The organism is Myxococcus eversor, from assembly GCF_010894455.1.
In the GTDB taxonomy this organism is placed as follows: Bacteria; Myxococcota; Myxococcia; order Myxococcales; family Myxococcaceae; genus Myxococcus; species Myxococcus eversor.
This window is the reverse complement of the sequence record NZ_JAAIXY010000031.1, coordinates 1-55,552: the sequence shown is the minus strand read 5'-3', so window position 1 is coordinate 55,552 and position 55,552 is coordinate 1. Positions and strand designations below refer to the sequence as shown.

Below are 55,552 nucleotides of genomic sequence, written 5' to 3'. Positions count from 1 at the left end.
AAGAGGCGCCGGAAGTGAGGAGCAGCCTGTTCGCGACGGTTGAACAGGCCATCGCTTCGTTCGACGCCGACTTCGGTAATGACTGAGCCGGTGCTGAATCGTTGTCGGCCGGCACGTGCCGTGCGGGTTCAGCGATTCGGGAGACGCTCGGCGACTGCCACCAGTGGTGAGCGCAGCAGTCGACGCAGTCGTCCTGCTGCTGTCTCCCCTTGGTATGTGGGCGCCTGTTTCCCCACGGCAGTGAGGGACATCGTCTCGATGATGCGGATGGCCTTGGGCATCGCCGCGCGCTCGGCGATTTCTCCCGCGACGAACGACAGGAGTTCCTCGGGTGTCGATCGCGCTCCCTCCTTGCGCTGGACATATGCGACGGGGAGCTCGCCCGCCCTCGCATCGGAACGACCGATGGCCGCCGCGAGCTGCACCGCCGGATGCTTGTAGAGCGCTGCTTCGATATCGGCCGGGTCGATGTTGTGCCCACCGCGAATGATGAGCTCCTTCTTCTTCCCCGTGAGCCAGAAGAACCCGTCGGCGTCCCGGCGTCCCAGGTCTCCCGTGTCCAGCCAGCGTCGTCCGTCACCCAGGTCGGGGAAGAGCTTCGTGTTCTGCTCCGGTGACAGGTAGCCGTCGAACACGTTCGGACCGCTGACCACCAGGACGCCCACTTCGTCGTCCACGCAGTCCCGGACGTACTGCCCCTCTGAATCCATCACCACGGCCTTCATCGGTTGAGCCGGCATGCGCAGGCCAATCGAGCCGGGTCGTCGTTCTCCCGAGGATGGACCTGCTTCGTGCCTTCGAAGCAGGCCAGTGCCGCATGTCCGGCGGCTCCCTGGTCGCGGGAGCCTGCTCGAACGACAAGCTCACCGCCTGCGCGGCTTCACGTCCTCCATCTCGTCGTCCGGGCCCATGTCGTCCGGGTCCGGCTCCGGCTCATCGTCCGGGCGCGTGGCGTAAGCGCCCGGCTCGTCATCCGGACCCATGTCGTCCGGATCCGGCTCGTCGTCCAGGCGCTCCGTCTCGTCCATGCCGTCGTCATACGCGGGCACCGGGGCCGCGTACGCCTGCAACTGCGCCTCACGCAGTTGCCGGAACGCCTGCACACCCACCGCGCCCAGGCCGATGACGAAGATGATGGGCCCCGGCGAGATGCGAATGTGCAACAGCGCCCAGAGCAGGCCCACCCCCACGACGCCAGCCGGCGCGAAGCGCGTCCACGCGGGCCGCGACACTTCCGGCCTCAGCGCGAGCAATCCCAAGAGCGACAGCAACAGCAACTCCACCACCACGGCGCCGGACAAATCCCACCCGGACAGCGTGGTGATGCCCGCCCCCGCCGTATAGAGCACGTCGTCCGCGGCACGCTGCGAGGGGATGACGTGCAGCTCCGGAGGGCCCGCGGGCACCGGCGCATTCGCCACCTCGGGCATCGTGCTCACCGTCGCCCACGGAGCGAAGAGCGTCAGCACGCACAGCGCCACGCCCCCCAGCGCCACCACCTCTGGAACGACGAGCAACTGCCTCCCGTCGAAGTAGCGCGCCAGCACGCCTTCCGGACCCGCGATCACCTTGCGGTACTGGTCATGGACGACGAGGCCCGCGCCCAGCAGCCACAGCACCGGCGTGAAGCCCAGCCCCAACATCCGCACCGCCAGCGCCGTCAGCAGCGCCGCGTACGCCGCTGGCACCTCGGGGCGATAGAGCACCGCGGGCAGGAGCTTCGTCACGCTCGAGGCCTCGCCCGCCAGGCGCAGCTCGCGCGCCACCAGCAGCACCCCGCCCACCAGGGCCAGCAACGTGCCCACCACGCCCACGCCGTCGAAGGCGGGGAGGATGGAGAGCGCCAGCGCGAAGGCCAGCACCGCCAGCCCCACCACGCTCTGGGAGTGCGCCGGCACGCTCGCCAGCCACCGGGGACCGTCGTACTTGGGCCCCGTCTGTCCCGGGTCCGTGTCCTCGGCCGTGTCAGCCGTCGCCGTCGCTATCACCTTCGACTTCGACTTCGCCGCGGGTGCCGGCGGCACATAGTCGACGCCCTGGCGGTGGGCCTCCGCCTCGTCGATGATATCCGCCGCGTAGGACGGCTCCTCCATCGACCGCCTGGCCCGGAGCGTGGGACGCGAGCCCGTGACGCCCGGGGGGGGCTCCGGCATCTTCGCGCCGCAGTTCTCGCAATACCTCAGCCGACTGTTCGAGGCTTCGCCGCACTCCGGGCACCGCATGAACCCACCTTGCTGTGCGGAGGGCGGGGGGAAGCCCTCTCGGTCCAGCGCAAGCCGGCCGATGATACGTCGATTCCACCGGAAGCGAGAGGCCTCCGGTGAGGCGCTACGGCCGGGCCGCCTCGGCGGAGGAAGGAGCCTCCGCGGTGGCCGTCAGCTCGCGGATGCGCCGGGTCAGCGTCTCCGGGTCGATGGGCCCCACGTGCTTGCCTTGGATGGTGCCCGCCGGGTTGATGAAGTAGGTCTCCGGCACACCCGCAACGCCATAGCTCACCGCCATGCGCGAGCGAGGGTCCACGAGCTGCGGGAAGCTGTACCCCTGGCGTCGCAGGAACGCGCGCGCGTTGTCCTCGGAGTCCTCGAAGACGACGCCCAGGAACACCGCCTGCGAGCCGAACTCCCGCTGCCCCCACTCCAGCACCGGGTGCTCGTACTGGCAGGGCCCACACCACGACGCCCAGAAGTTGATGACCACCGGGCGGCCCTTCAGGTCCGCCAGGCTCACCTTCTCACCGGTGTCCAGCGAGCGCAGCACGAAGTCCGGTGCCGGCTTGCCCGCGAGCATGAAGGGCACCTCGTGCGGATTGCGCCCGAAGCCCTTGGCCAGCACCACCAGCAGGCCCACGCAGACGATGACGAAGCCGATGGTATAGCGGTACCGACGCATCAGGCCGCCCCCCGCTCCGCGTCACCACCCGCCAGGGGCGAAGCGCCTGCTTCCGCGCTGGCCGTCGCCACCGCCGCCCGCCGACGCGGCCACAGCGCGATGAGCGTGCCCAGCACCAGGAGCGGGATGCTCCACCAGATCCACCCCACCATCGGGAAGACCCAGACGTTGAAGCTCGCGTTGCCGGCCTGCTCGGAGAAGGCCATCAGGGAGATGTACAGGTCCTCGCCGGCCGTCTCTCGCACCGCGGGCGTGCCGATGGGGTCCGTGCTCCGCTCGTAGTAGTTCAGGCGGGGCTTCACCTCTTCCACCTTGCCGCCCGGCGTCGTCACCTCCACGCGCGCCGCGACGAAGGTGCGGTGCGGCTCCTCGCCGCTCATCAGCCCCTGGTACTTGAGCTGATAGCCGTCCAACGTCATCGTCTGGCCCTTCTTCAACGTGCCCGACGTGTGCTTCACGTACGAGGACGACGCGGACACCGCGACGATGATGAGGACGATTCCCAGGTGCACCACGTAGCCGCCGAAGCGGCGCTGCGCCTTGGTGGCGCTCGTGAACACCGCGGTGAGGAAGCTCTCCTTGCGCTCCGTCATGCGGACCCGGATGGGCGACACCAGCTCGCGCAGCGTGACGACGGTGACGAAGCCCGCCAGCCCGAAGGTGAGCAGCGGGTACACGCCGCGCAGCCCCACCCCGAAGCAGATGGCCGCGACGACCAGGCCCACCCCCGCGGGGATGAGGAACTGCCGCCGGAGCGTCTCCTTGTCCGGCTTGCCCCACGGCAGCACCGGGCCCACGCCCATCAGGAACAGCACGGCGATTCCACCCGGCACCGCCATCTTGTTGAAGTACGGCTCACCCACGCTGACGCGCACGCCACGCACCGCCTCGGACACCAGCGGGTACAGCGTGCCCAGGAGCACCGTGAACGTGATCGCCACGAATACCAGGTTGTTCATCAGGATGCTGGCCTCGCGTGACGCGAGCGAGCTCAGCCGCCCCTCGGGCACCAGCAGCGGACCGCGCACCGCCAGGAGGGCGATGCACACCACCAGCAGCACGCCCAGGAACACCAGGAACGTGGGGCCGATGTCCGACTGGGTGAAGGAGTGGACCGAGTTGAAGATGCCCGAGCGCGTCATGAACGTGCCCAGGATCGTCAGCACGAAGGACGCGAGCGCGAGCGACAGCGTCCACAGCTTCAGCATCCGCTTGCGCTCCTGCACCATCGTCGAGTGCATGAACGCCGTCGCCGTCAACCACGGCAGGAAGCTGGCGTTCTCCACCGGATCCCACGCCCAGTAGCCGCCCCAGCCGAGCACGGCATAGGCCCACCAGGCGCCGAGGATGATGCCAATCGACAGGAACAACCACGCCACCAGCGTCCAGCGCCGCAGGGGCGCCATCCACGCTTCGCCAATCTCGCCGCGCAGCAGGCCCGCCACCGCGACGCCGAACGGCACCGTCATGCCCACGTAGCCCAGGTACAGGAAGGGCGGGTGGATGATCATCAGGACGTGGTTCTGGAGCAGGGGATTGGGGCCGGGGCCGTCCGCCGGAACGGGCGACACGGCGCCCCAGGGGTTGGCGGGGCCCGCGATGAGGAACGCGAAGAACACGCCCACCGCCAGCATGGTGCCCAGCGCCAACTGCATGTAGCGCGCGTGCTCGCGGCGGTGCACCCATGCGAAGGCCGCGATGTACACGCCCATGATGAGGCCCCAGAAGAGGATGGACCCCTCCAGCGCGCTCCACAGCGATACCACCGTGTACAACAACGGCGTGTCCAGGCTGCCCACCTGCGCCACGTACTTCACGCTGAAGTCATGCGTGACGAGCGCGTAGACCATCATCAGGTTCGCGGCCACCATGCAGCCGGCGAAGCCCCACACCGCGCGCATCACCCAGGGGAAGCCCGCTTCACTGCGGCGCAACCCCGTGACAAGCCCCACCAGCGCGCCGAAGGTCGCGAACGCGAGCCCTCCGAGCACCAGCCCGTATCCAATCGACCCGTTCACCGCGCCTCCGCGCCCGTCCCCGTGCTGGCCGTCGTCGTGCCCTCGGAGAGCGTCTCACGCCACTTGTTCGGGTCCTCGCCCTCCTTGGGCGCGCGGTACTCGTTCGAGTGGTTCACCATCAGCCGGTTGGAGCTGAACACTCCGGACGCGTCGTAGGTGCCCTCCACCACGACGCCAATCTTGTCGCGGAACATCTGCGGCGGCGTCTCCGTGGAGCGCACCAGCACGCTGGCGGTGCCCTCGTGGGCGTCGTTGGCCACCCGGAAGTGCAGGGTGGTGTGCTCCGCGTTCCACTGGATGCTGCCCGGCTGCACCACGCCACCCAGGCGGATGGTGGCCGAGTACGCCTTCTCCCCCTGGGCCAGCATCTCCGAGGGGCTCCAGTAGTAGACGAGGTTCTCTCCGATGTTGCCGAAGGCCACGAACCCCAGTCCGGCGCCAGCGACGAGCAGCGCTCCCAGGGCGAACAGTCGATTGCGAGCGACAGGCGTCATGACGGGCTCACTCCTTCGCGGCCTGGGGCCGGCGCAGCCAGAGAGACAGCGAGTAAAGCACGAGCGCCACCACGGTGATGCCGTAGCAGGCCCAGACATAGCCCCAACCACCCTGGATGCGGCCACTTCCCACCTGGCCCGCGGCCTGGGCGAGGACTCCCAGCGTCGTCAAAGTCGTCATGTTCAGGCCACCTTCGGGGTGTCGCGGACGGACGCCGCGGGGCTGTTGCCGGGCAGCGCTTCCGGGAGGGCGACTTCCGCCTGTCGCTCGGCCATGGCGATGCGGTAGCGGTGCATCAGCAGGGCGATGGTCAGCAGCAACAGGCCGATGGCCGACACTCGCAGGCACAGCACCATCTGCGGATCCACCGTCTTGGGGCTCGACTGCACTTGGTGAAGGCTGCGCCACCAGCGCACCGAGAACCAGACGATGGGCAGGTTGATGGCGCCGAGAATCGCGACCACCGCGCTCCACGTCGCGCGCTTGTCCGGATCCTCCACGAAGCGCCGCAGCACCAGGTAGCCGGTGTAGGTCACCAGCATGATGGCCTCCGACGTCAGGCGCGGATCCCACGACCAGTAGACGCCCCAGGTGGGACGGCCCCAGATGGCCCCCGTCACCATGCCCAGCGCGCCGAGCACCAGTCCGACCTCGGCCGCCGACTCCGCCGTCGAGTCCAGCTTCCAGCTGGCGTTGGAGCGCACCAGGTACGCCACCGCCGCCACGAAGTTCAGGAACATGGCCAGCATGGCCATCCACTGGAGTGGCACGTGCACGTACATGATGCGCTGTACGTCACCCATCTCCCGGTCCGGCGGTGCCCACGCCAGTCCCAGCCACCATCCGGCGGCGAGCACGCCCAGACCCACCACCGGCAGGCCCCACTTGATGAGCTTGTTCATCCGTCAGTCCTCGATGATGCGCGGGAACAGCACGAAGCCTACGCCCCAGTAAATCAGATTGAAGCCCAGCAAAAGCCCCAGCCATGAGCCCAACTGATTCATGGGGTCGCCCTGGAGAACGAGCGAGGTCGCCTTGGCCAGGGAGAGCAGGGCGGGGATGACCAGCGGGAACAATAGCAGAGGGAGGAGGACATCCCGCGCTCGGGCGTTGCTGGAAATGGCGGCGTACACCGTCCCCGGTGCGCTGAGGGCCAGGCTGCCGAGTAGCAGAACTGTTCCCAGGTCCACGAAGCCGGTGACGACCTTGACCCCGTAGAGGGCCACCATGACGGGGAGCAGCACGATGCCCAGGGCGATCAGCAGGAGGGCGTTGCCCAGGGCCTTGGACAGGTAGATGGCGCGCGGGTCCGCGGGGGCCAGTCGGATGCCGTCCAGGCAGGCGTTCTCGGACTCGACGCGGAAGGACTCGCCCATGGCCAGCACGCTGGCGAAGAGGATGGCGAGCCAGAAGTAGCCCCCCGCGTTCTTCTCCAGCAGGCGCGTGTCCGGCCCCAGCGCGAAGGAGAACATCAGGAGCGTGGCCAGCGCGAAGAAGACGATGGCGTTGAGGCGCGCGCGGGTTCGCCACTCGATGAGCAGGTCCTTGCGCAACAGCGCCAGCGTGGCGCCGATGAGGCCGATGGGCCGGGGACGGGACGTGCTCACGCGTCCACCGCCCGGCCGTCCTGGAGGTGCAGGCGCTCTTCGCACAGCGACATGCCCTGCTCCACCAGGTGCGTGGCCAGCACCACCGTGACGCCAGCCGCCTTCAGCTCCGCGATGAAGCCCTCCATGTCGCGGATGCCGGCGGGATCCAACTCACCGAAGGGCTCGTCCAGGAGCGCGAGGTCGGGGGCCTTGAGCAGGAGCCGGGCGATGGCCAGGCGCTTGCGCATGCCCGCGCTGAAGCCACGAACGGGGTTGTCCGAACGCTTCTCCAGGCCCACGCGCGAGAGCAGCGCGCTGGCGCCGTCCTTGGGCGAGGGGTGCCCCAACAGGCGCGCCAGCACGGTGAGGTTCTGGTGCGCGGTGAGGTCCTCATAGAGGAAGCTCGCGTGGGACAGGAGCGCCACGTCGCGTCGCACCGAGTCCCGGTCCGCCACGGCGTCGCGTCCCAGCACCTCCACCCGTCCGGCGGTGGGGCTCAGCGCGGTGGCCAACAGGCGCAGCAGGGTCGTCTTGCCGGAGCCGTTGTGGCCGGTGAGCAGCAGCGAGCGTCCAGGAGGGAGCGCGTAGGTCAGACGCGCCAGCGCCCAGCGGCGCCCGTAACGCTTGCTGACGTCGTGCAACGCGAGCGCGGGGAGGGAAGGCATCGGGAAGCCGGTTCGTAGCCGGAATCCCGACTGTCATCCAGTGAAACCCGGGTGGCTGGCCGGGCAGGGACGGAGCGGGCCTGAAGACAGGAAAGTTTTTCCAATGGGTGGGGCATCGTGTGCCCGTGGGGGCCGTCGATTTTCCACCGTGCGTCGTGTCCACCGGTGGCCATGTGTCCCGTACCGCCGGGATCCCCCTCTGAAGAGAGGGTTTCGTCCAGGATTCAGGTGTGGCATCCCGCCTGCAATACCCCCCGCGCGAGTTGGGGAGTTCCCGTTGAGGAACATGGGCCAGAGGAAGCTTTTCCGCGGAGGGGCGTGATGGCGACGGCGAGGGTCTTGCGGAGGGCGGTCAAGGCGGCGGCCGCTGGCGTGCTGCACTACAGTGGAATGCGCAGGGCGATGGCGGCTTATCGGAGGGTGCAGTCGGGAGGCCGGCGCATCCTCATCGTGAGCTATCACCGCGTGGTGAGCGACTTCACGGGGGAGCTGCAGCGCTCCATTCCCGGGTTGCTCATCAGCCAGGAGACGTTCCGGCGGCATCTCGAGGAGGCCTCGGCGGCCGGCTTCGAGCTGGCGTCGATTGGCGACGCGGTGGATGTGATGTCGGGGCGGAGGGTGACGAAGAAGGACCTGTGCGTCATCACCTTCGACGATGGCTACCGGGACGTGTACCGGTACGCGTACCCCATCCTGAAGCAGATGGGAGTGCCGGCCATCACCTACCTGCCGACGGCGTTCATCGGCACGAAGCGGCGGTTCAATCATGACCGCCTGTTCCACCTGCTGCGCCGGGCGCAGGAGCGGCATTACCACCCGGTGTACGCGGCGCTGCCGGAGGCGTCGATGGAGCTGCTCGGCCCCATCCTCTCCGGCCAGAAGACGGTGTCGGCCGCGCTCGACGACTTCATCGGAGAGCACCCCACGCGGGTGCTGACGTCCATCATCGACGCGCTGGAGCAGCAGCTCGGCGGTGGGCAGGACCTGGTGCCGGAGCAGGGCGACGTCATGAACTGGGACGAGGTGCGCCGCATGGCGCGCGACGGCTTCGAGTTCGGCGCGCACACGCTGGGGCACACGGTGCTGACGCTGGAGCCGCAGGCGGTGGTGGAGCAGGAGATCCTCGAGTCCAAGCGGACCATCGAAGCGGAGGTCGGCATCCAGGTGCGCGACTTCGCGTACTGCAACGGGTGGTACTCGGACGAGGTCATCCGCGTGCTGGCGTCGCACGGCTTCCGCTCGGGTGTCACGACGGAGGACCTGCCCAACCGGATTGGCGGAGACCCGTTCACCCTCAAGCGCAAGGTGCTCTGGGAGAACTTCAGCCTGGGCATGTTGGGGGACTACTCGTCGCCGCTCACCGGGTGCCAGTTGGATGATTGCTTCGGGCTGCTCGGCATGAGCCATCCGGTGCCAGGCAGGAGGACGCACTCTTTTCGTGAGGGCCTGCTGGGCAACGTGCTGGCGACGCCAACGGGGGCGCCCTTGAAGGAGGCTCCGTGAGCGGAGGTGCCTCGTCGGCCGCGTCCGGGAGCTCGTTCCTCGGACGCGCCGGCCCCCTGGTGTTGGCCCGGCTGTTCACCGCCGGGCTGACGCTGTCCATTCCACTCGTGCTTGCCCGGGTGCTGCACCTGGACGAGTACGGTACTTATTACCAGCTCTTCCTCATCGCCACGACGCTGTATTACGTGCTGCCTTTTGGCGTGGTGCAGAGCCTGTATTACTTCCTGCCCCGCACCAGCGAGAAGCGGCCGTACCTGGGACAGACGCTGTTGTTCATGTCCGGGGCGGGCCTGGTCGGCGCGTTGCTTGTCTATGTCCTGCTGGGGCCGGTGGCGGCGTGGTTCTCCAACCCGGCGCTGCTCGAGTACCGGTTGTCGCTCGCGGCGTACACCGCGTTCCTGTTGGGCAGCTTCCCGCTGGAGGTGTCGCTCACGGCGCAGGGGCGCACGCGCGCGTCGGCGGGGGTGTATCTGATTTCGGACGCGGTGCGCGCGGCGGTGATGGTGGTGCCGCCGCTGTTGGGCGCCTCGCTGCATGGGATGATGGTGGCGGTGGCGGTCTTCGCGGCGCTGCGGTTCGTGGCGACGTGGGTCGTCTCTCTGCGCGGTGTCACCGGGCCGCTGGCGTCCGGGCCGCTCTTCCGTGCGCAGCTCGCCTACGCGGCGCCGTTCGGCGCGGCCATGCTGCTGGCCATTCCTCAACAGAACGCTCACCTGTACGCGGTGGCGGGCGCGGTGGCTCCGGCCCTGTATGCGTTGTACCGGGTGGGCTGCTTCCAGCTTCCGGTGGTGGATCTGCTCTACACGCCCACCAGCGAGGTGCTGATGGTGCGCCTGGGTGAGCTGGAGCGCGAGGGCCGCCTGGAGGAGGGCGTGGAGGCGTTCCGCGAGGCGGCCGGGAAGCTGGCGTATGTCTTTCTTCCGTTCGCGGCGTTCCTCTTCGCGGCGGCGCCGGAGTTCATCGGGGCGATGTTCGGCGAGAAGTTCCTTCCGGCGGTGCCGGTCTTCCGCGTCAGCGTGTTGGGCGTGGTGCTCTCCATCCTCCCCATGGACGGGACGCTCAGGGCTCGCGGGCTGACCCGGGCCATCTTCGTCTCCTATGCGGTGAAGGCGGCGGTGACGGTGCCGCTGGTCATCCTCGGGGTGAAGCACCTGGGGTTGATGGGCGGCATTGGCTCCTGGGCGGTGGCGGAGGTGGTGGGCAAGGCGATGTTGCTCGTGCGCGTGCCCGCGGCGCTGTCCACTCCGCGACGTCAGCTCCGGCTGGTGGACATCATTCCCTGGCAGGCGCTGGGGCGCTCCTCGGTGGCCGCGGTGGCGGCGGGCCTGGCGGTGTTCCTCTTGAGGGCGGGCGCGCAGGGCGCCTGGATGCAATTGCCCACGGGCTTCTTCTGGCGGGTGTTGCCGCTGGCGGTGGCCGGGGTGCTGTTCGTCGTGGGCTACGTGGGGGTGCTGTACGCCGCGGGCGTCCGGCCGCTCACGGTGCTCGCGGGGCTGCGGCCCCGCAGGACTGTCTGAAGAAAACAGGGGGGCGCCCGAGGGCCTACTTCCCACTTGGGAAGGCGGTACCTAGGTTCCTCCCCGTCGCGCGGTTGGGTCAGGGAGGCGTGGATGGGTGTCGATGCGATGACGTTGTACCGGGTGGCTCGCGGCCTGCGGTTGAAGGGAGTTCCCTTGCTCCCTGCCTTGCTACGGAAAGCCATCTACTACCTCCACAGCTCGTACGTTCCGGACGAGGCCGACATCGGCGAGGGGACGCAGTTGGGGTACGGCGGCATCGGCGTCGTCATCCACAAGGCGGCGAAGATTGGCCGGCACTGCCTCATCTCCCAGCAGGTGACGATTGGCGGGCGCTCGGGACTCGAGGGTGCTCCCATGATTGGTGACTACGTGCGGGTCGGCGCGGGCGCCAAGATTCTCGGCAACATCCAGATTGGCGACTTCGCCGTCATCGGGGCCAATGCCGTGGTGCTGAAGGACGTGGCGCCGGGCACCGTCGTGGCTGGCATTCCGGCGCGGGTCATCCGGCAGGATCCTGATCCGCTCACCACGTATCAGCGGGAGATGGGGCTGTTGCCCCGGCGCTCCTCGCTGACGGCGGTGCCTCCCTCGGCGTCCGTACCGCGATAGGGCTCTTCAATGCGCGTGCTTCTGGTTGGCGACCATCCGCCGCCTTTCGGTGGCGTGGCGATTCACGTTCAACAACTTCACCGCTTCCTGCGCAGCCGTGGGGTCGAAGCGAAGGTGCTGGATATCGGAAAGGGCGGCCGGCCGGTTCCGGACGTCCTTCCGATGCGAAGCCCCGCGCACTTCGGCCTCAGGCTGACCGGGTTTCTCGTCTCGGGGTGGACGGTGCATGTCCACACCAGCGGGAACAACCCCAAGGCCTGGCTGCTCGCGGCGGCGGTGGGCAGTCTGCCGGGGGCGCGTGCCCCCCGCTTCATCACCCTGCACTCCGGGCTGTTGCCGGACTACCTCGCGGCGGCGCCGAGTCGGCGGGCCTTCGCGCGGGTGGCGCTGGCGGGCTACTCGCGCATCATCGCGGTGTCCGCGGCGGTGCGCGACGCGCTCGTGTCGTGCGGTATCTCCGAGGAGAGAGTCCTCGTCCACCCGGCCTTCTGCGCCTCGCAGGTGCAGGCGGGCCCGGTGCCCGTGCGAGTCGAGGCCGCGCGTGCTCGCCGCCGTCCGTTGGTGGTGATGGCACACCATCCGTCACCGGTGTACGGGCGCAAGCTCGCGTTCCGGGCGGTGCGTCAGTTGTTGGAGTCGCGTCCCGGCGTGGGCCTGGCGTTGTTCGGTCCGGGCACGGACTCCGAGGACTTCATCCGCGACGCGCGGGAGCTGGGTGTGGCGGGTTCGCTGGAGCCGCTGGGCGAACTGGAACATCCGGCCGCGCTGGGGCTCATCGCCCGGAGCGACGTCTTCCTTCGTCCTACGACGCATGACGGAGACTCCATCTCCGTGCGCGAGGCGCTGGCCCTGGGCGTGCCCTGCGTGGCCAGCGACGTGTGTGAGCGGCCGGAGGGGACTCGGCTGTTCCACGCGGGAGACGCGGCGTCGCTCGCCGCGGGCATTCGCGACGCGGTGGAGGCGGGGCCCGCGCGCGTGGCCTCTCCGGATGTGGGGCCCGTGCTGATGGACCTCTACGCGGCCTTGTCACCCCGTCGGCCATCGCCGGCCCAGCCGGTGCCGGCGACGTGAGCTTCGTTCCAAACCTTGCTCGCGGGGACACCGCGAGGTTGTTCGACACAGGAGAGAAGAGAGATGCGGCGCAGTGAAGACTTGGATTTGACGCGCCGGGCCCTCCGGGGGCGCGACCTGGTGGTGTTCTCCAACGACTGGGATGGGGACCCGCTGTCGAAGGTCCACATCATGCGGATCCTCTCCCGGGACAACCGCATCCTCTGGGTGAACAGCATCGGCAACCGTGCGCCGAAGGCGAACGCGCACGACGTGAAGCGCATCTTCGGAAAGCTGGAGCGCTTCACGAAGGGCCTGCGCGAGGTGGAGCCCAACCTCCACGTCCTGTCGCCGCTGGCGATTCCCTTCTACGGCAATGAGATGGTGCGCGGGGCGAACCGCGAGCTGCTGCGGCTTCAGGTTCGCCGGGCGATGAAGCAACTGGGCTTCCAGCGCCCCATCTCCTGGAGCTTCCTGCCCGCGTCCGCGCCCGTGTCGGGCACGCTGGGCGAGGAGTTCGTCGTCTACCACTGCGTGGACGAGTTCTCCGCCTTCGCGGACACCAACGGCCGTCACATCGCGGAGCTGGAGGACCGGCTGCTGCGTCGCGCGGACATCTGCATCACCTCCGCGGAGCGCCTGCGGGAGAACAAGTCCCGCGTCAACCCGCGCACGGTGCTGGTGCGTCACGGCACGGACTTCCGCCACTTCGTGAAGGCGTGCGACACCACCACGCGCATCCCCGAGGACATCGCGAGCCTGCCCAAGCCCGTCATCGGCTTCTTCGGCCTGGTGGCGGACTGGGTGGACCAGGAAGCCATCATCGCCACCGCGCGAGCCCATCCGGAAGGCTCGGTGGTCGTCATCGGCAAGACGACGCCGGACTGCGACGATTCGAAGCTGCGGGCCGAGCCCAACATCCACATGCTGGGCCGCAAGTCCTACGCGGACCTGCCGGGCTACAGCCGGGCCTTCGATGTGGCGCTGATGCCGTTCAAGATCAGCGAGCTGACGTTGAACGCCAACCCGCTCAAGGTGCGCGAGTACCTGGCCTCCGGGCTGCCGGTGGTGTCCACGGACCTGCCGGAGGTTCGCAAGGTGGGGCTGTGCAAGATCGCCACCTCGACGGAGGACTTCGTGAAGAAGGTCGACGAGTGCCTCGCGGAAGGCCCCGGGCCCAACCGCGAGCGCGCCGAGAAGATCTTCAACGAGAGCTGGGATGCGCGGGTGGAGGAGATTCGCCACCACGTGGGCTCGGCGATGCTGGCCGCGGGCAAGACGCTCTAGGTCGAACGATTCGAAGCACGCGGCGGTGAGGGGCTCGGCTGTGGAGCCCGTCATCGCCGCGCGTGCGCTCACGTCCGGATGACGGACTCCCGGCCTGTCACGGCGCGCTCCAGGTGCGCGTAGAGACGGGCCACGCGCGCGTAGTCCGCTGGCCGGATGGTGGGCTGTGCCACCAGTCGCGTCAGCTCCGCCTTCGCCTCCAGGTAGCGCGACGCGGGGATTCCGCCGCTCTCCTCGAGCAGTCGCGCGGCTTCCGCGTCGTCCAGGGTCGGGGAGATTCCCAGGCGCTCCTGCAACCGCTGACGAAGCGCTCTGTCCAGCTCTGGAAGCAGGTCCTTCTCCACCTTCGAGCGACGCATGAGCCAGCCCATGCTGCGCACGTACTCGAGGGCGGAGCGGTGTCTCTCCACCAGCACCGGCCTGGGCGCGCCAAAGCGCGTGCCACGCGAGAGGACGTAGACACCTCCCACGGCGAGCACCTGCGCGACGAAGACCCAGATGCCTCGGGACAGAGGAGGAGGGGGCGCGAGTTGATGGTGGTACTCGTCGATGACGAGCGGACCGCGCGCGGCGAGGGCGTTCCAAAGGCGCGCGTTGTCCAGCAGCTCCAGGCGACGATTCTCCAGCAGGTCCGCGCCGGCGAGGACGTAGACCTCGCCCTTGCCGAGCGCGCGCCGCCACACGGCCACCGCGCCGCCGAGTCCCGCGAGGGGCACCGCCTCCGGGTGGTCCATGAGCAGTCCCCGGTCCTGGGACGCGCGCAGGGCCGTCAGTCCCCGGAAGGGGCCCGCGCCCAACCAGATGTCCAGCGTGGTTCCGCCCGCGTCAGCGAGGTCCGTGGCCAGTCCGCGCTCACTCGCGGGCAGCAGCGGCCCTTCCTCGAGCCGAAGCCACGTCTCCAGCGCGGCCTGGTGCATGCCCAGCTCGCGCGTGGACAGGTACACCAGGGTGCCGCCCTCCTGGACGAAGCGCTCCACGGCGTCCACTTCCTCCTGAGTCACGGGCCGGCCCGTGGGGGCCGCGAGCACCAGCGTGCGCGTCCCGGAGGCGAGCGACTCCAGCGAGGTGAGCTGCGTGCTCACTGCGCGGCCGCCCTCGCGAAGGAACAGGTAGAGCGCGCGTGCGCCCTGGGGGCCCGGGTTGTCCACGGAGGGGACGGGCGAGTCGGGGGCCTCCTGGCGGGTGGACAGCCCCATCGCGAGCGCGAGCGCGATGAGCAGGCCGAAGACGGCGACGGTTCGCGCGTTCTTCATGAGGAGAGTTCCCTCGTCGCGAGAGTGCCGGCCGTGACACCGTGAGGCAACGCGTGCCTCATGCAGTGCTCTCTGTGCCCAACGTCTCGTGGATGCGTTCTCGTGGAGGCGTTTCCCATGACGCCACGAGGCCGTACGCGCCTCATGCCGCGACCTCCGTGCCCAGCGTCCCGTGGAGTCGCTCCACCGCCTCGACGAACCGCGTGGCCTCCGCCTCCGGAACCGGTGTCAGCGAATAGAAGGCGCGGTCGTACCAGGACATCAGTCGCTCGACTTCGCGAGTGACGGAAGCGGGAGCTCCGCGCGAAGGCAGTTCCGCCGCCAGCTCGCGGTTGGTCTTCACCCGGTCTGGTCGAGCCAGCCGGCGCTCCTCCAGCGAGGACAGGAGGCCCAGCAAGGCCTCGCGAATCGCCTCGCGCGCGTCCGAGGCAAGCGCCGTGCGAGCGCGCTTCAGGTGCTCTGGCGGAGCGTCCAGCACCAGCGGCGCGCCAGCGTCGGAGGCCCCCGGAGTTACGTTGCTTCCGCGCAGGCGCAGGGAGCGCAGCTTCAGCGCGCCCCACAGCACCAGTGCTATCGCGAACCCGAGCATCACCGCGCGCGTCGCCACCGCGAAGCCCTGCGCCTCACGCGACTCGAACAGGCCCTCCAGCCACGCCTCCAGCTTGCGAAGCAGTTGCTTCACGACGTCGCCGTGGCGCTGTCGGGCGCGGGAGAACTCAGGCCTGTCGAGCACTGCCGTGAGGCGCTCGCGCTCCTCTCCAGACAGGTCCTCCACGTCCTCCTTCGACGCGGCCTCCTGTTGCTCCAGCGCGCAGGCCTGCTCCAGGAAGTCCGCCACCTGTCGGGCCCGCTCGGGCGGTTTGGCGTCCTTCTTCGAGGGGGGCAGGGGCATGCCGCCCAGGCGCCGCCCCAGCTCCGCCACGGCCGGGGCCAGCTCCGAGGGGCGGGCCTGGGCCGTCTCTTCCAGGGCGCGAGTGGTGGCCTCACGCTCGTCGCAAGGCAGGGAGGCCAGCAGCAGCAACAGGGGCAGGCTTGTCACGGAAGAACTCGACGTCAGGCCGCGAGAGGCGACGACGGCTCCGCGCCCAGCCGCTGCTCCAAGTCCAAGGCCTCCCGCCGCACGCGCAGGTCCAGGTAGAAGAACGAGCAGACGACGAAGTTGACCGGGGAGAAGAAGGCCTGCGCGGCCACCTGGAGGATCTCCACGGGCACCAGCAGGAGCTGCGGCGTGCGCGCCATGGTGTCCGCCGCGAAGGGGTTTCCATAGGGCATCATCACCAGCCACGAGGGGATGCCGAAGAGCAGGTGCACCGAGAAGAGGATGAGGCTCACCACGGTGAAGAGAATCATCCCTCGCACCATCACCCGTCCCAGGAAGCCCGGCTCCACGCGCCCCGACAGCATCGCGCCCGAGCGCTTGAACGCGCCCCACGCCCCCAGGTCCTCCATGGCGAGCGCGGGAGGAAGCAGCAGGAAGCGAAGGAAGTACCAGAGGATGGCCCCGAGCAACCCCAGGGCCAGCAGCAGTCCGCCCACCACCAGCAGCACGATGCCCAGCACCTTCGAGTCCATGGCCGTGGCGACACCACCCGCCACCATCAGCACGGTGCCGGGGATGCTCGCCACCAGCGTCACCAGCGTCGACCACCCGAGCGACAGGAGGAAGGCCCCCGTCACCGCGCCCACCTTGGACAGGCTCCGGCGCAGGCTGTCCGCCGGGCTCACGGGCGTGCCGAGCAGCGCGGACAGCACGTAGCGGGCGCTCGCCACCATGGCCAGCCAGTAGCTCCAGATGAGGAACGTGAACAGCCCGCACCAGAGCACCAGTGACAGGCTCGCCTGTCCCATCATCTCCAGCGGCGCTTCCTTGGCGACGGCGTCCTTGTCCGTCACGTAGAGCATGGGCGTCAGCCAGCGCGTCAACTGGAGCGTCGCCTTGGTCGCGATGTAGTTGACCAGGGCGTAGCCGAGGCTCAGCACGAAGAGGGGCTTGAGGTGGCCGCGCCAGAAGGTGACGGAGCGGTCAATCAGCTCGCCCAGGGCAAGGGGGCGCAGCTCGGGGACGGAGGGAGTCGGAGTCACGGGACGCGCAGCATAGCCCGGGGCGCGCATGCGGCCAGCAGTGCTCGCGTCGCCCGGGCCGGGTCCTCCGCCTCCAGCACGGCGGAGATGACGGCGAAGCCCGCCGCGCCGGTGAGCCTGCTCGCCCTCTCCGCGGTGATTCCTCCGAGCGCGAGTGCGGGGCAGGGCAGGTGCGCGGCCAGCGCGGCGAAGCCCTCTGGGCCGAGCGTCGTCCGGGTGTCCCCGGGCTTGGAGCCGGGAGCGAACACAGGGCTCACCAAAGCCAGGTCCGCGCCGAGCGCCGCCCGGGCCTCGCGCGTGTCATGGACGGCCACGCTGACGAGCCGTCCGGCGGGCAGGTGAGGGCGGACGTCCTCGGCCGTAGGGCCGTCCGAGGGCAGATGCAGATGCGCGCCCACGAGGAGGGCGACGTCCAGCCGGCCGTTGACGAACAGCGGATTGCCTCGGGACTGGCAGAGCGCGGCGAGGACCCGCGCGTCCTCGAGGAATCGGCGCCCGGTGGCCGCTGGATGGCGGTGCTGGACGGCGACGTCGGGCCCCGCCTCGAGCGCGCGGGAGAGCGCGCCGAGGAGTTGCTCGCGGGGCAGGCGCCAGTCGGTGATGACGACGAGCCGGGGGAGGGCGGGCGTCACCGGAAGGGGCATGGTGCTACTGGACGATGCCTTCGAGCGGGCTGGACGCGGAGCCGTAGGCCTTCCTGGGGATGCGGCCGGCGAGGTACGCGTCCCGGCCCGCCTCCACGGCCTTCTTCATGGCGACGGCCATGCGCACCGGGTCCTGTGCGCCGGCGATGGCGGTGTTCATCAACACGGCGTCCACGCCCAGTTCCATGGCGATGGCCGCGTCGGACGCGGTGCCGACTCCGGCGTCGACGATGACGGGCACCTTCACCGTCTCCAGGATGAGCCGGAGGTTGTGAGGGTTGCGGATGCCCAGACCGCTGCCGATGGGGGCGCCCAGCGGCATCACCGCCGCGCAGCCCGCGTCCTCCAGCTTGCGCGCGGTGATGGGGTCATCGCTGGTGTAGGGCAGCACGGTGAAGCCCTCCTTCACCAGGATGCGGGCCGCCTTCACCGTCTCCTCGACGTCCGGGTAGAGCGTCTTCTCGTCGCCGAGGACCTCCAGCTTGACCCACTTGCTCATGCCCAGCTCCTCCGCGAGCCGGCAGGTGCGCACCGCGTCGTCGGCCGTGTAGCAGAGGGCGGTGTTGGGCAAGAGGCGCAGCTTTTCGCGGTCGATCCAGCGCATGAGCGAGGCCTCGCCCGTGGCCTTCAAGTCCAGCCGGCGCACGGCCACGGTGACCATCTCCGTGCCGGAGGACTCGTGGCAGCGCTTCATCACTTCGTGGCTGGGGTACTTCCCCGTCCCGAGGATGAGGCGGGAGGTGAAGGTCACCCCCGCGATGGTGAAGGGCTTGTCCTGGATGCTCATGGCCATCTCCTCGCTACCCGCCGCCGACGAAGGTGACGATCTCCACTCGGTCCCCGGGCTGGAGGTGATGCTCGGGGTGGCGGGCGCGGCGCACCACCTCGGCGTTCACTTCCACTGCCACGCCCGGACCGCCGACTCGCAGCGATTCCAGCAGCGCCGAGAGGGTGATGGCCTCCGGCACCTCGCGCGTTTCTCCGTTGACCCAGACCTGCACGGCGTCACGGCTCCTTGCGATGGGGACCCGGGGACGCACTACAGGGGGCCCTACCGTGCTGTCAACGCACACTCCGCCAGTACGTTCGCCATCGTCACCGGTATACTCGACGCCATGCTCATGGCTCCCAGCAGGCTTGTCTCCATCGCGCTCGTCGTCGCGCTCGGGCTGCCCCTCACCGCGCTGGCGGACGAACCGGTCGCCACGCTGGACGCTCCCGTCCGAGCGCCGACGCCCGTGCTCCACGGCCATCGTTATGCCTTCGTCGCCGGCGGCGTGCTCGCCCTGGGCGGACTGGGGTTGGGCTTCTTCGCGCAGGGCGAGGCCAAGCGCGCGCAGAGCCTGTCGTCGGCGCGCGATGCCAGCGAGACGTTGGACCGGGCCCGCTCGGCCTCCACCGCCGCGAACTTGATGTACGCCGCCGCGGGAGCCGCGGTGCTGTACGGTCTGGTGTTGGAGCTGCTGCCCGACGAGGCCGCCGAAAAGGCGAGCCTCACCTACCACTTCTGAACGAGCCCCCCGTGGCCCTCCGCTCTCCTGTCCCCCTCCTGGCCTGCGGCGCCGTACTCGCCGCCGTGGCCTGCTCCCTCAACGTGGATGACCTCGCCGGCAAGGTCTGCACGGACAACTCCGAGTGTCCCGCCGCCTATGCCTGCACCGCGCTGGGCGCCGATGGTGAGCGCACGTGCGAGGTCATCTACCCGCCGCACTACACGCAGGCCGACGGCGGCGGCGTGGATGCGGGGCCGGTGCCCACGTACTGCAAGGACATCCAGCCCATCCTCGCCGCCACGTGCGTGAGCTCCTGCCATGGCGAGGACACCAGTGGGAGCAGTCAGCCGTCGTTCCGGTTGGACTACTACGAGCCGACGGGCAACGGCCTCCCCGGCGCGCGAGCCAAGGCGCTGCGCATCCGGGTGCGCGCGTCGGACCTGAAGGACATGCCTCCCGCCGGCAGCCCGGCTCCCTCCGCGGAAGAGCGCGCGCTGATTGCACGCTGGGTCACCGGGGGCGCTCCGCTTTGCGACGCTCCGGCCGACGCCGGGCCCTGAAGTCTCCGTCGTACCCCCTCGCTTTCAGGTTCCAGGTTCCAGGACGAGCCCCATCATGAAGAAACTCCTCGCGAGCGCGGCCGGCGTCGTTGCGTTCACCGTGGCCTGCACCATCGACGTGGCGGACTTCACCGGCAAGACGTGCGAGACGGCCAGCGACTGTCCCGACACGCACACCTGCGTCGCGGTGCGACAGGGACAGGGCCGGACGTGCGAGGTGCTGGGGCTGCCCGGCATTCCCGACGCGGGGGATGTCGACGCGGGGCCGGTGCCCACGTACTGCGACGACGTGCAGCCCATCCTCGCCGCCAGTTGTGTGAGCAAGTGCCACGGCGCCGATACCAGCGACAGCGCGCAGACCTCGTTCCGGCTGGACTACTACGCCCCCGCGGATGGTGGAGCGGACGGCGGGGGACTGCCGGGCGCTTTCGCGAAGGCTTCGCGAATTCGCGTGCGCACGTCCGTGTTGCAGGACATGCCGCCCGAGGTCAGCGTCGTCCCGCAACCCACCGCCGCTCAGCGCGCCATCATCGCGCGATGGGTGGAGGGTGGAGCGCCCTTCTGCGGCGACGCGGGCAGCGACGCGTCGGATGGTGGCACCGCTGACGGTGGCCGCGGGGATGGTGGAGCCGACGCCGGGCCGTGATCGCGCGAGGTGGGAATGAAGCGTGCCTGCCTGGGCACCTTCGTTCCCCGCGCGGGCTAGTACCGGGGATTGTTCCCACGGAGAGCGGCCGGGCGACCGGGGCCCTCGTGCGTAGATCGACGCCCCTGTGTCTTCCAAACGCTTCGCGCAAGCCCTGTGCAAGTGCGAGAGGAGCGCTCACTTTCTGCCCAACACCGGGAGACATGCTCTCCCGCAAGCCTACCGAAAGGGGCGGAACAAAATGCGCAAGCTCATGATGGCGGTCGGTGCGGTTGCGGCTCTGGCGATGGTTTCCGGTTGCAGCAAGCGGGACAACGTCGCGGAGCAGCAGCAGGACGTCGCGGAGGCGCAGACGGAGGCTCGCCAGGAGACGGCGCAGGCCCGTCAGGAGGAGCAGCGGGACATCGCTGACACGCAGCGCAACGCGCAGGAAGACATCGCGGAGACGCATCGCGAGGCGAACAAGGAGATCGCCAGCGCCCAGGAGGACGTCCGCGATGAGCAGAACGACCTGGCCGAGGCGCAGCGCGACTTGAACGAGGACCTGGCCACGGGCGGCTCCGGCGCGGCGGGGGCCACCATGGCCGCCACCAGCGTCCAGGGCCGCGTGCTCTCCACCAGCGGTGACTCGCTGACCCTGGTGGACACCACCAACAACCGTCAGCTCAAGCTGAAGACCAACGACCAGAGCCGCATCCTCCAGGACAACCGCGCCGTGAAGGTGAAGGACATCAAGGAGGGTGACCAGGTCCGCGCCTCGTACGTGCTGGACGGCAAGGACATGGTGGTCCGCGAGCTGAGCGTCACCAAGGTCGTGACGCCCACCAACCAGTAGTCCGCCGCTGTTGGCGGTTCGTCTCCCGTAACGGATGGACCCGGGGCGGCTCCCACTTCGGTGGGGGCCGTTCCCTTTTTTCCCTGAATCCATTCCAAGAGGTTGGAAGGGCGTGTCGGACCTGGGTGGTAGGAAGGATGCGTGGGGTTTCCTCACGCCTTCCCAACCTTGGGGAGGACCTTCATACCCTGGAGCAGTCATTCGAAATGGGCACCCACCACCCTGCACAACCCCCTGCCAGACCTTTCATCCTCTTCACCACCGGCGCCACGGCGTACGAACTCATCCGGTACCTGGGCGCGCGCGGCTCGGGAGAGCTGCTCATCGCGCGCAGGCACTACCTGGACACGCCAGGAGACCTGGTGCTCATCAAGCGCCTGCAAGACGCGGGCGACGAATTGGGACGGGCGCGGCTTCGCGAGGAGGTCAAACTGTTGATGCGGCTGTCCCATCCGGCCATCGCCCAGGTGTTCCTGGTGCGGGTGCATGAGGGGCTGCCCCACCTCGTCATGGAGTACGTGGAGGGGCAGAGCCTGGAGACGCTGGTCAGCTTCGCGGCGCTGCGGCGGCGGCCGCTCTCGGAGGCGTTCGCCGCCTATGTGGGCGCGGAGGTGGCGGACGCGCTCCACCACGCGCACACGCTGGAGGATGATCGCGGCCGGCCGCTGGGACTCGTCCACCGCGACGTCAGTCCGCGCACGCTGCGGCTGGATGTGAGAGGCCACGTGAAGCTGGCGGACTTCGCCCTGGCCTGGGCCCGGCTACCGGGGCGTGTGGCCACCGAGGCCCACGTCATCCGGGGAGACCTGGCGTACGCCTCTCCGGAGGCGCTGCTGCGTCAGCCGCTGGATGGACGCTCGGACCTGTTCTCGCTGGGCGTGGTGCTGCTGGAGCTGCTCACGGGGTTGCATCTGCTGGACCTGGAGGCGGTGGAGCGCGCGGCGCTGGCGGCCGGTCCGGCTCCGGACGCGGAAACACTCCTGGCGGAGAGCCCGAGCTGGCTGTCAGCGCCCCAGATGGCGGCGCGCATGGCGTGCTTCGCTCCGGAGCACGTGGACCACGCCACGCGCGCCGTGTCCTCGCCCCTGCGGGCCATCCTCGCGCGCCTTCTGCGCCGCGAGCCGGAGGAGCGATTCCAGACGGCGCTGGAGCTGCGGGACTCGCTGCGCGCGGTGCTGGTCGGACGGGGCTACGCATACGGGCCTTCAGAGGCCGCCCGTGAGGCGAATCAGGTGCGTCTGGACGCGCGCTCCCGGAGGCGCTCCGCGGACGTGTTGTCCTCGGACGAGGGGCTCCCCACCGCGTCGGGGCTGGGTGGCGCGTCCATGGCCGGGTCGTGAGCGGGGTGTTGGCGGAGAGCGGGGCGTGGGAAGGGTGCTTGTCTGGCGCGCGCGGACAGGCAGACTGATGCGCCTATGGGCGACGTGAACGAACTTCACCAGCGCTGGTGCATCGCGGACGGGCACGCGGACTCCCTCATGTGGAACCGGGACTTGTGCGCGCGCTCGGACGAAGGGCACGTGGACTTTCCCCGGCTGCGGGAGGCGGGGGTGAAGCTTCAATGCTTCACCATCGTCACCCGGGGCTTTCCGTTCATCGGTGGCTTCCCGGTGTTCGCCGCGTGGCGCGGCTGGCCCCGGGAGGCACGCGCGAGCGAGTGGACTCGCGCCCTCTGGCAGATTGAGCGCATGGAGGAGTTCTGCCGTCGTTCCGAGGACGCGGCGCGCATCACCACGACGGCGTCCCTCCTGGAGGACAACCTCGCCCGGGGGCGGCTGTCCGCGGTGCTGGGCGTGGAGGGCGGGCATGCGATTGAAGGACAGGTGGAGCGGCTGGCGGAGCTGCACCGCCGGGGCGTGCGCTTCATGGGGCTCACGCACCTGTCGAACAATGACCTGGGAGGCTCCTCCTTCCCGATGATGGGCAACCGGGGCCTGACGTCCCTGGGGCATCAGGTGATGGAGGAGATGGCCCGGCTGGGGCTGAGCGTGGACGTGGCGCACGCCTCCGAGCGCACGTTGGAGAATCTCTTCACCCACCCCACGGTGCGGTTCTTCTGTTCGCACACGGGCGTGCGCGCCGCGGGGGGAGGGTGGCGCAACTTGAGCGACGCCTCGCTGCGCTTCATCGCGGACCGGGGCGGGGTGGTGGGCATCATCTTCGCCCCCGTTTATCTAGGGGGTGACGCGGTGGATGACGTGGTCCGCCACATCGAACACGCGGTGGACGTCATGGGCGAGGAGGGCGTGGGCCTGGGTTCGGATTACGACGGAATGGTGCCGCTGCCACGGGGGATGAAGGACGTCACCGACTTGCACCTGCTCACCACGGCACTGCTGCGCCGACATCCAGAGTCCTGGGTGGAACGAGTCATGGGAGGAAATTTCCGGCGTTTCTTCCAGTCGACACTGGGTGGTTGACCGGCGGCGGTCCGCTCGAAATATTGGCCGCAAGCTCATGAACCGCTCTCTCTTCGTCCTTGTGTCCGTCGTTGGCTCCCTCCTCCTCTCCGGCTGCGGTGGCGCCAGCGCGGGAGACAGTTGTGATGAGGCGGGCACCTTTGTCTGTCAGGAGAATGTCCTCGCCCTGGAGTGCCGCTCCGGGACGTGGCGGGAGGTCCCCTGTCGCGGGCCGCTCGGTTGCCGCGAGTCCGACGAGGCCGTGCGGTGCGACACCTCCGGCAACGCCGCGGGGGATGCCTGCTCCTCCAGCTCCGAGGGCCGGGGGCTGTGCCGCCAGGATGGCAAGGCCGTGCTGGAGTGCCGCCAGGGGACCCTGGTGGAGACGGCGACGTGTGCCTCTTGCGAGGTCGACAACTCCGAGGTGACGTGCCAGCCGTGAGGCGCTGAGGGCGGGCGTCAGGACTCTTCGGGACAGGACGTGTGGTAGCGTCGGAGCCGCCGCTCGCGGGACTCCGATGCGACTTCCGATTCAAGCCTTTGGAGCCTGACACGCTGGTCGTTTCACTTCTCCCCGAGCGGCGCTCCTCTCTCCTGTCTGGAGGCAGTGCGCGCGATGGCCGTGGCCGCCGAAGTCCGCATCGAACAGGTCGCCCGCGAGGACCTGGTGATGTTCGTCAACGCGTGTTTCTCCTGCACGGGTCAGCGGGAGTTCTACGGTGACGCACGCGGGCAGTCGGTCTCCATCGAGTTCCTGCACCAGTACATCCTCGGCAACTACCGGCGGCTGTACCGGCGCACGCTCGCCGCGGGCATCAACCACTTCAACCAGGCGCAGATCATCCTCAACCTGCTCGCCGTCGGCAGTCCGGCGGACCCGGTGGAGCGCCAGGAGGAAGGCTCGCTCATCGCCGCCGCGCTGCGCGGTCTGCCGACGCAGCGGGCCTTCCGGGTGCTGGAGTCCTTGCGCTCGCGGCACATCAACAACCGCCGCGCCCGAGCCATTGCCCGCGAGTACCTGGCGGGGCGCTCGAATCTCCCCTTCGATGCGGTGAAGTACCGCGCCAAGCTGCGCGCGGCGGTGGTGCATGGCCACCTGAAGCTGGACGGTGAGCTGGGCCCGTTCCTCTTCCATGGCTGGAAGAAGCGCGTCTACACGCAGCCGTTGCTGGAGACGTTCCGCAAGGCCCACTTCGCCCAGGAGGCGCTCTACGAGCTGCCCTACACCGTGGCGGAGGGGTTGGCGCAAAAGCACGGCGTCCCCCGGGACGTGTTCCTCCAGCGAATCGAGCCCCGGCTCACCCAGGCGGAGCGGCTGCGCCTCCAGGAATCCGCCGCGCGCCACGGCGCCGTGGAGCCTCAGGTGGACCTGTCGCGCGCGCCGCTGACGAAGCTGGCCCTCTATGTCCTGTCGATGAAGGACGAGGTCCGCGAGGCGCGTCGGGACGAGCTGCACACCGCGCTGGAGCGTGCGTCCGCGCGGGTGCTGGCGCGGGCACCGGCCTCTCTCGGGCGTGTGGCGGCGGTGCTGGACAACAGCTACTCCTCGTCGGGCTCGCTGCAGAAGCGGCGGCGTCCACTGGGCGTGGCCCTGGCGTCGCACTATTTGCTGTCCGCCTCCGCGCGCGAGTACCGCGCCTTCTGGACGTGCCCCGTGGAGGAGCCGTTGCTTGTCACCGCGCGCGGGCAGACGGACCTCGCCACGCCGCTCCTGGACGCACTGGCGTGGGGCGCGGAGCTGGTGGTCATCGTCTCCGACGGCTACGACAATGACCCGCCCAAGGCCGTGGCGGAGCTGACGCGGGTGTTCCGCGAGCGGTTGGACCCGGGGCGCCGCACGGCGCTGGTGCACGTCAACCCCGTCTTCGACGCGGAGGAGTACTCGCCGCGCTCGTTTGGTGGCGCGGTGGCCACGGTGGGCGTGAGGGATGCGGAGGACGTGCCCACGGTGCTGGGCTTCGCGCGCTTCGCGGAGGGCACCGCGTCGCTGGCGGAGCTGGAGCGCTACCTCTCCGCGAGGGTGGTGTCCTGGCTGGAGCGGGACGCACACAGGATCGCCAGCGCGGCACCGGGAGTGTCCGTGAGTGTGGAGGAGGGCGAGGCATGACGGACACGCGACTCATTCAACGCCTGGAGCCGAAGGGCCTGCGGCTGGCGCCCTCGCAAGTCTTCGGCCGCATCCGCCTGGTGCCGGTGCTGCGGGACGAGGTGAAGGGAGACCTTCGCTTCGCGCGGAGGGACTACTCGGACGCGCCGCTGTCGGTGGTGGCCCTGGAGGGCGCGCCGACGAGCCGAGGGCTCAAGTACGTCTCCTATATTCCGCACGGCATGGTGGTGAGCTGGGGCAACCGACAGGCGGAGGCCGTCTACGGCACGCGCCTGCAGGCGCCCGAGGGCAAGAAGGTGAAGGTGGGCCCGTTCTCCGTGCGGCTGCTGCACAGGATGGTGCACCGAGAAGACCGCAACCAGTTGCGCATGCTGCCGCTGCACCTCGCCATGGAGGGCTTCCTGGCGCTGCATTTCGGCGGGCCGGATATCGCCTGGGCGGAGTATTCGCGGGAGGCCCTGTCCCACGGGCTGAGTCCGCGAGTCGAGGGCGTCGTACCCGGGTGGGCCAGCTCCGCGCTGGACGGCGCGCTGCGCACCTTCGAGGTCCACGAGCAGCAAGTGGGGTTGCTGTTGTTCAACGCGGATGAGCTGCTCTCCGCATTCGTCGTCGCGCATCCGGACGACTACCGGCTGCTGCACCGCACGCTGCTCGAAGACTTCTACGGGGACCTGCTGCTCCAGTACGGATATCTGCTGGAGGCCCCGGAGCTGGGCCTGCCCCTGGACGCGAAGCGCGTGTCCAGCGTGGAGGACCTTCGCACGGAGGTGGCGCGCATGCGCGCGGACTGGGCTGCCTTCCACGGCTTCATGGCGGGCGGGCTGTTCGGCGTGGAGGTGACGTCGCGCAAGGTCTACGAGGCCGGGCCCTTCCTGCTCCAGCACTTCCACACCAGCCTGGTTCCCTCGGAGGAGAACCACCTGGGCGAGGCCATCGTCGGCCCCGATGGCACCCTGGAGTACCTCAAGACCTACCGCCTCTCGGCCGCGCAGACGCGCAGGGCATATCTGCTGCAACAGCTCGCGGCGTCCTCGTGGAACATGGAGGACACCGCGGAGAAGCTCGGCTCCACCCGACAGGAACTGCTCCTCCGACTCCACAACGCGGGCTTCGGCTACCTGCTCAAGGACCATGTCCTGGAGGAGGCCCGGCGCTCGAAGGCGCGAGGCTCCTGAGCTTCAGCGCAGCGACGAGAGGAACGTGTCGAGCGCCGCGTTGACCTTCTCCGGCCGCTCCTGGTTGGACAGGTGCGCGGCGCCGGGGATGACCTCCAGCTTCGCTCCGGAGACGAGGTCCACCATCTGCTTCGCCTTCTCCAGCGGGGTGATGGCGTCGTGCTCGCCCACCACCACCAGCGCGGGTCCGGCATAGCGCGCCAGGATGTCCTTGCTGTCCGGGCGCAGCGCCATGCCTCGCTGAGCCGCGGCGATGCCCTCGCGAGAGGCCGTGCGAATCTGCGCCTCCACCACGCGCCCCACCGGCGAGTCCGGAGGCGAGGAGATGAGCTTGGGCATCAGCGCCTGGATGACGGCGTCGTGTCCCTTCTCCAGGGCCTCTTTCGCGGAGGCCTCCCGCTTCGCCTTGCCCGCGTCGTCATCGGCGGTGCACTGCGTGTCCATCAGCACGAGGCCCGCCACCCGGCCCGCGTCCTCGCGCAACAGGGCCATGGCCGCGTAGCCACCCATGGACACGCCGCCCACCACGGCCCGGTCGATGTTCAGCGCATCGAGCAGCCCCAGCGCGTCGCTCGCGATGCGGGACATCTCGGTGGGGCCTTCACCAATCTTGCTCTGACCGAAGCCCCGGATGTCCGGGACGATGAAGCGGTAGCGCCCGGACAGGGCCTTCACCTGGGCGTCGAACGCGTCGCCGTTGAGAGGGAAGGCGTGTAGCAACAGCACGGCCAGACCCTGGCCCACGTCGCGGTAGTGCAGCGGGATTCCATCCACGGTGACGGTCAGCATGCGTCCTCCAAGCGGGGCTCAGAGCCACTGCTTGTGCTTGAACCAGAAGAACAGGCCCACGGGCAGGGCGATGATCATCACCCACATGGCGATGTATGCCCCCCGACTCGACAGCGCATCGAAGTTCTGCCCGAAGAATCCGACGATGAACGACAGCGGCAGGAAGATGGTGGCGAAGATGGTGAGCTGCTTGGTGATGTCGTTCGTCTTGTTGGCCACCATGGACAGGTAGCCGTCCATGACGTTGCCCAGGATGTCGCGCCCGGCATCAATCTGCTCGTACAGGCGCACCAGGTGGTCATACACGTCGCGGAAGTAGAGGGTGGTGCGCTCGTCGACGTAGGGGATGCCCCGCCGCGCCATCAGCCCCACCACGTCCCGCTGCGGTGACAGCACCCGCCGTAGCTGCACCAGCATCCGCTTCATCTCGAAGATGCGCTGCAGGTGGGACTTCTCCGCCCGCTCGAAGATGGACACCTCCAGGTCCTCCAACTCGTCGCTGAAGGTGTCGAGGATGGGGAACTGCGCATCCACCAGTCCATCCGCCAGCAGGTAGAGGACGAAGTCCGTGCCGCGCCCGAGCGTCGAGTTCGGGTCCGAGCGGATGCGCTGCTGGACGGCCTCCAGTCCCGCGAAGGGCAGCTCGTGCACGGTGATGATCCACTCCTTCGCGAGGAAGAAGTGGTGCTCATGCAGCGTCAGCTCGCACACGTCCTTCCCGGCGGTGAACCCCTGGAGGACGATGAAGACATGGTTCGGGTACTCCTCCAGCTTGGGCCGCTGGTCCAGGTGGAGGCAGTCCTCGACGGCCAGCTTGTGGAGGCCGAAGCGCTCGGCCAGTCGTCCCATCACCGCCTCGTCGGGGTGGAGGACGTCAATCCACTTCCGGCCCTCCTCGGCGAGCAGTTCCTCACCCCCGGTGAAGAGGGTTCCGTCCTTCAGCAGACAGACCTGGATCATCCCGTAGCGCTCCCGGGCCTTGCGGCGCGGCCCCGGTCCGAGTGCTAGAACTCCCCCGCGCGGAAGTCGAGCGCTAGAGTGTGCCCCCCGTGTCCGCTGACGCCGATAACCCGCAGACCTCCCTGACCCCAAGGCTCGAGGAAATCCTTCAGGCCCACCCCGACCGCGTCTTCGCGGGCCGGCTGCGCAAGGTGTACGCCGCCGCCGCCCAGGCCATTGGCCGGCTGAGTGACATGGACCTGGTGAAGTACGAGACGCCGGTGGTGGACTCCAGCCCGGACCTCTCGCTCTGGGAGGAGATGGCGCCCGTCATCCGAGACACGGTGATGGACGTCAACGCCCTGTTGAACGTCATCCGCGAGCAGTTCCCCGCGCAGTCCTCGGAGGGGCTCGCGGACCTGATGCGGGAGATGGACGGCGCGCCTTCCAAGGACCCATCCGCGCTGCTCCGGGAGGCGATGTCGCAGCTTGCCCAGGGCGTGACCCAGCTCGGCGAGGCGATGCGCAACCCCTCCGTGGTGAGCGACAGGTGGACGCTGCTGGCGGAAATCCAGCGCTTCCGGGCGCGCTTCCGCGAGGAGGTCAGCAACCTCGTCTTCGAGACGGCGAGCACCTTCGGAGAAGTGACGCGGGCGCAGGTGGTGCCTGGGCACGAGGCGGAGGTGAAGGCGGCGGTGACGGTGCGCGCCATCACCGCGGACCTGGGCCGCATCCTCACGGCGCGGCACAACAAGGTTCGCGAGGCGGAGCCCGAGGACGTGCAGTGGAACGCTCAGCAGCTCCAGACGGAGATGGACGCCTTCGGCCGCACGGCCGCGTACCGGAACCTGCGCGCGCAGGACAAGCGCCACATCGTGGAGATGCGCGCGGAGGTAGGGCGGCTGGCGATCCTGCCCAACCCCGCCCGTGAGGACCTCATCAAGGTGGTGAGCGAGCTGGACGCGTTCGTCCGGGGCCTGTCCGCCGTGAATCAGCGCCAGGTGCTCATCATCCATGACCGCGAGGTGTGGGCCTCCTGCGGCGTGAAGCTGGAGCGGGCCTCGTCGCTGGTGGACTCGGACGCGCCCGTCTCCGCCCGTCTCCTGGCCGAGGCCGCCGCGAGCGCCCAGTCCCTCTACGGGCGGGCCTCCGACCTGGACGCGTTCCTGCGCAAGGTCCGCAAGCAGCCCCTGGCCCAGCTCACGGGCCCGGAGCTCGACGCCACCATCTCGGTCTTCCAGGGACTGTTGGCCCAGTTGGACGTGATGTGATGGCGGCGTCCAGCAAGGTGGAACCGCGCCCGCTGCGCGAGGCGGACCTGTCCCGTGTCGAGGGCGTCTTCACGGACGTGGATGGCACCCTCACCACCGGCCACAAGCTGCGCTCGGACACCGTGCGGGCCCTGGAGCGGTTGTCCGCGGCCGGGCTGCGCGTGGTGCTGGTGAGCGGCAGGCCGGCGGGGTGGGGCGAGGCGTGGGCGCGGCAGCTCCCGGTGGATGGCGTCATCGTGGAGAACGGCGGCCTGTTCTTCCTGCGAGGCAAGCGAGGGCTGCGCAAGGTGTACCTGGAGGCGCCGGCCGAGCGTGTGGCGAACCGGCGTCGGCTCGAGAAGGAAGTCGGGCGGGTGCTGAAACAGGTCCCCGGGGCGCGGCTGTCGGTGGACAGCGCGTACACGGAAGTGGACCTGGCCGTGGACTACAACGAGGAGGCCCGCCTGGGTGAGGCGGGGGCGGCGCGCATCGAGGCGCTGCTGCAGGCGCGCGGGGTGACGGCGGTGCGCTCGTCCGTGCACGTCAACTGCTGGCTCGGTCGCTTCGACAAGCTGACGGCGACGCGGCGCTTCGCGCGGGTGGCGTGGGGCGAGCGGCTGGAGCCTCGGGATGGCCGTTACGTGTATGTAGGGGATTCTTTCAACGACGCCCCGATGTTCCAGGCTTTCGAACTGGGCGTGGGCGTGGCCAACGTGCGCGCGGTGTTGGACCGCATCGACGCGCCGCCGGCTTTCATTACAAGGGCAGCCGAGGGGAAGGGTTTCGAGGAGCTGGCTCGGGCCCTCCTCGCTCGGCGGGGCCGTGGGGCTCGTGAGGAGTGACACCGTGAATGTCGTGAAGCTGGAGCTGGCGCGGGGACTGGGGCGCCACCTGCGCGCGGGACACCCGTGGGTGTTTCGCAAGGCGCTGGAGCACATCCCGAGGATCCCCGCCGGCAGCGTGGTGGACCTGACGGAGAACGGGAAGTTCGTCGCGCGGGGGTACTACGACCCTCACTCCGCCATCGCGGTGCGGGTGCTGACGCGTGACTCGCGGGACACGGTGGACTCGGGCTTCATCACCCGACGCGTGCGGCGCGCGCTGGCCGAGCGCCAGTCCCTCATCGACCTGACGGACACGGACAGCTACCGCCTGATTCACGGCGAGGGCGACGGGCTGCCGGGCGTGGTGGTGGACCTCTACGCGGGCTGGGCCGTGATGAAGCTGTATTCGGCGGGCCTGACGCCGTATCGCCCGCTCATCGTCGAGGCGCTCAAGGCCGGCATCCCTGGCCTCAAGGGCATCGTCGGTCGCGATGAAGTGGCGCGGGACGACGTGGAGGAGGACGAGGGCCGAGGCTCGGGGCGCATGCTGTACGGGCCCGACGCGCCGGAGCAGATCGCCATCCGCGAGCGCGGCGTCACCTTCATGGTGGACGTGTGGCGCGGCCAGAAGACGGGATTCTTCCTGGACCAGCGGGAGAACCGTCACCTCATCCGTCGACTGGCCAAGGGCCGGGACGTGCTCAACTGCTTCAGCTTCAGCGGCGGCTTCTCCGTCAACGCGGCGTTGGGCGGGGCGAACACGGTGTTCTCCGTGGACATCGACCCGGAGGCCATCGCCCTGGCGCGCGAGAACTTCACCCGCAACGGGCTGCCCGCGGAGAAGCATGACTTCCTCGCGGCGGACGTGTTCACGGTCATCCAGTCCTTCAAGGACGAGGGCCGCACGTTCGACCTCATCATCCTGGACCCGCCGGCCTTCGCGAAGAGCCAGCGCGCGGTGCAGGCGGCCCTGGATGGGTACGCGTCCCTGAATCGGCAGGCGCTGAACCTCCTGCGGCCCGGAGGCCTGTTGGCCACGGCGTCGTGCTCGGCGCGTGTGACTCCCGAGGACTTCATCGGCGCGGTGCGCGAGGCGGGCTTCAAGGCCGGCGTCGACCTGGCACTCGTCGAGGAGCGCTACCAGCCTCCGGACCACCCGGTGCGGTTGCAGTTCCCCGAGGGCAAGTACCTCAAGTTCTACGTGCTTCAGGCGGTGTAGCGCCGCCGCTCTCGTGGGCCCGGGATTCCGCCCGGGCCCGCGTGCGAGGGCAGGCGCTTGTCAGGTCCCGAAGACGCGCGAGGCCACGCGGTCCAACACCGTGGTACCCCAGTCGAGGCTGGCCTTCATGAGCCGCTCCATCTCCTTCGTGAACTCGGCGCCCGAGGGCATCTGGGCGTAGTTCCGGCTCAGGAAGAGGCTCTTGTTCTCCGTCTCGAAGTCCACCGTGCCGCCGCCCGCGTCGGCGCCTTCCTGGGCTTCCTTCTGGAAGCCGTCGATGACACCCGGCTTGGGGTCTTCACGGAAGCGGTAGACGAGCGCGCTGCACTCCAGCACCTGCGTGTCCGCGTGGTGCTCGAAGTAGAGCTGCGCGCTGCCCACCATGGTGCCTCCCAGGCCGTTCTCGTTGAGGCCCTCGCTCATCCCGGCGCCCTGCGTCTGCAGGTACCAGCGGACCAGCGCTCGCGCGGCCTCGCGAGTCATGGGGCCGCCCGGAGGCGGCGGGGGCTTGGCGAGGCCGATGGTGGCCAGCAGCCACTGGAGATGGCGGGAGAACGCGAGGGCCATGTCAGGGGGACGGAGTCGGGATGACCTTCGAGGCGACGCGCTCGAACACGGTGTCACCCCAGAGGAGGCTCGCCGCCATCAGCTTGCTCAGCTCGGAGGCGAACACCAGGTCAATGGGGCGCGTCGTGTACGTGCGACTGAGAAAGAGGCTCTTGCTCTCCGACTCGAAGTCGACCGTGCCGCCGCCCGTGTCCGTGCCGGCCTTCTGCTCGTCGCGGAAGCCGTCGAGGACGCCGGGGCGGGGCGCGTCGCGGAAGCGGTAGATGAGGGCGCTGCACTTCAGCTCGCCCGAATCGGTCGAGTGCTCGAAGTACACCTGCGCCTCGCCGACCACGGCTCCGCCGAGCCCCTTCTGATTGAGACCGGGGCTCAGGGGAGCGCCCTGAGCCGTCAGGTACGACTGCACCAGTTGAGTTGCCTCGTCACGCGTCATGGCTGTCTATCTACCACGACTGACGGGAGGCTCTCAGAACTGGCCGGCCCGGGCCTGCTCGAAGGGCACGCGGTGGTTGAGGTACGTGTCGGTCAGCGAGTGGGCACCGGAGAAGACGGTGTCCTCGGAGAAGTAGTGCACCTGCGCGCCCTTGCCCGCATGGCGGAGCAGGTCACCAGGCGTCCACCCCTTGCTGCCCAGACCGAAGAGGGTGGGGACCGCGTCGCGGTTGTTGACGTAGTGCACGTAGTTGGGGCCGTCCGGGTAGGTGCCGGCCGCCGCGCCGAACGTCTCGACGTTCAGCTTGCTCATCGTCTGCTGGACCTGCGCCGGGGACATCCCATCTTCGATGCGCAGCCGGCGCGCCACGTCGGACAGCGCGCGCGAGGTGATGAGGCCGCCCTGGCTGTAGCCCACCAGGTGCACGTCCCGGCCCGCCTTCAGCTCGCCGTAGATGGTGTCAGCCAGGGTGTCCACGGCGGGGTTGGTGCCCTTGTCCATCTTGTCCTTCACGCACTGAAGGATGTCGGAGATGGTGCCCTCGGTGGCGTTGTGGATGCCGATGGCGCGCATGCCCGTCCGGTCCGCCAGCGCCTGCAGCTCCCCGCCCTGCTTGTCCTTATCGGTGCGGATGCCGTTGGTGTAGATGACCGTGGCCGTCGCGTTCGGGTTGTTGCGAGGCGTGACGGCGGGGATGTCCTTGAGCGGCGTGCCGGGCTCGAACGTCTGGCCATTCGCGCCCACCAGCTTGCCGTCGTAGACCTTGTCCTTCGAGCCGGCCGGAGCGGTGAACACCTTCGCGACGGAGGCGGTGTTCGCCGCCTTGCTGTCGAAGCCGTCAACGACCGCGTTCGTGCGCTGCGCCGTCGGCTGCACCGCGGGCGTCGCCGCCGTGTTCGTTTCAGCCGTGCGCGCGACGTTCGTCCGAGGGGTGGTGCCGACGAGGGTACGGCCGCGCTCGATGGTGCTCATGGGGGGAGGCTCCAGCGGTCAAAAATGGGGGATGGAAGAAAAGTCCTTGCCCCATTGTCCCAGGAACCCGTCTGAAGTTGCGCACAAACGCGGTAATTCGCTTCAAACGCTGAATTCCGACGCGCCGTGTCAAAGCTCTCCGGAGAGGTATCGGCTCGGCGAGAGCCCTCCTAAGGTGTGGGTGACATGGTCCAGAAAGGTCAGTTCCTGGAGCGCTCCACCCTGGTTCCGGTGGGCTCGGTGGTGATGGAGGGCACGGCGCATCGCGGCAAGCGCGCGCCCCCGTTGCTCATCATCCCGCCGAGACCGGACGAGGGTGGGGGGATGGATCACGTCATCGCGGCGGAGCTGGCCTGGGCGGCGGCGAGCGCGGGCTTCCCCACGCTGCGGTTCAACCACCGGGGTGTGGGCGCGAGTCAGGGGCCTCGGGGCAAGGACCTGGCGCTGCTCGAGGACGCCGAGGCGGCCATGCGGGTGCTGCTGGAGACCGCGGGGACGAGTGCCCTGGCGGTGGCGGCACTCCACGGAGGAGCCCAGGTGGCCCTGGCGCTCCAGGCGAGGTTCCCGGCCGTGGGCGGGCTGTGCCTCGTGGCGCCGGCGGACGTGGATGCCTCGGTGCTGGGGCGGGTGACCTGCCCGTTGTTGGTGGTCCAAGGGGAAGAGGACCAGCGGATGCCCCGGGCGGCGGTGTCGGCGGCGGTGGCGCGGGCCGGAGGGGACTTCGAGGTCATCGACGAAGCGGGTGCGACGTTCCAGCGCAACCTGCCGCAGGTGGGACGGGCGGTGTCCACATGGCTCCAGCGGCTCTCCGGCGGATGACCGATGCGCTGCAACCCAGCGGACTTCTTCACATTTCTTCAGCCTCCCGCACTTGCACGCCGGGAGAGCGGACGTACAGACTGTCTGTGCAGACCCAATCGTTTCGCCGTTCGTTCGTAGGGTCTTCCGGAAGCGTGCCTCGTTCCTCAAGGAGTAGCCCGATGCGGATGGTGCGATGGACCCTGGGTGGCGCCGCGCTGGCCCTGGCCGTGACGGTAGCCCCTGCGTGCAAGTCCGCGGAGAGCGACGCCGAGCGTCCGCCCGCGCCTCCCGCCTCGCTCGACAACCTGGCTGACGACGTGGACGTCGTTCCCCACGCCATCCTCGTGGACTTCAAGGACGGCACCACGAAGGCCGAGTTCGACGCCTGGGAGGCTGACTGGGGCGTGGACCTGGAGCTCAACTCCGTGGAGAGCGCCGATGAGGCCCTCACCCTGGCCGTGGGCGTGGACGACGTGCAGGGCGTGCTGGAGCGCATCCGCCAGCACCCGAGCGTCGAGGCCGCCGAGCCGCTGATGGAGGTCCGCGCCAGCTACACTCCGAATGATCCGGAGTACACGCGGCAGTGGAACCTGAAGATGATCGACATGCCCAAGGCGTGGGAGCGCAGCCGGGGCAAGGGCGTGGTGGTGGCGGTGCTCGACACCGGCATCGCCTACGAGGACCACGACGACTTCAAGCAGGTGCCGGACCTGAAGGGCGTGAAGTTCGTTCCCGGCTACGACTTCGTGAACGACGACGAGCACGCCAACGACGACCACGGGCACGGCACGCACGTGGCGGGCACCATCGCCCAGGCCACCAACAACGGTGAAGGTGTCGCGGGCGTGGCCTTCGAGGCGACGCTGATGCCAGTGAAGGTGCTCAACCACTTCGGTGGTGGCACCACGGCGGACATCGCGGACGCCATCCGCTTCGCGGCGGACAAGGGCGCCAACGTCATCAACATGTCGCTGGGCGGTGGCGGCTATTCGCAGGTGATGGCCAACGCGGTGGAGTACGCGCGCAAGAAGGGCGTCACCGTGGTGGCCGCGGCCGGCAACGGCGGTCGCGCGCGCGTGGAGTTCCCCGCGGCCTATCCCGGTGCGGTGGCGGTGTCGGCGGTGGGGCCGGATGGCTCGCTCGCGCCGTACTCCTCTTACGGCAAGGAGCTGGATATCGCGGCGCCCGGTGGTGACAAGCGAAAGGGCGACGAGGGCGGCATCCTCCAGAACACCATCGACCCGAGAGATCCGTCGCGCTCCGTCTACGCCTCGTACCAGGGCACCAGCATGGCCACGCCGCACGTGGCCGCGGTGGCCGCGATGCTGTACGCGGCGGGCGCGAAGACTCCGGACGCGGTGGAGAAGGCGCTGTATGCCGGCGCGGCGAAGGTCGCGGACCAGGCGTGGACCGAGCAGTACGGCCACGGTCTGCTCAACGCGGAGGCGTCGCTCGCGTCGCTGGGCGGCGGGATGTCGCGTTGGCCGCCGCTGTACTGGGCGCTGGGCCTCTTGGCCTTCGTGTTGTTGACCCTGCGCGGCCGTGAGCGCCCGGGCTACCTCAACGCGCTGCTGCGTCCGGCCTTCTTGGTGCCGCTGCTCCTGTCCACCGTGGGCGTGTACTTCGTGCGCACGTGGTTCGTGAGCTCCTCGGACGTGGCGGGGAACGTGGTGGAGATGGCGTCGCTGCCCATCCCCGACTGGGAGCGCATCATCTTCGGCCGGGGGCGCACGGTGAGCCCGCTGTTCTACAGCGCGCTCATCCCGGTGCTGCTGTCGCTGCCGGCCATCGGCTGGAAGGGCCTGCGTCCCGCGGTGGGCGGACTCGCGCTGGGCTTCGCGGGCTTCCTGGCGTACTCGGCCTGGGCCGGCGCGCCCGCGCTGTCGTGGATGCCCTTCACCTTCCTGGCGAAGCCGTGGCTGGGCTTCAACACCGTCCTCTGCATCGTCGTCGCCCGGGCCATGCTGAAGAAGGAGGACGCGCCTTGAAGCTCTCCGGGCGCGTGGTCTTCCGGGACGTGGAGACAGGCGTCTGGGTGCTGGAAGGTGATGACGGCACCACCTACCAGCTCGCCGGTGGCGACCGGAAGATCAAGAAGGACGGCCAGCGCATCGAGGCCGAGGGCGACGTGGACCGCGACGTGCTTACCAGCTCCATGGTGGGCCCCGTGTTCAACGTCAGCTCGTATCGCTTCGTCTGAGGCTGGAAGGGGAGCGGCCCCACGCGCCCGTCAGGGCTGCTTGGGGCCCCCCGCCGCCTTGTGGGCGCTGACCTGACGCAGCCGCTCCTCGTGGTACGCCTCCATGGGGGCCGTGCCTCGACGCGCGGCGGCCCGCAGCTCCTCCAGCGCCTCCCGCTCCGCTTGCAGCCCGGGCTCCGCGTCCTTCTTGAGCGGAGTCAGCGGATTGGCCACGTCGAAGAGGTTGAGGGAGATGCCTCGCCTGTCCACGACGCCCAGGATGACAAGGGACACCGTGGCCGCCGTCACCCAGGGCAACAGCAGCTTGGGCAGGGACGGAACAGGTCGCGTCTCCCGCGCGCTCTCGTCGCTGTGGGGCACACCCGCGCCCCACACGGAGGCATGGTGGCGCGCGAAGGTCATCAACCCGAGCAACCCCATCCAGCCCAGTCCCGCCAGCGAGAGCACGGCGAGGGGCGAGGTGTCCGTGTCCGTCGCCTCCTGGTCCATCGCCTTGGCCGCGAGGAACAGCACCGAGGACACCAGGTTGTTGGCCGCGTGCGCGCCGATGCCGGGCCACAGCGAGCCGGTGCGCAGGTAGAGCCAGCCGAACAGCAGGCCCAGCTCCACGCGCGCCACGAAGCCCACCGGGTCCAGGTGGAACGCGCTGAACACGACGGCGGAAATCACCAGGGCCTTCACGGGTGACGCCGGAGGGCGCGGCGTCATGCCCCGCTGGAAGACGCCTCGGAAGAACAGCTCTTCACAGAAGGGCGCGGCCACCGTCACGCCCGCGAGGATGACGGCCAGCTCCACTGGCGTCTGCTGGTCGAAGAGGCGCGAGCCGTCGAACATCTCCGTCAGCCACTCGGGCGCGAGCTTTTGCGCGACGAACTGGATGGGCACCACCAGCGCGAAGAAGTTGGCCACGCCCAGGAGGAAGCCGAAGAGGGTGGGCAGGCCTGGCAGGGGCGTCAGCCCGGTGTAGAGCGCGGGCTTCCACCCGCTCAGGCGCGGCAGCAGCCAGCCCAGGGCCAGGAAGATGAACAGCTCGGTGAACCAGATGCCGAAGGCCGCGTTGAGGAACTGGACCGAGCCCCCCACCAGGATGAACAGCACCAGCGCCAACGCCGCCCCCGCCAGCGCGAGCCTCCGCGGACTCCCCGGCTCAGGGGGCCCTGGAGGAGGCGGCTCGGAGGGCCCCGTCGGCTCATGAGGCCGGGCGTCGCTGGGAGCGGAATCTTCCAATTTGACGTCTCCTTGGAGCGAAAAGCTGAACTGTCCGTACTTCAACTTCTCTATACTGGTTGCACCTTGACGTCCTTCATCCTGGCTCGAACGGCGCAGCGGACGTGGTGGAAGCTCGCACAACCCCTGGGTGTGCTGTGTGCCCTGGGCGTGGGGCTGGGAGCGGCGGCGTCGCACGCGTCGGCGTTCCTGGTGGAAGCGCGAACCGAGGCGCAGGCGTACCAGATTCGTGCGTGGCGTGGCAGCACACCGGATGACCCGGTGCTGCTTCCCCGGCGGCGAATCGTCCAATACCTGGGACTCAACGCCTTCGAGCTCGCCACCGGGCAGGACCTGGGCTTCGAGTCCAACCTGCGCATCTGGGCGGACTTCGGATTGCCCAAGGGCGAGGCCGAGCGCGTCGACGGCCTGAAGTCCGAAGACGCAGAGCTGTTGCATGCGTACGTGCGCTACGCGAAGGGCGGCTTCGAGGGGCGCCTGGGCCGGCAGCTCTACACGGACGTCTCGGACATCCTCGCGTTCGACGGCGTGCGCGCGCGCTACATGACCCGCCTGGGGTTGGGCGCGGAGGTGTACGGCGGGCTGTGGGTGAAGGGCACCAGCTTCCTGGGCTCGTCCGTGTACCAGTTGGAGGGGACGCGGGAGAGCGATGAGCGGCGCCTGAGGGAGGGCGTGGTGGGCGCGGACCCGACGCTCGATGCCATTGAGCCCCTCATCGGCGCGAAGCTGTTGATGGAGGACGTGAAGGGCTTCAACGCGGCGGTGGGCTACCGCAAGGCGTTGTCGGACGGGAAGACGAACCTGGAGCGCGCCACGGTGGAGGCGCGCTACGGCCGAGGCCTGGGACTGAACGCGCTGGCGGGCGTGGACTACGACGTGCTGCAGGGCAAGGTGGCCCAGGTGCGCACGCAACTGCGCTGGGATGACACGCGCTTCTCGGCGACGGCCGAGCTGATGCGGCTGTCGCCCGTGCTGTCCGCGGACTCCATCTGGTACTACTTCGCGTGGGCGCCCCGGGACGAGGCGCGGCTGCGAGTGGACCTGTTCACCCCTGGCGCGCTGCGCTTCTACGTGCAGGGCCTGGGCAGCAAGTACAACGAGAACGTCAACCCGGACCTCGCGATTGCCGCCTTCGTGGACGGCGAGGGCGCTCCCGAGTCCACCAGCGTGGGTGGCTCCGCGGGCGCGGCGTATCGCTCGGGGGCCTTCCGCTCCGCGCTGGATGTGACGTACCGCACGGGCTTCGGTGGAGATCAACTCTGGGGGGACCTCACGGGCGGCTACTCGTTCGACCGGGACCGGTTCACCCTGGACGCACGGGTGTCCTTCGCTCGCATCTTCGACAGCTTCAACGCGCGCCTGGGGGGCAACTTCTATGGCGCCCAGGTGTGGGCCAGTCGGGCGCTGACGCGCGCGACGCGGCTCTCGCTGGTGGTGGAGCAGAACTTCAACCCGTTTACCGACTCGGACACGAAGGGCTTCCTGCTCTTCGACCTGAAGGCGAGCCTGTAGATGCTGCCGCACCGCCAGAACCGAAACGCGCTGCTCGCCCTGGCCGCGCTCGCCACCATGGTGGGCGCCGGCGTCGCCTGGGCCGCCACGGCTCGCGAGCGCAGCCTCGCCGTGTATCCCGCGCAGCACGTGCCCCTGCGCTTCGACCACGCGCAGCACCTGGAGGCCGGGGCCGAGTGCGCCACGTGCCACGACGCGGCCCGCGCCAGCCAGTCTCCCAAGGACGTCAACCTCCCCGGGCACGAGGAGTGCGAGACGTGCCACGACATCGAGGCGGGGCGGAAGGGCAAGCCCACGGACCCGAAGTCGAGCTGCAACACCTGTCACCCGGGCTTCGACGCCACGGTGCGCAAGGAGCCCGCGAAGCTGTCCATGCCCGCGGCGAATCTCCACTTCAGCCACCAGCAGCACGTGGACAAGAAGGTGGAGTGCTCGGTGTGCCACGGCGAGATGACGGACGTGAAGCTCGCCACGCGCAACCAGCTCCCGAAGATGGCCACGTGCTTCAAGTGCCACGACGGCAACGTGGCCTCCAACACCTGCGCCACGTGTCACCCCACGGAGCCCACGGGGCGGCTGAAGCTCGTGTTCGACTCGGGCCTGCTGCGCCCCATGCAGGGCAACCCGTTGGGCCTGGACCACGGGCCGCGCTACGAGTTCAACCACGGCGCTCGCGCGCAGTCGGACCGGATGACGTGCATGCAGTGCCACAGCGAGAGCTACTGCCAGACGTGCCACGACGGCATGCAGAAGCCGCTGTCCATCCACCCGAACGACTACATCACGCTGCACCCGGTGCAGGCGCGCGCGGGCTCTCCCCGCTGCGAGAGCTGTCACCGGGCGCAGTCCTTCTGCGCCGCGTGCCACGAGCGGGTGGGCGTGGGCATGGACGCGGACAAGTCGCTGCGTCCGCGCAACCAGAAGGTGCATCCGGACTACGCGGCGTGGGTGGAGCTGCCCGGTCCCCAGCACCACGGAATCGCCGCATCAAGGGATTTGACGAGCTGCATCTCCTGCCACCGCGAGGAGTCCTGCACGAGCTGCCACTCCGAGCTGTCGACCCGGCGGCAGATCAACCCGCACCCGGCGGGCTTCGCGCAGTCGTGCAAGAAGCTGGCGTCCGCGAATGACCGGGCCTGCCTCAAGTGCCACTCGTCGGAGAGCCTGGCGCAGAAGGGGTGCCGGTGATGCGCGCACGACAGTCTTTCGTGAAGGGCACGCTGCTGGCGGCCCTGGCCGTGACGACGTCCTTGTCGGGATGTCTGGAGCCAGGGGAGGCCATCTACGAGCGACGCGACACGGTGCCGCCCAGGGTCATCTCCACGGACCCGGGTGGTGGCGGAGTGCTGGCGACGGGCGGGACGCTGCGCATCACCTTCTCCGAGTCGATGGACGTGCGCAGCCTTCGCCCGGGCATCGCCGTGTTCGCCGGGCGCGACGAAGTCCCGCTCACCATCCTCGCTCCGGAGGTGCCGGAGCTGGACCAGAACGTGGGGCGGGGCGACATCGAGTACACCGTGGAGGCCATGGCCGCCGAGGGCTCCACGCTGTCTCCGAACACGCAGTACACGCTGGTGCTGCGTGACGTCCTCACCGACTTCGAGGGCAACCCGCTGGCCACCGAGGTGCGGGTGGTCTTCCGCACCGCGCCGTGAGCCGGGAGCACCTGGCTACAGCCGCGTGAAGTCGAAGTCCTGCGACACGGCCTTGCCGTTCTCGTCGCCTTCGATGCGCGCGGTGAGGCGGTCCGCGGAGGGGCGCTGGTAGAAGATGCGCTTGGGGTGGTCGTGCTGGGGGTTCTCGAAGAGCACGCCGGTGCTGTTGCAGCGCACCAGCTTGAAGTCCGTGCCCGGGCGGCCCATGGGCTGGGCCACGAAATAGAGCCCGTCGGCGCGCGCTTCGATGCGCATGTACTCGAAGAACACCGTCTTGTTGCGGACGATGGCGCGGCTCACGCCGAAGAGCGTGCCGCCGTCCGCATGCGTCCAGTGCTCCTCCAGCGCGCTGCCGGGCTTGTCCTGACGCCAGCCTCCGGACATCCAGGCGAGGTCGTGGATGGAGGTTCCGCAGGTGCGCGAGGGCGTGTCGCGCTCGGGAGGGGACGACTTGCAGCCGAGGCCGAGGAGCGGAGCGCCACAGAGCGCGAGGACGAGGAGGGAAGGGCGGACGAGCATGCCCTCCATCCTCACACGCCTCGCTGACAGGCCGCACCGTCGATGGCGACAGTGCGGCCCGTGGGCGCGGCGTTTCAGCGCTTGAGGTACTCGCGGATGTCGTCGGCGAGCTGCCGGCGAGCCTCCGCGTCCGTGGCCTGCGGCCCCAGCTTGAGCTTCTTGTCCTCTTCGACGAGGAGCTTCTGGTCCTGCAGGTAGGTCACCGCGTTCTCCAGCGTCACCTTGGCCAGGGACTCGGCGGCGGTGATGCGGCCGGCGTGGTACTCCGCGCGGCCCGTCTCCAGGGCGAGGCGGATGAAGGCCTTGCGGTCCTCCGCGACGCCGGTGGCCACATCGTTGAGCGTCATCGCGGCCAGGAGGTATGCCTCCAGGTAGTCGCGCAGCAGGTCGGCCAGGAACTCCAGCTCCGGCCGGGCATGGGGCTCCGGGGCCACGCGCAGGGACTCGCCCTCGTTGATGACCAGGCCCATGCGGACCAGGCGCTCCACCGTCTCCGCGAAGATGGTGTCGAACGTCGTGTTCACCCGGTAGATGAACTCGACCTTGAAGAGGCGCGACAGGAAGAGGGCGCGAGCCTTCACCGCGTCGTAGGGCGCGGGCGAGCCGGCGGCCAGGATGGCGTTGGCCACGAGGCTCCGCGCCGAGACGAGGTTCATCAGCGTGTTCTTGTAGAAGGACATCTCCGGGCGGCGGTTGTCCTCCACCTGGTAGATGACGTCGCCCTTCGCCTCCTGCGTGCGCACCATCTCGTCGTCGATGAAGGTGCGCATCGCGTCCTGGATGGGGCCCATCGTCTCCGGGTTGCTGGGGGCATTGCCCAGCTCGCGAGACTGGGGCGCGCCATCTTCCTGTGCGATGCGGCGCAGGATGCTGATGCGGTCCGCCAGCTCCCGCTGCGTCAGGCCCCGGCGCCGGTGGGCCAGCAGGGACGTGCTCACCAGGGCATGCGGCGTCACGGTGGACACCTTGCTGATGCCGTACATGACGCGGTTGCCGAGCGCGCGGACCAGGCCCTTCTTCTGCTCGTCCGTCACCGGCTCGTCGGGGTTGAGGCCGCGCTCCTTCATGAACTCCATGAGGGAGATGGGCTCATCGAAGCCCAGGTGGATTCGGCCGTAGCGCGCCGCGAGCACCTTGGGCGTGCTCAACAGGGCCTTGAGGTCCTCGGGCTTCTTCTCTCCACCCGCCAGCTCCTTCGAATAGCTCCCCGACTCGACGACCTTCTCGTAGTCGATGGCCACCGGCACGAAGAGCAAGTCGTTGCGCGCGCCCTCGAGCACCGACTCCACCTGCCACGTGAACATGCCCAGCTTGGGTGACAGCAGCTTGCCGGTGCGCGAGCGACCACCCTCGGGGAAGAACTCCTGGTGGATGCCGTCGTGCACCAGCTTGCGCACGTACGCCTTGAAGGCCGCGGCGTAGACCTTGTCGCCCTTGAACGACCTGCGCAGGAAGAAGGCGCCGCAGCGGCGGAAGATGCTGCCCAGGGGCCAGAAGGACAGGTTGGCGCCCGCGGCGACCAGGGGCACCGCGTAGCCACGGTTCCAGAGCACCCAGCTCATCACCAGGTAGTCCACGTGGCTCTTGTGACTGGGGCACAGGACGATGGGCGCGCGCGTCGCGGCCTTGAGCGCGCGATGCAGGCCCGCTTCGTCGACGTGCATGCCGTCGTAGATGCGGTTGAACACCCACTCCAGCACGGGCGCCACGAAGGCCAGCGTCGTGGGGCTGGGCTTCGCGGCGATGGCCTCCAGGTTGCGGCGGGCCTCGCGCAGTACGCTCTCCTGCTTGCGACCGGACTCGGCGGCCTGCTCGTCCACCACCTTGCGAAGCTGCCTGTCGCGCAGCGTCTCATCGATGACGCGCTCGGCGGGCTTGGCCGGAGGGCCGAACACCGCGCGAGTCTCCCGCGCCAGGTGCACATGCAGCGTGCTGCGCACCTTGCGGGCGAGGACCTCGACGGAGTCCTTCGGGTTCTGCTCGGCGAAGGCCCGCAGGTCGATGGGCTCTCCCACGCGGAACTGGGCGCGCTTGTAGTTGCGGAAGAACGCCAGCATCGAGTGCAGGAAGCCCGGCGCCTCGGGGCTGCCGAACACCATGTCCACCCAGTTGGGCTTGAGCCGGGCGCTGCGCTTCTCCCAGACGAACAGCTCCGGCACCAGGTACACCGGCCGGTCCGACTTGCGCGCCAGCTCCACCAGCGCGGGGAAGGGGTCCTCGTGGGTCTCCTTCCCTGACGCGTGCATGAGCGCGGTGCGGCGCAGGAAGACCAGTCCGCTGCCCCCGTTCTGCTGCGCGTACTCGAAGCGCTCGTGGAACGCGCCGGACTGCTTCGTCTGGCGCCACGGCTTGGTGAACCACGGGCGCAGGTTGGACACCGCGCGGATGGGCGGCAGCGTCCTGCGCACCATGGCCCAGGTCAGATAGAGGAAGTTCACCCAGGCCGTGGAGCGCATGACGTGCACCACGAAACCCTTGGCGTGCAGGTTGCGCAGCTCGTCCTCGGCCTCGGGCGGGAAGTGCACGCTCTCCAGGTAGCGCGCACCCAATGCCCGGCCCATCGGGCCGAACTCGGCCTTCAGCAAGGACTCTCCCTGATTCGCAGACGGCGACAGCGCGGTTTCCAAGGCAGCCCCCGGGGCTACATGTTCTCGGGCGTTGGAATGCCCAGAAGTGTCAGACCCGCCGCGAGAGTAACCCGGGCCGCGTCCGTGAGGGCGAGTCGTGCTGAACGCAGCGCGTCATCGTTCTCGACGAGGATGCGCTTGTCCCGCTCCTGATTGCCCAGCGTGTAGTAGCGACTGAGGGCCGCGGCCACGTCGAGCAGCAGGCGCGCCACGAGGCTCGGCTCATACTGCTCGGCCGCGTCCTTGACGACCTCGGGCAGCCGCATGATTTCGCGCACCAGGGCCTGCTCCTCGGGGAGCGTCAGCAGGCTCGCGTCGTAGCTGGCCGGAGCGCCGCCGCCCTTGCGCAGGACGTTGACGACGCGCGCGTGGGCGTACTGGAGGTACGGGCCCGTGTGGCCCTCGAAGCTGAGCACCTCGTCCCAGTCGAAGGTGTAGTCGCTGGCGCGCTTGTGCTTGAGGTCGCCGAAGGCGATGGCGCCCAGGCCGATCTGCTCGGCGAGCTGGTCCGGGTCATTCGACTGGAGCCTGCCGGCCTCCTGGTTCTCCTTCACCTTGACGGAGGCGCGCTCCTTGGCCTCGTCGAGCACGTCGTTGAGCTGCACCACCTGGCCCTTGCGTGTGCTCATGCCGTGGATGCGGCCGAAGGCCACGTGCACGCAGCGGTCCGCCCACGGCTGGCCCATCTCGCTCAGCGTGCGGAATATCTGGCGGAAGTGCAGCGCCTGGTCCTGCGCGACGACGTAGAGCGACTTGTCGAAGTGGAACCGCTCGTAGCGGTCCTCGGCGGCGGCCAGGTCTCGCGTGGCGTAGAGCGTGCTGCCATCGTTCTTCTTGAGGAGGATGGGCGGCTCGTTCTCCGCATAGGGCAGGTCGACGATGAGCGCGCCCTGCGACTCCTTCACGCCGGGCTTTTTCGCGATCTGCTCGATGACCGCGTCCATCTTCCCCTGGTAGCGGCTCTCGCCCTCGATGTGCTCGAACTCGATGCCCATCCGCGCGTAGATGGTCTTGAAGCCGCGGATGCTCGTCTCGCGGAACTGGCTCCACACCTTGAGGGCCTCGGCGTCACCGGCCTCCATGCGACGGAAGAAGTCGCGGGCCTTCGCGTCGAACTCGGGCTCGGCTTCGGCGCGCTTGTTCGCCTTGACGTAGACCTCCACCAGGTGGCCCATGTCGTCGATGCGCGCGGGGTCTCCGTACTCCTGGAAGCCCACGGCCACGAGGCCGAACTGCTTGCCCCAGTCGCCCAGGTAGTTGATGCCCTCCACCCGCCAGCCGAGCGCCCGGTAGATGTTGGCGATGCAGTGGCCCAGGAACGTGGTGCGGATGTGGTGGAAGGCAATCGGCTTGGCGATGTTCGGCGACGAGTAGTCGATGGTCACCGTCTTGCCGCGTCCCGCATCCGCGTCACCGCCGTAGGCCAGGCCCGCTGAGCGCGCGCTGTCGAGCACCTCCGCGGTGAAGGGCATGAGGGTGAAGCGGGCATTCACGTAGGGGCCCACCGCCTTGATTTCGAGCCCCGGCACGCTGAGCGTCTGGGCGAGTCCGGCGGCGATGGCGGGAGGCGCCTTCTTCTGGGCCTTGGCGAGAGGGAAGGTGGCGAAGCTCAAGTCACCATGCGCGGCTTCCGCGGGCTTGACCTGGGGTTCGATGTCGGCAGCCGGCATGCCCAGGGCGTTGGCGAGGGCCTGGGCGAATGCGGCGCGGTGGCGGGAATAGACGGAGGAGCTCATGGGACGGCGCGGATACTAGCCAAGCAGAGGTGGCTTACGGCCACCTCTTGTTCGTTCCGCGGTCCATTCTTCCCGCTAGGGGACTGCTGGAGCCCGGCGGCTGGGCCGCACCACCGCCGCCACCGTGTCCAGGAGCTTGGGCAACTGGAGCGGCTTCTCGAAGAAGCCGTCAATGCGCTCCAGGCCCTGTCCCGACGTGAGGGAGGCCACCTCGCTGGCACCTGAGATGATGTACACGACGATGTCCGCCAGCGACTCGTTGCCACGGATGAAGCGGAGCACCGACTGCCCGTCTTCTTCGCTCAGCCGCAGGTCCAGCAGCACCATGGCTGGTCGGATGTGCGAGAGGATGGAGCGCGCCTCGGAGGCTCCCGAGGTGGCCATCACCCGGTAGCCCTCCTGCTCCAGCACCTGCTGCAGCACCTCGCGGCAGTCCGCATCGTCCTCCACGAGCAGGATGCCGCCCGCCTTGGGGGCCGCCTGGTTCAGGTCAGGCGAGTTCACCGCCCCGGCGAACATGGGCAGCACCATCTCGAAGGTGCTTCCTTCACCCAGCACGCTCTTGGCCTCCACCCGGCCGCCGTGCAGCGCGACAATCTTTCCCACCAGGGGGATTCCGAGCCCCGCGCCCGGAGGCCGAGGTACGCCCGGCTGCGCCCGATAGAAGGCATCGAAGACGTGCTCCAGCGCCTCGGCGGACATGCCCGGCCCGCTGTCCTTCACCGTGAGGGTGGCGAGTCCATCCTCGGTGGAGACGCTGACCTCGACGCTGTCGTCGGCCTCGCTGTGGTGGATGCCGTTCTCCACGAGGTTGTGGATGGCCTCGGCGATGCGCTCGCGGTCTCCTCGGACGAAGACCTCGGGGCAGGGCGGAATGGTGACCTGGACCTTGCCGTGCTCGGCGAGGACGCCCAGCGAGCGGACCACTTCCTCGGCCACGGCCTTGAGGCCGAAGGGGCGCTGGTTGAGCTGCATCTTCCCGGACTGGAGGCGGGACATGAGCAGCAGGTCATTCACCATGCGCAGCATGCGGTCGGAGTTGCGGTCACAGATCTGCACCGCGCGGCGCTGGGAGTCGGTGAGGGGCCCCAGTTTCTCGCGTCCCATCATCGCCAGATAGGACTTGATGGTGGTGAGCGGGTTCTTCAGGTCATGCGAGACGTTGCCGAGCAGCTCCTCGCGGTTCTGCTCCAGGCTCTTGAGGCCGGCGATGGCCGTCTGGAGGTCCTTGTTCCTGCGGGCGCTGTCGTCGCGGAGGCGGGCCACCTCGTACGCGGCGGCGAGCTGCGCGGCCAGGGACTGAATCACGGTGTCGGAGACGGTGCGGCGAGCGCCCAGGACGACGAGGACGCCGGTGACGCCGTGGGGGCTCTCGAGTGGCACGGCGAGCGTGTCCGCCTCGTGCAGCAGCTTCTTCTCGGAGAAGGCGCGTCCCACCACGCCCTCGCCCGGGACGGCGGCGACGACGCGGCTGTCGTAGCGCCCGCGCACGTGCTCGACGTGGAGCTGCTCCCGGGAAGGGAAGTAGCGGGCCACGTAACAGACCTTGGGTTTGAGCAGCGCGTGGAGCGTCTGGAGGTGGGACCGCAGCGCCTCGGTGGGGCCGGCGTTGTCGGTGAGGTGCCGCGCCATCTCCAGGAGGGCGCGTGCGGTGGCGTCGGAGTCCGCGGGAGGAGGCGGCTTCACGGCGCGACGGGTGGACTTCTTCGAGGTGTTGGGGCGCAGCGGCACGACTTCTGCCAGGGCCCCTTTCTTCTTCGAGCGCACGGGAGAATCCTGCTTCAAGTTCCGAGCGCCTGGGAACGGCCCTGGTGTGCAGGGCCATCCGGAGGACAGTGGCCGTGTCGGCTGCCCGACAGGACAGCCCGGCTCAGGTCTTGCGCTGGATGCGGCCGTCCTTGTCCACGACGAACGGTTCCACCAGCAGGGGCTCCACCTGGGTCCGGTGGCTCGCCACGCTGAAGCCCGCGTCCGCCAGGGCGGCAATCGCGGAGGTCTGCACCCGGCGGGCCGTCTCGTCGGCGGTCAGCAGCTTGAGCATGGGCTCGCGCGCCGGCTCGTACTTGAAGGAGGCGAGCGCCTTGAGGGCGGCGATCTTCACGTCGTCCGACATGTCCTCGAGGAAGGGGAGCACGGCGGGAGGCACGCGCGCGTCCTCGCGGCCGGTGATGTGGTGGAGGAGGACGACCTTCTTCTCCGGGTTCTTCGTGTACGTGGTGGACAGGTGCTGGAGCGCGTTGACGCAGGCTCCAGTGACGTCCTCCTCGCTGAGCAGCTCGCCCAGCAGTCGCAGGGCCCAGGACGTGGCCTGCTCCGTCTTGCTGAGGAACTCGACGATGGGCGGGACGGCGGCGTCCTTGCCGAAGGCCTTCACCAGCTCGAAGGTGTGCTCCTTCTCGTCCGCGTCCGTGGTGAGCGGGTCCACGGTGATGGTGAAGCGTGCGAGCAGGACGGAGACGGCCTCGGGGAACTTCATCTCCCCCAGCTCCTGGATGGCCTTCTGCCGTGTGGCCGGGTCACCGTACTTCTGGGTGACCTTGGGCTTGAGCTTGAGGGCTTTCTCGGGCCCCGAACCGCCCGTGAAGATGTCGAAGAGGCCCATGTGCGCGTGTGCTCCGTTTCCTGCGGCGACGTGTGAAGAAGGTAGAGGGGCCGTCTATGACGGGGCGGCGCCCAGGACAAGAGCCAACGCCATCACAGCGTCAGCTCGCGACGTACATCCTCGCGGTAGGCCTTGGACAGGGCCTCCGCGGCGGCCCGCGTCTCCGGGGTGTCGGCATCCGGCACCTTGACCTGGAGGTGGAGGTACAGGTCCCCGGCGGCTCCGCCCTTGAGGGACGGTACTCCGCGCCCCTTGAGGCGCATCTGCCGGGCGGTCTGTGAGCCTGGAGGAACCTTGACGGTGACCTCGCCCTGGAAGGTGGGGACGCGCACCTCCGCGCCGAACATCGCCTCGGAGACCGTCACGGGAAGGTCCAGGTGCAGGTCATCCCCCTCTCGACGGACCAGGGGGTGCTCCATCACCTCGGTCTCGATGAAGAGGTCGCCGGGAGGGCCGCCACGCAGGCCGGGAGCCCCCTGGCCCGCCAGCCGCACCTTGGAGCCCGTCTGCACGCCGGCGGGAATCTTCACCGTCAGGCGGCTCGTCTCGTCCGGGCCCGTGCCACCGCGATTCGGCCGCGTCACCGACAGGGCGCGCTCGGCGCCGGTGACGGCCTCTCCCAGCGTGACGCGGACCTGGGTGGACAAGTCGTTGCCCCGCTCGGGGCCCATGGGCGGGCGGCGACGGCCCCGGCCGCCGAACACCTCGTTCGGGTCGAAGCCTCCCGGGCCCGCCCCGGCGCCCGCGCCTCCCCGGCGTCCTCCGAAGAGGTCGTTGAAGAGGTCGCCCAGGTCGAAGTCCTCGCCCCCGTAGGGGATGCCGCCTGCTCCGCCCCTGGAGGCGGCGGCGCGGTACTGGCGATAGGCCTCCGCCTTCTTCTCGTCGAAGCCGATCTTCTCCGCGTCCTCGCCGAACTCGTCGTAGAGCTTGCGCTTCTTCGGGTCCGACAGCACTTCGAAGGCATTGCCGAGCTGCTTGAACTTCTCCTCGGAGGCCTTGTTGTTGGGGTTGACGTCGGGGTGGTACTTGCGCGCGAGCTTCCGGTACGACTTCTTGATGGCCTCCTCCGAGGCCGTCCGATCAACGCCGAGGATCTGGTAGTAGTCGTCCGCCATTTGTTCCCGCCGGGGTGTACGCAACTGAAAGTAACCAGTCGGTGGGAGTGCGCCAGCGAGGACTGTTCGGCTGGTCTGCGATGTATAAAGTCGCCGAAAGATGAGGGAGGCCATGGCAGCGCCGCGCCGAGCGGGAACCTTGTGGTTGGCGGGCTGGCTCCTGGTGCTGCCGGTGTCCCAGTCGTGGGCCCAGGGCGCCCCCACGGAGGCCTCCAGGCGGGTGGTCGACCGGGTCGTCGCCATCATTGAAGGCCGGGTCCTGTCGTTGAGCGAGCTGGAGTTCGAGGCCCGGGTGGCCCTCGTCCAGCGGGGCGGCATCCAGGCGCTCGGGGCCCCTCTTGACGAGGAGACCCTCCGAGGAGCCCTGGAGCTGGTCATCAACCAGCGGGTCCAGGTCCTCAATGCCGACCGGCTCCAGGCCTTCCCCGCGGAGCCCTCGGAGGTGGAGGCGAGGGTGGAGGCGTTCCGTTCCCGAATTGGCGGCCCCGCCCCCCTGGAGCGGTTCCTGGCGCGCAACGACGTGACGCTGGAGGGGCTCAAGGCCATCCTGGCGCGCGGGCTTCGGGCCGAGCGCGTCCTGGACAGCCGCATCCGGCTGCGGGCGCAGGTGGGCGAGACGGAGATCCGCCGCTTCTACGAGCAGCACGCGGCGGACTACCCCACGGACTACGAGACGGTGCGAGACGTCATCCGCGACAAGCTCTTCCGTGAGCGCTATGCGGCGCTGGCGGTGGAGGAGCTGGCGCAGGTGCGGGCCTCGGCGCAGGTGCGGCGGGTGGCGCCTTTCACGCGGGAGGCGAAGCGATGAGGCGGCTGAGGGAGGATGGAGAGCCGCGCGCGCCCCATGGCTTCCTGATCCGCCAGATGACGGTGGACGACCTGGCCGCGGTGATGATCCTGGAGCAGTCCGCCTTCAAGAATCCGTGGTCGCAGGAGCTGCTCAAGCGCGAGCTCCAGCACGAGTGGTCCACCATCCTGCTGGTGGAGGAGTCCCAGGATGCCGGGCCACCGTTGCTCCTGGGGCTGGCCATCTTCTGGATCGTCCACGACGAGGTGCACGTCCTCAACGTGGCCACCGCCCCCCAGCATCGTCGGCGGGGCGTGGCGCGGGCGGTGATGGAGGAGGTGCTGGAGCGGGGGAGGGGGCGGCGGTGCAGCCTGGCCACGCTGGAGGTCCGCAAGAGCAACGAGGCGGCCATCCAGCTCTACCGCGACTTCGGCTTCCGTCCGGTGGGCATCCGGCCGAACTACTACGCGGACGAGGGCGAGGACGCCGTGGTGATGGTCCTCGACTTCTGAGTGCACGCGGAGTAGAGGAGCGACCTGTTACACCCTGGGTTGTCGAGTCACTGGGAATGACCTCGCTGGCGCTGACCTGTTCGGGTCTGCGTCATGCCGTGCTTGACACGGTGGGGTCGGTCCCTATACTCGCGGCCCTTTTCAGTAGTCTGTAGGTAGATATGCGCCGCCCCGTGTCGTTGGGGGGAGGCCAACCCGAGGAAGAGGTATCAGTGCCGACCATTAGCCAGCTGGTCCGCAAGGGCCGCGAGAAGCTGAACATCAAGGGCAAGAGCCCCGCGCTCAAGGAGTGCCCCCAGAAGCGCGGAGTTTGCACCCGCGTGTACACCACGACTCCGAAGAAGCCGAACTCGGCCCTCCGCAAGGTGGCGCGTGTTCGTCTGACCAACGGAATCGAAGTGACGTCCTACATCCCCGGCGTGGGCCATAACCTCCAGGAGCACTCGGTGGTGATGATCCGCGGTGGTCGTGTGAAGGACCTCCCGGGTGTGCGCTACCACATCGTTCGTGGAACGCTCGACTCCGTGGGCGTGGCGGGCCGCAAGCAGAGCCGCTCCAAGTACGGCGCGAAGCGCCCGAGCTGAGAGCAGACCACCTTCGTTGTTCAAGAGTTTGGACGTTGTGCCCCGCACCCTGGGGAGCGTCCTGGTTGTTTTCCTTCAGCAGTTCAAGAAGCCCCGGTTTCATCGGCTCTCCAAGGAGAGTGGGGCGTAAGGGAAGAGAGAAGAGATGCCTCGCCGTCGCGTAGTCGCCAAGCGCAAGATTCTTCCGGACCCGAAGTTCCAGGACCGGCTCGTCACCAAGTTCGTCAACGACCTGATGCGGAAGGGCAAGAAGTCCATCGCGGAAGGCGTTTGCTACGGAGCCTTCGCCCTCATCGAAGAGCGCGCGAAGGAGGACCCCCTCAAGACGTTCAAGAAGGCCCTCGACAACGTCAAGCCGGTGCTGGAGGTCAAGAGCCGCCGCGTCGGTGGCGCCACCTACCAGGTGCCTGTCGAGGTCCGTCAGGACCGTCGCGTCGCCCTCGGAATGCGTTGGATCATCACGTACTCCAAGGCGCGTGGCGAGAAGACCATGCAGGAGAAGTTGGCCGGCGAGATCATGGACGCCGCCAACAACCGCGGCAACGCGGTGAAGAAGCGTGAGGACACGCACAAGATGGCGGAGGCCAACAAGGCCTTCGCGCACTACCGCTGGTAGGTCTTTCGGCCTCGCGGTATCCCGCCCGGATGCAGAGTCTGCATCCGGGCGGTTTCTTTAGGTGAAGCAGGTTCTCTGAAATCGTCCGGGTGGGTACGTGAGACGGGGCCCTGTGCCCTCCCGCCCTCATGGAGAGGTACCGACGCAATGGCTCGCGAGCATCCCCTGGAGCGCTACCGCAACATCGGCATCATGGCGCACATCGATGCCGGCAAGACGACCACCACCGAGCGGATCCTCTTCTACACCGGCGCCATCCACAGGATGGGCGAGGTGCACGAGGGGAACACCACCACGGACTGGATGGTCCAGGAGCGCGAGCGCGGCATCACGATCACGTCGGCCGCCATCACCGCCTTCTGGAGTCGCGGTGAGCATCGCTACCGCGTGAACATCATCGACACCCCGGGGCACGTGGACTTCACCATCGAGGTGGAGCGCTCGCTGCGCGTGTTGGACGGGGCCATCACCGTGTTCGACGCGGTGAACGGCGTGGAGCCGCAGTCGGAGACGGTCTGGCGCCAGGCGGACAAGTACAAGGTCCCCCGCATCTGCTTCATCAACAAGATGGACCGCGTGGGCGCGGACTTCGAGATGTCGGTGGGCACCATCCGCGAGAAGCTCGGCGCGCGAGCGGTGCGGATGCAGCTGCCGCTGGGCGCCGAGGACAAGCACCGCGGCGTCATCGACCTGCTGACGATGAAGGCCCTGGTGTTCGTCGACTCGGAGCAGGGCAGCCGCTACGAAATCGAGGAGATTCCGGAGGACTACCGCGAGCAGGCCGAGGCGGCGCGCGCGGAGCTGCTCGAGGCCGCGGCGGAGCAGGACGACGCGCTGACGGAGAAGTTCCTGGAGGGCCATGAGCTGACCGAGCAGGAGGTCCGCTCGGCCATCCGCAAGGGCTGTGTGGCGCTGAAGCTGTTCCCGGTGTTCTGCGGCTCGGCGTTCCGCCACAAGGGCGTGCAGCCGCTGCTGGACGCCGTCATCGACTACCTGCCCAGCCCGCTGGACATCCCCCCGGTGCACGGCAAGACGCCCAAGGGCGAGGACGCCATCCGCGAGACGCGGGACGACGCGCCGTTCAGCGCGCTCGCGTTCAAGATCATGAACGACCCGGCGTTCCAGTCGCAGACGCTGACCTTCCTTCGCGTGTACTCCGGGAAGCTGGAGGCGGGGACGGCGGTGTGGAACTCGGTGAAGGGCAAGCGCGAGCGCGTCAGCCGCCTGGTGCAGATGCGCGCCGACAAGAAGGACGAGCTGACCGAGTGCTACGCCGGTGACATCTGCGCGGTGGTGGGCCTGAAGCTGGCGAGCACGGGCGACACGCTCTGCGACGACAAGCAGCCCATCATCCTGGAGCGGATGGAGTTCCCCGAGCCGGTCATCGACATCGCGATTGAACCGAAGTCCACGGCGGACCAGGACAAGATCATCCAGTCACTCCAGCGCCTGGCGATGGAGGACCCGTCGTTCCGCGTGAAGTCGAACGAGGAGACGGGGCAGACCATCATCGCCGGCATGGGCGAGCTGCACCTGGAGATCATCGTCGACCGGCTCCTGCGCGAGTTCAAGGTCGACGCGAACATCGGCAAGCCGCAGGTGGCGTACCGGGAGACCATCACCACCCAGACGGAGTCCGAGGGGAAGTTCATCCGTCAGACGGGCGGTCGGGGCCAGTACGGCCACATCTGGCTGCGGGTGATGCCCAATGAGCCCGGCAAGGGCTTCGCCTTCGAGAACAAGGTGACGGGCGGCGCGGTGACCAAGGAGTTCGTGGACGCGGTCCGCGACGGCGTCGCCGAGGCCCTGCAGAACGGCCCGGTGGCGGGCTACCCCATGGTGGACGTGAAGGTGGAGGCCTACGACGGCTCCATGCACGACGTGGACTCCAGCGAGATGGCGTTCAAGATCGCCGGCTCCCTGGCGTTCAAGGACGCGGTGCGCGCGGCCAACCCGGTGCTGCTCGAGCCCATCATGAGCTGTGAAATCGTCACGCCCGACGACTTCATGGGCGACGTGATTGGCGACCTCAACGGCCGGCGCGGCAAGGTGATGGGCATGACGCCTCGTCCAGGTCGGCTGCAGGCCATCCAGGCGCAGGTCCCCCTGGCCGCCATGTTCGGGTACTCAACGGACCTGCGCAGCCGCAGCCAGGGAAGGGCGACGTACACGATGCAGTTCAGTCACTACGCGCCGGCGCCCAAGACGGCGCTGAACCGGTACTGACGGCCGCCGGACGGCTCTGCGGGCGATTTCAGTTGACGTTGTGGCGGGTTTGGAGCAGGACGCAGCACCTTCGCAGTGAGTTTTGCGGGATTCGAGACGCGCCGGGTGGTTGACCGGCTCAGCCCCGGTTGAGGAGTTGTCATGGCCAAGGAAAAGTTCGAGCGTAACAAGCCCCACGTGAACATCGGCACGATCGGACACGTGGACCACGGCAAAACGTCGCTGACGGCGGCCATCACGAAGGTGCTGGCCAAGACCGGCGGCGCCACGTTCCTGGCGTACGACCAGATCGACAAGGCGCCGGAAGAGCGTGAGCGCGGCATCACCATCTCCACGGCGCACGTGGAGTACCAGACGAAGAACCGCCACTACGCTCACGTGGATTGCCCGGGTCACGCCGACTACGTGAAGAACATGATCACGGGCGCGGCGCAGATGGACGGCGCGATTCTCGTCGTCTCGGCCGCGGACGGCCCGATGCCCCAGACGCGTGAGCACATCCTGCTGGCGCGCCAGGTCGGTGTCCCGTATATCGTGGTCTTCCTGAACAAGGTCGACCTGCTGGACGACCCCGAGCTGCGCGAGCTCGTGGAGATGGAAGTCCGGGACCTGCTGAAGAAGTACGACTTCCCGGGCGATTCGATTCCCATCGTCCCTGGCTCCGCGATGAAGGCGCTCGAGGGTGACACGAGCGAGGTCGGCGAGGGCGCCATCCTGAAGCTGATGGAGGCGGTGGACAGCTACATCCCGACGCCGCAGCGCGCGACGGACAAGCCGTTCCTGATGCCGGTGGAAGACGTGTTCTCCATCGCCGGCCGTGGAACGGTGGCGACGGGTCGCGTCGAGCGTGGCATCATCAAGGTGGGTGAAGAAGTCGAAGTCGTCGGTCTGCGTGACACGCAGAAGACCGTCGTCACGGGCGTGGAGATGTTCCGCAAGCTGCTGGACGAGGGCCGGGCGGGAGACAACATCGGCGCGCTGGTGCGTGGTCTGAAGCGCGAGGACATGGAGCGCGGGCAGG

Annotated in this window: 57 protein-coding genes (1 of these 57 cut by a window edge); 30 read left to right on the top strand and 27 right to left on the bottom strand. The window is 68.8% G+C overall.

Annotated elements, in window-relative coordinates; all coding sequences use genetic code 11:
• Positions 1-86, top strand: the final stretch of a protein-coding gene (locus G4D83_RS41940; RefSeq protein WP_163870565.1) for a hypothetical protein. Its footprint begins 193 nt before the window's first position; the window shows 86 of its 279 coding nt (coding positions 194-279); its start codon lies off the left edge, out of view; the stop codon is at positions 84-86.
• Between the two features lie 42 nt (positions 87-128).
• Here the strand turns inward: G4D83_RS41940 and G4D83_RS41935 are convergent, their stop codons facing one another.
• The 9 genes from G4D83_RS41935 to ccmA form a co-directional block, all read right to left on the bottom strand.
• On the bottom strand, positions 129-740 hold the full coding sequence (locus G4D83_RS41935; protein ID WP_163870564.1) for an AMP-binding enzyme: 612 nt from the start codon (positions 738-740) through the stop codon (positions 129-131).
• A 123-nt stretch (positions 741-863) separates the two neighbouring features.
• Positions 864-2,153, bottom strand: a complete 1,290-nt coding sequence (locus tag G4D83_RS41930; protein WP_240357118.1) for a zinc ribbon domain-containing protein — start codon at positions 2,151-2,153, stop codon at positions 864-866.
• 175 nt (positions 2,154-2,328) lie between these two features.
• On the bottom strand, positions 2,329-2,889 hold the full coding sequence (locus tag G4D83_RS41925; protein ID WP_163870562.1) for a TlpA family protein disulfide reductase: 561 nt from the start codon (positions 2,887-2,889) through the stop codon (positions 2,329-2,331).
• Entirely contained in the window at positions 2,889-4,907 is a 2,019-nt protein-coding gene (locus G4D83_RS41920; protein ID WP_163870561.1) for a heme lyase CcmF/NrfE family subunit, read from the bottom strand. The genes G4D83_RS41925 and G4D83_RS41920 overlap by 1 nt, the downstream gene beginning before the upstream one ends.
• A complete protein-coding gene (locus tag G4D83_RS41915) occupies positions 4,904-5,401 on the bottom strand; it encodes a cytochrome c maturation protein CcmE (protein WP_163870560.1) in 498 nt (165 codons plus the stop codon). Before G4D83_RS41915 ends, G4D83_RS41920 begins: the two co-directional genes overlap by 4 nt.
• 7 nt (positions 5,402-5,408) lie before the next feature.
• Positions 5,409-5,582, bottom strand: a complete 174-nt coding sequence (locus G4D83_RS41910; protein ID WP_141643301.1) for a heme exporter protein CcmD — start codon at positions 5,580-5,582, stop codon at positions 5,409-5,411.
• 2 nt (positions 5,583-5,584) lie between these two features.
• Positions 5,585-6,304 carry a cytochrome c biogenesis protein gene (locus G4D83_RS41905; RefSeq protein ID WP_163870559.1) on the bottom strand — a complete coding sequence of 240 codons (720 nt, stop codon included), beginning with the start codon at positions 6,302-6,304 and terminating at the stop codon, positions 5,585-5,587.
• A gap of 3 nt (positions 6,305-6,307) precedes the next feature.
• Positions 6,308-7,009, bottom strand: a complete 702-nt coding sequence (locus G4D83_RS41900; protein WP_163870558.1) for a heme exporter protein CcmB — start codon at positions 7,007-7,009, stop codon at positions 6,308-6,310.
• Entirely contained in the window at positions 7,006-7,656 is a 651-nt protein-coding gene (ccmA, locus tag G4D83_RS41895; protein ID WP_163870557.1) for a heme ABC exporter ATP-binding protein CcmA, read from the bottom strand. Before ccmA ends, G4D83_RS41900 begins: the two co-directional genes overlap by 4 nt.
• A gap of 402 nt (positions 7,657-8,058) precedes the next feature.
• Here ccmA and exoL point away from each other — a divergent pair, with 402 nt between their 5' ends.
• The 5 genes from exoL to exoP all read left to right on the top strand — a co-directional run bounded on the left by exoL (position 8,059) and on the right by exoP (position 13,625).
• Positions 8,059-9,159, top strand: a complete 1,101-nt coding sequence (exoL, locus tag G4D83_RS41890) for a spore coat polysaccharide deacetylase ExoL (RefSeq protein WP_338041973.1) — start codon at positions 8,059-8,061, stop codon at positions 9,157-9,159.
• Positions 9,156-10,676: a spore coat polysaccharide flippase ExoM gene (gene exoM / locus G4D83_RS41885; RefSeq protein ID WP_163870555.1), complete on the top strand. Its 1,521-nt coding sequence runs from the start codon at positions 9,156-9,158 to the stop codon at positions 10,674-10,676. The genes exoL and exoM overlap by 4 nt, the downstream gene beginning before the upstream one ends.
• A gap of 93 nt (positions 10,677-10,769) precedes the next feature.
• Positions 10,770-11,288 (top strand): serine O-acetyltransferase, encoded by a 519-nt coding sequence (locus G4D83_RS41880; protein WP_163870554.1) that lies wholly within the window; start codon positions 10,770-10,772, stop codon positions 11,286-11,288.
• 9 nt (positions 11,289-11,297) lie between these two features.
• The gene (locus G4D83_RS41875; protein ID WP_163870553.1) at positions 11,298-12,359 is read left to right on the top strand and encodes a glycosyltransferase family 4 protein; all 1,062 of its coding nucleotides are present in this window, start codon (positions 11,298-11,300) and stop codon (positions 12,357-12,359) included.
• A 63-nt stretch (positions 12,360-12,422) separates the two neighbouring features.
• The gene (exoP, locus tag G4D83_RS41870) at positions 12,423-13,625 is read left to right on the top strand and encodes a spore coat polysaccharide biosynthesis glycosyltransferase ExoP (protein WP_163870552.1); all 1,203 of its coding nucleotides are present in this window, start codon (positions 12,423-12,425) and stop codon (positions 13,623-13,625) included.
• Positions 13,626-13,693: 68 nt separating this feature from the next.
• Here exoP and G4D83_RS41865 read toward each other — a convergent pair whose 3' ends face one another.
• From G4D83_RS41865 to thiS, 6 genes are all read right to left on the bottom strand, one after another.
• Positions 13,694-14,878, bottom strand: a complete 1,185-nt coding sequence (locus G4D83_RS41865; RefSeq protein ID WP_163870551.1) for a DUF4350 domain-containing protein — start codon at positions 14,876-14,878, stop codon at positions 13,694-13,696.
• A gap of 142 nt (positions 14,879-15,020) precedes the next feature.
• Entirely contained in the window at positions 15,021-15,917 is an 897-nt protein-coding gene (locus G4D83_RS41860; protein ID WP_163870550.1) for a DUF4129 domain-containing protein, read from the bottom strand.
• A 14-nt stretch (positions 15,918-15,931) separates the two neighbouring features.
• A complete protein-coding gene (locus G4D83_RS41855) occupies positions 15,932-16,960 on the bottom strand; it encodes a hypothetical protein (protein WP_163870549.1) in 1,029 nt (342 codons plus the stop codon).
• On the bottom strand, positions 16,957-17,604 hold the full coding sequence (locus G4D83_RS41850) for a thiamine phosphate synthase (RefSeq protein WP_163870548.1): 648 nt from the start codon (positions 17,602-17,604) through the stop codon (positions 16,957-16,959). Before G4D83_RS41850 ends, G4D83_RS41855 begins: the two co-directional genes overlap by 4 nt.
• A gap of 4 nt (positions 17,605-17,608) precedes the next feature.
• Positions 17,609-18,391 carry a thiazole synthase gene (locus G4D83_RS41845; RefSeq protein WP_163870547.1) on the bottom strand — a complete coding sequence of 261 codons (783 nt, stop codon included), beginning with the start codon at positions 18,389-18,391 and terminating at the stop codon, positions 17,609-17,611.
• A 13-nt stretch (positions 18,392-18,404) separates the two neighbouring features.
• A complete protein-coding gene (thiS, locus tag G4D83_RS41840; protein ID WP_163870546.1) occupies positions 18,405-18,605 on the bottom strand; it encodes a sulfur carrier protein ThiS in 201 nt (66 codons plus the stop codon).
• A 120-nt stretch (positions 18,606-18,725) separates the two neighbouring features.
• Between thiS and G4D83_RS41835 the strand changes: the two genes are divergently transcribed.
• The 9 genes from G4D83_RS41835 (at position 18,726) to G4D83_RS41795 (ending at position 26,819) form a co-directional block, all read left to right on the top strand.
• A complete protein-coding gene (locus G4D83_RS41835; RefSeq protein ID WP_240357117.1) occupies positions 18,726-19,115 on the top strand; it encodes a hypothetical protein in 390 nt (129 codons plus the stop codon).
• 11 nt (positions 19,116-19,126) lie between these two features.
• Positions 19,127-19,657: a hypothetical protein gene (locus G4D83_RS41830; RefSeq protein ID WP_163870544.1), complete on the top strand. Its 531-nt coding sequence runs from the start codon at positions 19,127-19,129 to the stop codon at positions 19,655-19,657.
• Positions 19,658-19,712: 55 nt separating this feature from the next.
• Positions 19,713-20,303, top strand: a complete 591-nt coding sequence (locus G4D83_RS41825) for a hypothetical protein (protein WP_163870543.1) — start codon at positions 19,713-19,715, stop codon at positions 20,301-20,303.
• A 286-nt stretch (positions 20,304-20,589) separates the two neighbouring features.
• Positions 20,590-21,138, top strand: coding sequence for a hypothetical protein (locus G4D83_RS41820; protein WP_240357116.1), 549 nt, complete (start codon positions 20,590-20,592; stop codon positions 21,136-21,138).
• Positions 21,139-21,344: 206 nt separating this feature from the next.
• A complete protein-coding gene (locus G4D83_RS41815) occupies positions 21,345-22,478 on the top strand; it encodes a serine/threonine-protein kinase (RefSeq protein WP_163870541.1) in 1,134 nt (377 codons plus the stop codon).
• 75 nt (positions 22,479-22,553) lie between these two features.
• Positions 22,554-23,558 (top strand): dipeptidase, encoded by a 1,005-nt coding sequence (locus G4D83_RS41810; RefSeq protein WP_163870540.1) that lies wholly within the window; start codon positions 22,554-22,556, stop codon positions 23,556-23,558.
• Positions 23,559-23,595: 37 nt separating this feature from the next.
• The gene (locus tag G4D83_RS41805; RefSeq protein ID WP_163870539.1) at positions 23,596-23,979 is read left to right on the top strand and encodes a hypothetical protein; all 384 of its coding nucleotides are present in this window, start codon (positions 23,596-23,598) and stop codon (positions 23,977-23,979) included.
• A gap of 174 nt (positions 23,980-24,153) precedes the next feature.
• Positions 24,154-25,644 carry a hypothetical protein gene (locus G4D83_RS41800; protein WP_163870538.1) on the top strand — a complete coding sequence of 497 codons (1,491 nt, stop codon included), beginning with the start codon at positions 24,154-24,156 and terminating at the stop codon, positions 25,642-25,644.
• Positions 25,641-26,819 carry an ARPP-2 domain-containing protein gene (locus G4D83_RS41795; RefSeq protein ID WP_163870537.1) on the top strand — a complete coding sequence of 393 codons (1,179 nt, stop codon included), beginning with the start codon at positions 25,641-25,643 and terminating at the stop codon, positions 26,817-26,819. The genes G4D83_RS41800 and G4D83_RS41795 overlap by 4 nt, the downstream gene beginning before the upstream one ends.
• A gap of 3 nt (positions 26,820-26,822) precedes the next feature.
• On the opposite strand, the gene G4D83_RS41790 is transcribed toward G4D83_RS41795, so the two are convergent.
• Both G4D83_RS41790 and corA read right to left on the bottom strand, forming a co-directional pair.
• On the bottom strand, positions 26,823-27,608 hold the full coding sequence (locus G4D83_RS41790; RefSeq protein WP_163870536.1) for an alpha/beta fold hydrolase: 786 nt from the start codon (positions 27,606-27,608) through the stop codon (positions 26,823-26,825).
• 18 nt (positions 27,609-27,626) lie between these two features.
• Complete coding sequence (gene corA / locus G4D83_RS41785; RefSeq protein WP_163870535.1) at positions 27,627-28,568, bottom strand: magnesium/cobalt transporter CorA; 942 nt, start codon at positions 28,566-28,568, stop codon at positions 27,627-27,629.
• An 80-nt stretch (positions 28,569-28,648) separates the two neighbouring features.
• Here corA and G4D83_RS41780 point away from each other — a divergent pair, with 80 nt between their 5' ends.
• From G4D83_RS41780 to G4D83_RS41770, 3 genes are read left to right on the top strand one after another with little or no spacing between them, the layout of a single operon-like run.
• Positions 28,649-29,818 (top strand): hypothetical protein, encoded by a 1,170-nt coding sequence (locus G4D83_RS41780; RefSeq protein ID WP_163870534.1) that lies wholly within the window; start codon positions 28,649-28,651, stop codon positions 29,816-29,818.
• Positions 29,818-30,639 (top strand): HAD-IIB family hydrolase, encoded by an 822-nt coding sequence (locus tag G4D83_RS41775; protein WP_163870533.1) that lies wholly within the window; start codon positions 29,818-29,820, stop codon positions 30,637-30,639. Before G4D83_RS41780 ends, G4D83_RS41775 begins: the two co-directional genes overlap by 1 nt.
• Before the next feature lie 4 nt (positions 30,640-30,643).
• Positions 30,644-31,840 (top strand): class I SAM-dependent rRNA methyltransferase, encoded by a 1,197-nt coding sequence (locus G4D83_RS41770; RefSeq protein ID WP_163870532.1) that lies wholly within the window; start codon positions 30,644-30,646, stop codon positions 31,838-31,840.
• Positions 31,841-31,900: 60 nt separating this feature from the next.
• Here G4D83_RS41770 and G4D83_RS41765 read toward each other — a convergent pair whose 3' ends face one another.
• The 3 genes from G4D83_RS41765 to G4D83_RS41755 are packed head-to-tail and all read right to left on the bottom strand — an operon-like array spanning position 31,901 to position 33,812.
• Positions 31,901-32,407 (bottom strand): hypothetical protein, encoded by a 507-nt coding sequence (locus G4D83_RS41765; protein WP_420826700.1) that lies wholly within the window; start codon positions 32,405-32,407, stop codon positions 31,901-31,903.
• A gap of 1 nt (position 32,408) precedes the next feature.
• Positions 32,409-32,840, bottom strand: coding sequence for a hypothetical protein (locus tag G4D83_RS41760; RefSeq protein WP_163870531.1), 432 nt, complete (start codon positions 32,838-32,840; stop codon positions 32,409-32,411).
• A gap of 33 nt (positions 32,841-32,873) precedes the next feature.
• Entirely contained in the window at positions 32,874-33,812 is a 939-nt protein-coding gene (locus G4D83_RS41755) for a hypothetical protein (protein ID WP_163870530.1), read from the bottom strand.
• Between the two features lie 186 nt (positions 33,813-33,998).
• Here G4D83_RS41755 and G4D83_RS47055 point away from each other — a divergent pair, with 186 nt between their 5' ends.
• From G4D83_RS47055 to G4D83_RS41740, 3 genes are all read left to right on the top strand, one after another.
• Positions 33,999-34,631, top strand: coding sequence for an alpha/beta hydrolase (locus tag G4D83_RS47055; RefSeq protein WP_163870529.1), 633 nt, complete (start codon positions 33,999-34,001; stop codon positions 34,629-34,631).
• A gap of 161 nt (positions 34,632-34,792) precedes the next feature.
• Positions 34,793-36,601, top strand: coding sequence for a S8 family serine peptidase (locus tag G4D83_RS41745; protein WP_163870528.1), 1,809 nt, complete (start codon positions 34,793-34,795; stop codon positions 36,599-36,601).
• A complete protein-coding gene (locus G4D83_RS41740; protein ID WP_163870527.1) occupies positions 36,598-36,813 on the top strand; it encodes a DUF5818 domain-containing protein in 216 nt (71 codons plus the stop codon). The genes G4D83_RS41745 and G4D83_RS41740 overlap by 4 nt, the downstream gene beginning before the upstream one ends.
• Positions 36,814-36,843: 30 nt before the next feature.
• On the opposite strand, the gene G4D83_RS41735 is transcribed toward G4D83_RS41740, so the two are convergent.
• The gene (locus G4D83_RS41735) at positions 36,844-38,040 is read right to left on the bottom strand and encodes a type II CAAX endopeptidase family protein (protein WP_240357115.1); all 1,197 of its coding nucleotides are present in this window, start codon (positions 38,038-38,040) and stop codon (positions 36,844-36,846) included.
• A 66-nt stretch (positions 38,041-38,106) separates the two neighbouring features.
• On the opposite strand from G4D83_RS41735, the gene G4D83_RS41730 reads away from it, so the two are divergent.
• Genes G4D83_RS41730 through G4D83_RS41720 form a run of 3 tightly spaced genes read left to right on the top strand, consistent with a single transcriptional unit; the run spans position 38,107 to position 41,207 of the window.
• Complete coding sequence (locus tag G4D83_RS41730) at positions 38,107-39,552, top strand: hypothetical protein (RefSeq protein ID WP_240357114.1); 1,446 nt, start codon at positions 38,107-38,109, stop codon at positions 39,550-39,552.
• On the top strand, positions 39,553-40,740 hold the full coding sequence (locus tag G4D83_RS41725) for a cytochrome c3 family protein (RefSeq protein ID WP_163870526.1): 1,188 nt from the start codon (positions 39,553-39,555) through the stop codon (positions 40,738-40,740).
• Positions 40,740-41,207 (top strand): Ig-like domain-containing domain, encoded by a 468-nt coding sequence (locus G4D83_RS41720; protein WP_163870525.1) that lies wholly within the window; start codon positions 40,740-40,742, stop codon positions 41,205-41,207. Before G4D83_RS41725 ends, G4D83_RS41720 begins: the two co-directional genes overlap by 1 nt.
• Before the next feature lie 15 nt (positions 41,208-41,222).
• Here the strand turns inward: G4D83_RS41720 and G4D83_RS41715 are convergent, their stop codons facing one another.
• From G4D83_RS41715 to G4D83_RS41690, 6 genes are all read right to left on the bottom strand, one after another.
• On the bottom strand, positions 41,223-41,726 hold the full coding sequence (locus G4D83_RS41715) for a DUF6265 family protein (protein WP_163870524.1): 504 nt from the start codon (positions 41,724-41,726) through the stop codon (positions 41,223-41,225).
• Positions 41,727-41,800: 74 nt separating this feature from the next.
• The gene (locus tag G4D83_RS41710) at positions 41,801-44,353 is read right to left on the bottom strand and encodes a 1-acyl-sn-glycerol-3-phosphate acyltransferase (RefSeq protein WP_163870523.1); all 2,553 of its coding nucleotides are present in this window, start codon (positions 44,351-44,353) and stop codon (positions 41,801-41,803) included.
• 14 nt (positions 44,354-44,367) lie between these two features.
• On the bottom strand, positions 44,368-46,089 hold the full coding sequence (gene argS / locus G4D83_RS41705) for an arginine--tRNA ligase (RefSeq protein ID WP_163870522.1): 1,722 nt from the start codon (positions 46,087-46,089) through the stop codon (positions 44,368-44,370).
• A 75-nt stretch (positions 46,090-46,164) separates the two neighbouring features.
• Positions 46,165-47,856 carry an ATP-binding response regulator gene (locus G4D83_RS41700; RefSeq protein WP_163870521.1) on the bottom strand — a complete coding sequence of 564 codons (1,692 nt, stop codon included), beginning with the start codon at positions 47,854-47,856 and terminating at the stop codon, positions 46,165-46,167.
• Between the two features lie 103 nt (positions 47,857-47,959).
• The gene (locus tag G4D83_RS41695; RefSeq protein WP_163870520.1) at positions 47,960-48,691 is read right to left on the bottom strand and encodes a HEAT repeat domain-containing protein; all 732 of its coding nucleotides are present in this window, start codon (positions 48,689-48,691) and stop codon (positions 47,960-47,962) included.
• Between the two features lie 92 nt (positions 48,692-48,783).
• The gene (locus G4D83_RS41690) at positions 48,784-49,806 is read right to left on the bottom strand and encodes a DnaJ C-terminal domain-containing protein (RefSeq protein ID WP_163870519.1); all 1,023 of its coding nucleotides are present in this window, start codon (positions 49,804-49,806) and stop codon (positions 48,784-48,786) included.
• 112 nt (positions 49,807-49,918) lie between these two features.
• Between G4D83_RS41690 and G4D83_RS41685 the strand changes: the two genes are divergently transcribed.
• The 6 genes from G4D83_RS41685 to tuf all read left to right on the top strand — a co-directional run.
• Positions 49,919-50,614, top strand: a complete 696-nt coding sequence (locus tag G4D83_RS41685) for a hypothetical protein (protein WP_176435074.1) — start codon at positions 49,919-49,921, stop codon at positions 50,612-50,614.
• The gene (gene rimI, locus G4D83_RS41680) at positions 50,611-51,105 is read left to right on the top strand and encodes a ribosomal protein S18-alanine N-acetyltransferase (RefSeq protein WP_163870517.1); all 495 of its coding nucleotides are present in this window, start codon (positions 50,611-50,613) and stop codon (positions 51,103-51,105) included. The genes G4D83_RS41685 and rimI overlap by 4 nt, the downstream gene beginning before the upstream one ends.
• Positions 51,106-51,317: 212 nt before the next feature.
• A complete protein-coding gene (gene rpsL / locus G4D83_RS41675) occupies positions 51,318-51,689 on the top strand; it encodes a 30S ribosomal protein S12 (RefSeq protein WP_043408969.1) in 372 nt (123 codons plus the stop codon).
• A 145-nt stretch (positions 51,690-51,834) separates the two neighbouring features.
• Positions 51,835-52,305: a 30S ribosomal protein S7 gene (gene rpsG / locus G4D83_RS41670; protein ID WP_011553340.1), complete on the top strand. Its 471-nt coding sequence runs from the start codon at positions 51,835-51,837 to the stop codon at positions 52,303-52,305.
• A 147-nt stretch (positions 52,306-52,452) separates the two neighbouring features.
• Positions 52,453-54,531, top strand: coding sequence for an elongation factor G (fusA, locus tag G4D83_RS41665; protein WP_163870516.1), 2,079 nt, complete (start codon positions 52,453-52,455; stop codon positions 54,529-54,531).
• Between the two features lie 141 nt (positions 54,532-54,672).
• A partial coding sequence (tuf, locus tag G4D83_RS41660) for an elongation factor Tu (protein ID WP_163865520.1) occupies positions 54,673-55,552 on the top strand: 880 nt, incomplete at its 3' end.

Bases quoted from the DNA above. Each gene is read 5' to 3' on its own strand.
- G4D83_RS41935 (WP_163870564.1), bottom strand. From the start codon at position 740: ATGCCGGCTCAACCGATGAAGGCCGTGGTGATGGATTCAGAGGGGCAG.
- G4D83_RS41930 (WP_240357118.1), bottom strand. From the start codon at position 2,153: ATGCCGGAGCCCCCCCCGGGCGTCACGGGCTCGCGTCCCACGCTCCGG.
- G4D83_RS41925 (WP_163870562.1), bottom strand. From the start codon at position 2,889: ATGCGTCGGTACCGCTATACCATCGGCTTCGTCATCGTCTGCGTGGGC.
- G4D83_RS41915 (WP_163870560.1), bottom strand. From the start codon at position 5,401: ATGACGCCTGTCGCTCGCAATCGACTGTTCGCCCTGGGAGCGCTGCTC.
- G4D83_RS41910 (WP_141643301.1), bottom strand. From the start codon at position 5,582: ATGACGACTTTGACGACGCTGGGAGTCCTCGCCCAGGCCGCGGGCCAG.
- G4D83_RS41905 (WP_163870559.1), bottom strand. From the start codon at position 6,304: ATGAACAAGCTCATCAAGTGGGGCCTGCCGGTGGTGGGTCTGGGCGTG.
- ccmA (WP_163870557.1), bottom strand. From the start codon at position 7,656: ATGCCTTCCCTCCCCGCGCTCGCGTTGCACGACGTCAGCAAGCGTTAC.
- exoL (WP_338041973.1), top strand. From the start codon at position 8,059: ATGGCGGCTTATCGGAGGGTGCAGTCGGGAGGCCGGCGCATCCTCATC.
- G4D83_RS41880 (WP_163870554.1), top strand. From the start codon at position 10,770: ATGGGTGTCGATGCGATGACGTTGTACCGGGTGGCTCGCGGCCTGCGG.
- G4D83_RS41875 (WP_163870553.1), top strand. From the start codon at position 11,298: ATGCGCGTGCTTCTGGTTGGCGACCATCCGCCGCCTTTCGGTGGCGTG.
- exoP (WP_163870552.1), top strand. From the start codon at position 12,423: ATGCGGCGCAGTGAAGACTTGGATTTGACGCGCCGGGCCCTCCGGGGG.
- G4D83_RS41865 (WP_163870551.1), bottom strand. From the start codon at position 14,878: ATGAAGAACGCGCGAACCGTCGCCGTCTTCGGCCTGCTCATCGCGCTC.
- G4D83_RS41850 (WP_163870548.1), bottom strand. From the start codon at position 17,604: ATGCCCCTTCCGGTGACGCCCGCCCTCCCCCGGCTCGTCGTCATCACC.
- G4D83_RS41845 (WP_163870547.1), bottom strand. From the start codon at position 18,391: ATGAGCATCCAGGACAAGCCCTTCACCATCGCGGGGGTGACCTTCACC.
- G4D83_RS41835 (WP_240357117.1), top strand. From the start codon at position 18,726: ATGGCTCCCAGCAGGCTTGTCTCCATCGCGCTCGTCGTCGCGCTCGGG.
- G4D83_RS41825 (WP_163870543.1), top strand. From the start codon at position 19,713: ATGAAGAAACTCCTCGCGAGCGCGGCCGGCGTCGTTGCGTTCACCGTG.
- G4D83_RS41820 (WP_240357116.1), top strand. From the start codon at position 20,590: ATGGTTTCCGGTTGCAGCAAGCGGGACAACGTCGCGGAGCAGCAGCAG.
- G4D83_RS41815 (WP_163870541.1), top strand. From the start codon at position 21,345: ATGGGCACCCACCACCCTGCACAACCCCCTGCCAGACCTTTCATCCTC.
- G4D83_RS41810 (WP_163870540.1), top strand. From the start codon at position 22,554: ATGGGCGACGTGAACGAACTTCACCAGCGCTGGTGCATCGCGGACGGG.
- G4D83_RS41805 (WP_163870539.1), top strand. From the start codon at position 23,596: ATGAACCGCTCTCTCTTCGTCCTTGTGTCCGTCGTTGGCTCCCTCCTC.
- G4D83_RS41800 (WP_163870538.1), top strand. From the start codon at position 24,154: ATGGCCGTGGCCGCCGAAGTCCGCATCGAACAGGTCGCCCGCGAGGAC.
- G4D83_RS41795 (WP_163870537.1), top strand. From the start codon at position 25,641: ATGACGGACACGCGACTCATTCAACGCCTGGAGCCGAAGGGCCTGCGG.
- G4D83_RS41790 (WP_163870536.1), bottom strand. From the start codon at position 27,608: ATGCTGACCGTCACCGTGGATGGAATCCCGCTGCACTACCGCGACGTG.
- corA (WP_163870535.1), bottom strand. From the start codon at position 28,568: ATGATCCAGGTCTGTCTGCTGAAGGACGGAACCCTCTTCACCGGGGGT.
- G4D83_RS41775 (WP_163870533.1), top strand. From the start codon at position 29,818: ATGGCGGCGTCCAGCAAGGTGGAACCGCGCCCGCTGCGCGAGGCGGAC.
- G4D83_RS41765 (WP_420826700.1), bottom strand. From the start codon at position 32,407: ATGGCCCTCGCGTTCTCCCGCCATCTCCAGTGGCTGCTGGCCACCATC.
- G4D83_RS41760 (WP_163870531.1), bottom strand. From the start codon at position 32,840: ATGACGCGTGACGAGGCAACTCAACTGGTGCAGTCGTACCTGACGGCT.
- G4D83_RS41755 (WP_163870530.1), bottom strand. From the start codon at position 33,812: ATGAGCACCATCGAGCGCGGCCGTACCCTCGTCGGCACCACCCCTCGG.
- G4D83_RS47055 (WP_163870529.1), top strand. From the start codon at position 33,999: ATGGTCCAGAAAGGTCAGTTCCTGGAGCGCTCCACCCTGGTTCCGGTG.
- G4D83_RS41745 (WP_163870528.1), top strand. From the start codon at position 34,793: ATGCGGATGGTGCGATGGACCCTGGGTGGCGCCGCGCTGGCCCTGGCC.
- G4D83_RS41725 (WP_163870526.1), top strand. From the start codon at position 39,553: ATGCTGCCGCACCGCCAGAACCGAAACGCGCTGCTCGCCCTGGCCGCG.
- G4D83_RS41720 (WP_163870525.1), top strand. From the start codon at position 40,740: ATGCGCGCACGACAGTCTTTCGTGAAGGGCACGCTGCTGGCGGCCCTG.
- G4D83_RS41715 (WP_163870524.1), bottom strand. From the start codon at position 41,726: ATGCTCGTCCGCCCTTCCCTCCTCGTCCTCGCGCTCTGTGGCGCTCCG.
- argS (WP_163870522.1), bottom strand. From the start codon at position 46,089: ATGAGCTCCTCCGTCTATTCCCGCCACCGCGCCGCATTCGCCCAGGCC.
- G4D83_RS41695 (WP_163870520.1), bottom strand. From the start codon at position 48,691: ATGGGCCTCTTCGACATCTTCACGGGCGGTTCGGGGCCCGAGAAAGCC.
- G4D83_RS41690 (WP_163870519.1), bottom strand. From the start codon at position 49,806: ATGGCGGACGACTACTACCAGATCCTCGGCGTTGATCGGACGGCCTCG.
- G4D83_RS41685 (WP_176435074.1), top strand. From the start codon at position 49,919: ATGGCAGCGCCGCGCCGAGCGGGAACCTTGTGGTTGGCGGGCTGGCTC.
- rimI (WP_163870517.1), top strand. From the start codon at position 50,611: ATGAGGCGGCTGAGGGAGGATGGAGAGCCGCGCGCGCCCCATGGCTTC.
- rpsG (WP_011553340.1), top strand. From the start codon at position 51,835: ATGCCTCGCCGTCGCGTAGTCGCCAAGCGCAAGATTCTTCCGGACCCG.
- fusA (WP_163870516.1), top strand. From the start codon at position 52,453: ATGGCTCGCGAGCATCCCCTGGAGCGCTACCGCAACATCGGCATCATG.